39 protein-coding genes, 2 pseudogenes and 1 riboswitch (1 of these 42 running past the window's edge) are annotated in these 44794 nt (G+C 59.5%); of the genes and pseudogenes, 16 read left to right on the top strand and 25 right to left on the bottom strand.

The features are described from left to right. Positions 1-345: 345 nt before the first annotated feature. The 3 genes from mrdA to G463_RS18595 form a co-directional block, all read right to left on the bottom strand. Positions 346-2370 carry a penicillin-binding protein 2 gene (gene mrdA, locus G463_RS0103670; protein ID WP_035485502.1) on the bottom strand — a complete coding sequence of 675 codons (2025 nt, stop codon included), beginning with the start codon at positions 2368-2370 and terminating at the stop codon, positions 346-348. Between the two features lie 194 nt (positions 2371-2564). Further along, positions 2565-3731 carry a C40 family peptidase gene (locus tag G463_RS0103665; protein ID WP_169725416.1) on the bottom strand — a complete coding sequence of 389 codons (1167 nt, stop codon included), beginning with the start codon at positions 3729-3731 and terminating at the stop codon, positions 2565-2567. Positions 3732-3912: 181 nt separating this feature from the next. Then, positions 3913-5280, bottom strand: a complete 1368-nt coding sequence (locus tag G463_RS18595) for a purine/pyrimidine permease (protein ID WP_051321892.1) — start codon at positions 5278-5280, stop codon at positions 3913-3915. Positions 5281-5394: 114 nt separating this feature from the next. Between G463_RS18595 and G463_RS23965 the strand changes: the two are divergent. Both G463_RS23965 and G463_RS23415 read left to right on the top strand, forming a co-directional pair. Further along, positions 5395-5529 (top strand): annotated as a pseudogene (locus tag G463_RS23965) (IS256 family transposase); the annotation flags it as partial. Between the two features lie 51 nt (positions 5530-5580). Beyond that, positions 5581-5667, top strand: a pseudogene (locus tag G463_RS23415) (flagellar biosynthesis protein FliA); the annotation flags it as partial. Between the two features lie 176 nt (positions 5668-5843). On the opposite strand, the gene G463_RS0103650 reads toward G463_RS23415, so the two are convergent. Together G463_RS0103650 and G463_RS18585 are read right to left on the bottom strand one after the other, a co-directional pair. Then, on the bottom strand, positions 5844-6194 hold the full coding sequence (locus tag G463_RS0103650) for a GIY-YIG nuclease family protein (RefSeq protein WP_026974095.1): 351 nt from the start codon (positions 6192-6194) through the stop codon (positions 5844-5846). Between the two features lie 16 nt (positions 6195-6210). Then, positions 6211-6843 (bottom strand): DUF2239 family protein, encoded by a 633-nt coding sequence (locus G463_RS18585; RefSeq protein ID WP_035485495.1) that lies wholly within the window; start codon positions 6841-6843, stop codon positions 6211-6213. 199 nt (positions 6844-7042) lie between these two features. Here G463_RS18585 and sigK point away from each other — a divergent pair, with 199 nt between their 5' ends. After that, positions 7043-7777 carry an RNA polymerase sporulation sigma factor SigK gene (sigK, locus tag G463_RS0103640; protein WP_026974094.1) on the top strand — a complete coding sequence of 245 codons (735 nt, stop codon included), beginning with the start codon at positions 7043-7045 and terminating at the stop codon, positions 7775-7777. A 5-nt stretch (positions 7778-7782) separates the two neighbouring features. Here sigK and G463_RS0103635 read toward each other — a convergent pair whose 3' ends face one another. Both G463_RS0103635 and G463_RS0103630 read right to left on the bottom strand, forming a co-directional pair. Beyond that, positions 7783-9366, bottom strand: a complete 1584-nt coding sequence (locus G463_RS0103635; RefSeq protein WP_026974093.1) for a carboxypeptidase-like regulatory domain-containing protein — start codon at positions 9364-9366, stop codon at positions 7783-7785. Next, entirely contained in the window at positions 9344-9895 is a 552-nt protein-coding gene (locus G463_RS0103630; RefSeq protein ID WP_026974092.1) for an RNA polymerase sigma factor, read from the bottom strand. The genes G463_RS0103635 and G463_RS0103630 overlap by 23 nt, the downstream gene beginning before the upstream one ends. A 199-nt stretch (positions 9896-10094) precedes the next feature. On the opposite strand from G463_RS0103630, the gene G463_RS0103625 reads away from it, so the two are divergent. Then, the gene (locus tag G463_RS0103625; RefSeq protein ID WP_026974091.1) at positions 10095-12650 is read left to right on the top strand and encodes a YfhO family protein; all 2556 of its coding nucleotides are present in this window, start codon (positions 10095-10097) and stop codon (positions 12648-12650) included. A gap of 81 nt (positions 12651-12731) precedes the next feature. On the opposite strand, the gene G463_RS0103620 is transcribed toward G463_RS0103625, so the two are convergent. The 4 genes from G463_RS0103620 to G463_RS18575 all read right to left on the bottom strand — a co-directional run bounded on the left by G463_RS0103620 (position 12732) and on the right by G463_RS18575 (position 19646). Continuing rightward, on the bottom strand, positions 12732-13958 hold the full coding sequence (locus tag G463_RS0103620; protein WP_084171187.1) for a S1C family serine protease: 1227 nt from the start codon (positions 13956-13958) through the stop codon (positions 12732-12734). After that, positions 13939-16071: a S9 family peptidase gene (locus G463_RS0103615; RefSeq protein WP_035485492.1), complete on the bottom strand. Its 2133-nt coding sequence runs from the start codon at positions 16069-16071 to the stop codon at positions 13939-13941. The genes G463_RS0103620 and G463_RS0103615 overlap by 20 nt, the downstream gene beginning before the upstream one ends. A 69-nt stretch (positions 16072-16140) precedes the next feature. After that, positions 16141-18120 carry a dynamin family protein gene (locus tag G463_RS18580; protein ID WP_051321891.1) on the bottom strand — a complete coding sequence of 660 codons (1980 nt, stop codon included), beginning with the start codon at positions 18118-18120 and terminating at the stop codon, positions 16141-16143. Beyond that, positions 18117-19646 (bottom strand): dynamin family protein, encoded by a 1530-nt coding sequence (locus G463_RS18575; RefSeq protein WP_051321890.1) that lies wholly within the window; start codon positions 19644-19646, stop codon positions 18117-18119. Before G463_RS18575 ends, G463_RS18580 begins: the two co-directional genes overlap by 4 nt. A 235-nt stretch (positions 19647-19881) precedes the next feature. Here G463_RS18575 and G463_RS21555 point away from each other — a divergent pair, with 235 nt between their 5' ends. The 3 genes from G463_RS21555 to G463_RS0103590 all read left to right on the top strand — a co-directional run bounded on the left by G463_RS21555 (position 19882) and on the right by G463_RS0103590 (position 21843). Beyond that, complete coding sequence (locus G463_RS21555; RefSeq protein WP_051321889.1) at positions 19882-20211, top strand: hypothetical protein; 330 nt, start codon at positions 19882-19884, stop codon at positions 20209-20211. A gap of 84 nt (positions 20212-20295) precedes the next feature. Further along, positions 20296-21366, top strand: coding sequence for a tetraprenyl-beta-curcumene synthase family protein (locus G463_RS0103595; RefSeq protein ID WP_245575676.1), 1071 nt, complete (start codon positions 20296-20298; stop codon positions 21364-21366). A gap of 15 nt (positions 21367-21381) precedes the next feature. Beyond that, complete coding sequence (locus tag G463_RS0103590; protein WP_051321888.1) at positions 21382-21843, top strand: DUF2269 family protein; 462 nt, start codon at positions 21382-21384, stop codon at positions 21841-21843. A gap of 8 nt (positions 21844-21851) precedes the next feature. On the opposite strand, the gene folB is transcribed toward G463_RS0103590, so the two are convergent. Together folB and G463_RS0103580 are read right to left on the bottom strand one after the other, a co-directional pair. Beyond that, entirely contained in the window at positions 21852-22223 is a 372-nt protein-coding gene (gene folB / locus G463_RS0103585; protein ID WP_026974086.1) for a dihydroneopterin aldolase, read from the bottom strand. A gap of 26 nt (positions 22224-22249) precedes the next feature. Then, positions 22250-23059, bottom strand: coding sequence for a glycosyltransferase family 2 protein (locus tag G463_RS0103580; RefSeq protein ID WP_026974085.1), 810 nt, complete (start codon positions 23057-23059; stop codon positions 22250-22252). Positions 23060-23185: 126 nt separating this feature from the next. Here G463_RS0103580 and G463_RS0103575 point away from each other — a divergent pair, with 126 nt between their 5' ends. Further along, positions 23186-23638 carry an OsmC family protein gene (locus tag G463_RS0103575; protein WP_026974084.1) on the top strand — a complete coding sequence of 151 codons (453 nt, stop codon included), beginning with the start codon at positions 23186-23188 and terminating at the stop codon, positions 23636-23638. 192 nt (positions 23639-23830) lie between these two features. Here G463_RS0103575 and G463_RS18565 read toward each other — a convergent pair whose 3' ends face one another. The 3 genes from G463_RS18565 to G463_RS0103560 form a co-directional block, all read right to left on the bottom strand. Next, positions 23831-24736, bottom strand: coding sequence for a YihY/virulence factor BrkB family protein (locus G463_RS18565; protein WP_051321887.1), 906 nt, complete (start codon positions 24734-24736; stop codon positions 23831-23833). A 79-nt stretch (positions 24737-24815) separates the two neighbouring features. After that, complete coding sequence (locus G463_RS0103565) at positions 24816-25766, bottom strand: RluA family pseudouridine synthase (RefSeq protein ID WP_026974083.1); 951 nt, start codon at positions 25764-25766, stop codon at positions 24816-24818. Between the two features lie 132 nt (positions 25767-25898). Then, positions 25899-26129, bottom strand: coding sequence for a NifU family protein (locus tag G463_RS0103560; protein ID WP_035485489.1), 231 nt, complete (start codon positions 26127-26129; stop codon positions 25899-25901). A gap of 166 nt (positions 26130-26295) precedes the next feature. Between G463_RS0103560 and G463_RS0103555 the strand changes: the two genes are divergently transcribed. After that, complete coding sequence (locus G463_RS0103555; protein WP_156900079.1) at positions 26296-26778, top strand: hypothetical protein; 483 nt, start codon at positions 26296-26298, stop codon at positions 26776-26778. Positions 26779-26851: 73 nt separating this feature from the next. Then, positions 26852-27049: a DUF378 domain-containing protein gene (locus G463_RS0103550; RefSeq protein WP_026974080.1), complete on the top strand. Its 198-nt coding sequence runs from the start codon at positions 26852-26854 to the stop codon at positions 27047-27049. 176 nt (positions 27050-27225) lie between these two features. Here the strand turns inward: G463_RS0103550 and G463_RS0103545 are convergent, their stop codons facing one another. From G463_RS0103545 to G463_RS0103525, 5 genes are all read right to left on the bottom strand, one after another. Beyond that, positions 27226-28935 (bottom strand): FapA family protein, encoded by a 1710-nt coding sequence (locus tag G463_RS0103545; protein ID WP_026974079.1) that lies wholly within the window; start codon positions 28933-28935, stop codon positions 27226-27228. Positions 28936-29061: 126 nt separating this feature from the next. Then, complete coding sequence (locus tag G463_RS18560) at positions 29062-29673, bottom strand: GNAT family N-acetyltransferase (RefSeq protein WP_051321886.1); 612 nt, start codon at positions 29671-29673, stop codon at positions 29062-29064. Between the two features lie 237 nt (positions 29674-29910). Next, positions 29911-30381, bottom strand: coding sequence for a hypothetical protein (locus G463_RS18555; protein ID WP_156900078.1), 471 nt, complete (start codon positions 30379-30381; stop codon positions 29911-29913). A 151-nt stretch (positions 30382-30532) separates the two neighbouring features. Then, complete coding sequence (locus G463_RS0103530; RefSeq protein WP_245575675.1) at positions 30533-32704, bottom strand: ATP-dependent helicase; 2172 nt, start codon at positions 32702-32704, stop codon at positions 30533-30535. A 69-nt stretch (positions 32705-32773) separates the two neighbouring features. Beyond that, positions 32774-33547 (bottom strand): TrmB family transcriptional regulator, encoded by a 774-nt coding sequence (locus G463_RS0103525; RefSeq protein ID WP_026974077.1) that lies wholly within the window; start codon positions 33545-33547, stop codon positions 32774-32776. 107 nt (positions 33548-33654) lie between these two features. Here G463_RS0103525 and folE point away from each other — a divergent pair, with 107 nt between their 5' ends. Further along, complete coding sequence (folE, locus tag G463_RS0103520) at positions 33655-34254, top strand: GTP cyclohydrolase I FolE (RefSeq protein ID WP_035485485.1); 600 nt, start codon at positions 33655-33657, stop codon at positions 34252-34254. Between the two features lie 46 nt (positions 34255-34300). Here folE and G463_RS18550 read toward each other — a convergent pair whose 3' ends face one another. Next, complete coding sequence (locus G463_RS18550; protein ID WP_051321885.1) at positions 34301-36118, bottom strand: AMP-dependent synthetase/ligase; 1818 nt, start codon at positions 36116-36118, stop codon at positions 34301-34303. A 248-nt stretch (positions 36119-36366) separates the two neighbouring features. Here G463_RS18550 and G463_RS21550 point away from each other — a divergent pair, with 248 nt between their 5' ends. After that, entirely contained in the window at positions 36367-36897 is a 531-nt protein-coding gene (locus G463_RS21550; RefSeq protein ID WP_051321884.1) for a DJ-1/PfpI family protein, read from the top strand. 48 nt (positions 36898-36945) lie between these two features. Further along, positions 36946-37689, top strand: a complete 744-nt coding sequence (locus G463_RS18540; RefSeq protein ID WP_035485483.1) for a peptidylprolyl isomerase — start codon at positions 36946-36948, stop codon at positions 37687-37689. 94 nt (positions 37690-37783) lie between these two features. Here the strand turns inward: G463_RS18540 and metX are convergent, their stop codons facing one another. Further along, entirely contained in the window at positions 37784-38986 is a 1203-nt protein-coding gene (gene metX, locus G463_RS18535; RefSeq protein ID WP_169725415.1) for a homoserine O-acetyltransferase MetX, read from the bottom strand. Between the two features lie 55 nt (positions 38987-39041). Next, positions 39042-40331 (bottom strand): O-acetylhomoserine aminocarboxypropyltransferase/cysteine synthase family protein, encoded by a 1290-nt coding sequence (locus G463_RS0103495; protein WP_026974075.1) that lies wholly within the window; start codon positions 40329-40331, stop codon positions 39042-39044. A 106-nt stretch (positions 40332-40437) separates the two neighbouring features. Further along, positions 40438-40558, bottom strand: a riboswitch (SAM riboswitch). A 195-nt stretch (positions 40559-40753) separates the two neighbouring features. Here G463_RS0103495 and G463_RS0103485 point away from each other — a divergent pair. From G463_RS0103485 to G463_RS0103475, 3 genes are all read left to right on the top strand, one after another. Next, entirely contained in the window at positions 40754-41491 is a 738-nt protein-coding gene (locus G463_RS0103485; protein ID WP_026974074.1) for a phosphocholine cytidylyltransferase family protein, read from the top strand. Between the two features lie 27 nt (positions 41492-41518). Next, entirely contained in the window at positions 41519-42247 is a 729-nt protein-coding gene (locus G463_RS0103480) for a CDP-alcohol phosphatidyltransferase family protein (protein ID WP_026974073.1), read from the top strand. 84 nt (positions 42248-42331) lie between these two features. Further along, positions 42332-43537 carry a glycosyltransferase gene (locus G463_RS0103475; protein WP_026974072.1) on the top strand — a complete coding sequence of 402 codons (1206 nt, stop codon included), beginning with the start codon at positions 42332-42334 and terminating at the stop codon, positions 43535-43537. A gap of 132 nt (positions 43538-43669) precedes the next feature. Here the strand turns inward: G463_RS0103475 and G463_RS18530 are convergent, their stop codons facing one another. Next, positions 43670-44794 carry the 3' portion of an acetate--CoA ligase gene (locus G463_RS18530; protein ID WP_035485480.1) on the bottom strand. It continues 459 nt past the right edge of the window, so only the last 1125 of its 1584 coding nucleotides appear in the window; its start codon lies beyond the right edge, outside the window — the gene reads right to left on this strand; the stop codon is at positions 43670-43672.

The following is a 44794-nucleotide window of genomic DNA, read 5'->3' as shown; positions in this document are numbered from 1 at the left end:
CGCCTCTCGACGGCGGTTACCGGCTCTACCAGCGTATCGGACAGGCCTCCCCGGATAAGAACGGCCCCTTTCCTCTCATGCACCCGCCGCATCTACTGCCACAGCCCTTGGCGACTTCGGACTTCGTTGTGTTTGGGCAACTCATCCGACTGTGACAGCCTCGAATGCGATTCGTGTACCTCGGGTCGAGAGTTTGCCTCCAGCTTCCTTCAGATTCCACCTCACAATGGACACCCTTGCTCTTGGCTAACGGTAGGTGTGTCGCCAACCCCCGTTCGGGACTTTCACCCTATAGGGACCGCCCATGCCGGGCGTACCAAAAGAAGAGAGTGGCGAGCGCCACTCTCAGTTTTTCGATTCGGGATCTTTATACGCGGGACTGCTCAGCCAACTGGCCGGAATCTGCACATTCAACCACTGATCTTTCGGGAAGAACTCGTGGTGTTCTTTGAAATAGGTATCGAACATCTTTTCTGCAATGGGTGCCGCCGCCTGCGCTCCATATCCCGCACCGGGAACCATGACTGCAACCGCAACCTGCGGATTATCGTACGGCGCGTAGGCAATGAACACCGAGTTGTCAACCTTTTGCCCGTGCATGTATATTTCAGCGGTCCCGGTTTTTCCTGCGGCTTTATATGGATCATTGTTAAACACACCATATGCCGTACCGCCCGGACCGTACAACGCATCGTACATGCCCTGTTGAACCATCTTAAAGTACTGTGGATTTGCTTTGACCACATTCTGTACGACAGGGTGTACAACGGTTGGTTTTCCACCATCCTGAGGAATGATCTCCTGCACGACGTAGGGTTTCATCCTTTTCCCGTTATTTGCGATGGTTGCAGCGTACTGCGCCAACTGCAGCGGGGTAAATTGCTGCATTTGACCAATTCCCGCATAGGCAAGGTCGGTCGGGCTGCCATGGTTCACATACTGTCCTGTCTTCTTCAGGGAGGTGAGCGCCGCCTGCAGATCCAGGTGACGAGCTGGGGCACCCGTCTGGCTCGTGTCCTTTATCCAAAATATACCACTCGACTCACCAGGCAGATCAATTCCTGTCGTTGGCCCCAGTCCAAAATCCCACTCTCCTTGGTACATCTCCGTCAGGCCCTTGATAAAACTGGTATCCGCCCACTGTTGATAATTGCTGACCCCACCAAACCATTGCCCCATTTTCAAACCCACTTCGTAAAAATACGTGTCACAAGATACACCAATGGCTTTGATTGCGTCGACAAATCCGTGGTTCATTCCATCGTCACTCATTGGAGTTCCAGCCACGTATGTGATCATACGATCCTGAATCGCAAAGCTCGGACTGATGACGCCAAGTTGCAGCGCCGTAATCAGATTTGCAGGTTTCACCGTCGAGCCTGGATACATGGGACTCTGTATCGCGTGGTTCATCTGTGCTGAGGTGGATTTCAAGTAATTTGCGTGTTTCCCGGATGTGCCGTCGGCAAACCAATTCGGATCCAGATAAGGATAACTGACCATCGCCAACACACCGCCGGTCTTCACATCAATGGCGACAGCCGACGCATCATCAATCGCATTTTTGTATTGCGAACTGTTGATCACGCTCAGCACATCGTTTTGTGCCTCCGCTTGAAGTACCCCGTCCAACGTCAGCTTCAGGTTGTCTCCCGGCTTCGGCGCGGGATTGAAGCCAAGCGAAGTCACCGTGCCGTCCGCCGAGTTCACGGTGGACAGCTCGTACCCGTACATGCCCTGCAATTCCCTTTCATACTCCAGTTCCAAACCCGTCCGACCCACGGTTTCCGTCGGAAGATACTTGATGTGCTCTGCGTCAAACTTCTTTTCATCCTCCGGCTGGATGGCACCGGTGTAACCGAGCACCTGCCCGGCCAAATCGCCGAACGGATAGACGCGCTGTGAAGCGGCCTGGATGTCCACGCCCGGCAGATCCGACTTATGTTCTTCGATGTAGGCCATCTGGGATTCAGTCAGTTTTTTGGCGATGAGCGTGGTCTCAAAGTCGGAGTTTTTCATGGTGTTGTACAGAGTTTTGGCTGGCGTTTTCAAAATGACCGAGAGTTGTTGAGCCAGCTCGTTCATGCTTTGATCATTGGTCGACGACGATTTCGTGAAGTAGAGATTGTAAACCGGTGCATCGTACGCCAACAGATTGTTGTTGGTATCATAGATGCGTCCGCGCACCGGCAGCACCGGTGTCGTCACGTATTGATAATCGGTGGCCTGAGTGTGAAATTGTTGACCCTCGGTGATTTGCAGATATCCCAATCGAGCAATCAACGTCGAAAAGGCGACGAATATCATTCCGTAGAGAAGCGAGGCTCGGCCCGCCTTCGGCGGCACTTCACGCTTATCAATTGGCTTCATCTTCACAGGCTCCTACACTTGAGACTGCCCCTATTATATGAAATCATCGGCCGTTGCTGGGGTTGCAATATTTAACGATTTGTAGAAAAGTGTCCAGCCCGGCTCAGCACAACCGCGTGCGGCCGGGCGGACGGAGGTATGACATGCGGAATTGCGGAGAGAACCGGACGGCACCTTCCCGTCTGCACGTCCGGTCAGGTCGCATTCATCACGCGGCGTGCGCCGATGTACCGAGACGACCAGTACGGCAATGACATCGACGTGATCATCAAGCCGCTGTCCTCGGAGTTAATCATCATTCCGTTGCCGACATAAATCCCCACATGCGTGGCACCGGGGGCGTACGTGCTGAAGAAAACCAAATCTCCGGGCTGCAGATTCCCGCGAGAGACGGGGATGCCTTGCGCAAACTGCTCAGCGGCCGTACGGTTGAGCGCCACACCGAAGTGGGCAAACACGTACTGCGTGAACCCGGAGCAGTCAAATCCCGGATTGGGCGTGGTCCCGCCCCAGACGTACGGCAACCCGATGAATTGTTCGGCATAGTGAATCAACGCGTCGGCACTCACATTGGTGAATGTGCTCTGCGTCTGTGCGACATAGCTTGCCGACTGCATTTTTTGTTCCGCGGCCTGTGTCTCCGCTTCAATCTCTGCAATCTGGGCTTGTGTCAGCTTCAGTTGGCTCTCCACCGTATACTTGGCGTTCTTGTCCTTGGTTTCTTGGTTCTTGATGTTCTGGAGTGCGGCTGCCTTAGCTGCCTGGAGCGACTGATCCATCGCCTGCGCCTGAAGCAATTGGGCACGCCGCTGCTCGAGGGTCTTCTGGTCTGATTTCAGAGCGGCCTGCTGCGCGGTCAACTGTTGCTGCAATGACTGCACCGCTTGAATGATCTGATGCTGTTGTTCCCCCACCATCGCCATCTCGCTGAGACGGCTGAGAAAATCGGAAAACGACTGAGCTCCAAACAACACGTCCAGGTATCCCTGGCCGCCACTCTCATACATGTACCGCAATTGGGCAGCCAACTCGTCTTCCGATTTGTTCAAGTTCTGCTGATTCTGCTGAATTTTTGTCTGAAGTTGATTCACCTGACTCAGCACCGCACTGTACTGCTTTTGATTGTCCACCAGCGACGCGTGCACGGTGTTCAAGGACGCGGTGAGGGAGTCCAACTGCTTCTTGTAGCTGGATTCCTGCTGCTGATCCTTCTCAATTTGCTGCTGCAACCGCGTGACCTGAGACTGCAACTGCTGAGCCTGACTCCGCTTCTGAGAGAGCACATCGGCGTATGCCGTTGTCAGCGAGGTCACTGTGAAACCGACTGCGACAGTACCGACCATCCACGTTCGCTTTCTCAACCACATCACCACGTTACAAAAATTTGGACGCTCCCGCTCCAACGAGCAGTCATTGCAAAGGGCAACATGGTGATATTTCGACACTCAGTCCGATTTTCCTTGTCTTTTTGTCGGATTTTTTCACAGAACCACGAATTCCCGCAAATGGATGATCGCGAACTCACTCCGATTGTGTCGAAGCTCAGTCTACATTTGGCGCTTGGTTTATTCCCAGCGATGATTCAGGCGAGACCGTCGCCTGCGGCCGGCGGAGCAGCACATGCTCGAACAACAGGACCAGCAGGATGCCCACAATCAGGCCGTTGTCCAGGACGTATCCGAGAACGGGAGGCAGCCCATTCCAGGCGGTGGCCGGCACCGCGAACACGCCCACTGCGGCCGTCAGAGAAATGCCGATGACCAGCACATCGCGCTGATCCAGTGACATGCTTCGGTAATCCCGCAATCCAAACCCAATCATTTGCGCGAACACGACGAAAAGGATGGCATATCCCACAGGCGAAGGCAGCGTGGCCGCCCACTGGCCGACGGTGGGAAAGAATCCGAGCAGCGCGACCGCAATGGATGCGACCATGAACGGTAAGCGCGACGCCATGCGGGTCAACGACACCAGACCGGCGCAGGAGGACAATGGAACCATGCCGACCACCCCGAAAAGGCCGGTCAGCAGCGTGCCAACTCCCGTCATGAGGGCTCCGCGGCTCAACCGCTGATCAGTCACCTGCTCCCCCGCAGCCGCGGCCAAAGCCTGGAGACTCGCAATCAGGTTCGACAGCAGAATGCCCCCTGTGATGGCCCCGGTCAGACACACGCCCAGGTTCCATTTCGGCGGCCCGAACGGCAACAGGCTCGGCAACGCCACCCAAGGCGTGTCGGCAACCGGCGCGTCCACGAGGCCAAACACTGAAAACAGCACCCAGCCACAACCGAGGCCAATCAGAACGGATATCGACTGCACCATGCCGCGTGCCTTGAACATAAGTCCCATGGCTACGGCCAGCACCAGCACGGACAACCCCGCCACCTCCGGAGCGACGGTCTCGCGCCCCCGGAAGCCGATGCCGAGCACCCCTTCGACCAGAGAATGCGCAACCTGCAGGGCCACCAGGATCAGAAACGTTCCCGTCACAGCTGGTGTGAACAGACGCCGAACCCGCCCGAGTTGTCCGCTGACCCCGAGCACAATGAACACCAGGCCGCCAACCATCAATCCCAGTTCCAATTCCTGAAGCAACACGCCGAGCGATTGGCCTTTGTCCACCGCCATCTGCACCAAAACCAGAAACACGCCCCACCACATCCCGGCGGGACCTTCAATCACAGGAAAGCGGTGACCGAGCCACGCCTGCAAAAAGCCGATGACCCCACACACAAAGAACGTCCGTTCCGTGAACATGGCAATCCCTGCCGCGCTGAGATGGAACGCGTGCCCGACCACGATGGGCACCGTGATGATGTTCGCCAGCGTGAACATGAACCACTGCAGGGTTGACAGCCACAGCGCACCCCCGCGCGGACGTTGATCCAATCGATAAATCAATCCCTCCATAGACCTCCCCTTCCGTTGTCGCGACGTATTGATTGTGACCAACTTCGGCACGAGCGTCAAAGATCTTCATGCCTCGCAGACAAACACTGAGAGTACAAGGTTGGTAGGGAGCGAATTTCGAAAGAGTTCTTAGCACAGTTCATCAAGGAGAATCACTTCAAATCGACGGACAACTTCCAGGCTCCCTGGCGAGATTTGTTCTCCAGTACGGTGCAAGGATTGCTCGAGGCTGAGCTGGAGACACACCTTGAAAAAGTGACTATAAACACATTCTATTAGACTGTTGGAATGAGAAGTGTGATCCTGATGCAATTGCGTACGCAGAAGAAAACGCGCAGAGACGCCTCGCTGAACAGTCCCATCGGGACGGACAAGGAAGGAAACGAATTTCATTACGGATGTTGTCTGTTTTCAATGACGCTGCCAACCAACTGTCCCACCAACTGCAGAGTGTTGCTTAACATGAACGGAATCAAAAGGGTCACAGTTTTTTACATATATCGCTGAATCGATGGATGCACATTTGTCATCAACTTGTTCGGTCCTTCCGATGATCCGACATATTATTTCGGCACGTTATATCCCCTATCCCCAAAGGGCTGAAGTTGCTGTACCCATTTTTCTTTTAGCTTCTTTAGAGCATCCTTCAAGTCGAAATAATCATTGGGTTTCTTGTCCACCGTCTCCAATACTTCGAACGAAAAGGCATCCGCTCCGAATTCATTCCACTCTGCTTGAAGAGATTTATTTGGGTGGGAATCATGCTCTAACATAAACTTTTCTCCGTTAATTGTGTTGATGTTCCGAGTGCTATCCACAAAAATCTTATGATTCCTCATGTTTTTGATTTGAAACACACCTGCAACTGTCTTTTGTTCCTTCCACTTCATCTTCAATTCCTTTCTTCGATCCAACTTCTCTCATCTCCACTCATTTAGTTGAAGACGAATCGTCTGCCCCGTTGTTTGGAAACGCATGGGCTGCCAATTTCTTTATGTGATTGCGAATGTCCGAAGCCCATCCATCAATGAGCTCATAGAAACGCCGTGAGTCGCCAGCAAATAATGCCCGCAGGGCCTCTTCATAATGACTGAGATTCCCCGCCATGACTGTCATAAAGCGATAGGTCGCCTCCTGTGCTGCTCGCACCTTATCCTGGTTCTCACGGGCATGTCGAGCTTCATCAATAAGCCTGCGCAATGTGGCGGATGCTCCTCCAGGCTGGCTCTTAAGCCACTCCCAATGCCGTGGCAGTAACGTGACCTCCCCAGCCACAACACCCAGCCGAGGCCGACCCACACGACGAAGGGAGTCCGTGTCCGACTGAGGAATCGATGCAACGGCATCTGGATGCTGTGATAGTCGTTCTAACACGGCCTCTTTCGTTCCACGAAAATCAATTTCTATTTGCCTACTCGTAGAGTCATCAAAGATGAGTACCTGCGAGAGGTGGTGATGATTGATAGTATCTTTTACTTTCGAAACAACCTGCGCCAAGGGACCAGATGCGACGACGTGTTCGCCAAGAAAGGCTGTGCAGGGAGTGTCCATAAAACGGTTCATGGTCTACCTCCTGTGTAGGGGCTGCGCCATGTATTATACCCGGATAAAATTTCGGATTCAATATAATCCGGATAAAATGTATCGCGTAATACCCATCACGGATAAAACAGGATATAACCAGACAAACACACCCTTTCGCCCGCGCTGGCATAGCATGTTACATCCTGCATTGCAACACAGCCCGGAGGTGCATGCATCCTTGCTATCCCTTTCCTTGGCAATCGCTTCACTGGTGCGCGATGTCGCACTGGTGACCGGGTATGTCAACCAGTCCTTTCCACAGCCGCTCAGCAAACAGCAGGAGGCCGAATACTTCGCCCGCTGGCTGAAGGGAGACAGAGCAGCCTACCGAGCGCTGATTGAGCACAACCTGCGGCTCGTCGCGCACGTGGCGAAAAAGTTTGATTCATCCGGGATTGATCACGATGATCTGATTTCCATCGGGACCGTGGGATTGATCAAGGCCGTGGAGACATTTCAACCAACCAAGGGCACCAAGTTCGCAACTTATGCCGCTCGCTGCATTCAGAACGAAATCCTGATGCAACTGCGTGCGCAGAAGAAAACGCGCAGAGACGTCTCGCTGAACAGTCCCATCGGGACGGACAAGGAGGGCAACGAGATTACCATAGGAGATATCCTCGGTTCCGATGCGGACGGCACCGAGGAAGAAGTGAGCAAACGAATGGAAATCACCAATATGATGCAGTTGATGCGCATCCTGGACGGCCGTGAACGGCGCGTGATTGAACTGCGCTTCGGACTCGCGGACGGAAAGGAGTGGACGCAAAACGAAGTCGCGGACCTGCTCGGAATCTCCCGTTCCTATGTATCCAGATTGGAAAAACGCGCGCTGTTAAAGATGTTCCACCAATCGTATGCCGGACAGCGAAAGCGAAAGCCGTTTGTATATCGGCCGCAGGCGGATGACTGAACAGGTCACCCGCCCTGATTGGTGTCAAGGGCAAGATGATACAATTGTTCTGCCTGAGACTCGGTGACCACTGCGGCAGGCACAGCCTGGGTCGGTACGCCCGTCGCCCCCGCGAGCGGCGACAGGTGCACTGTCCAAGGCTGCAGTCCGGTGGGCGGCACCCGTACTTCCAGCGTCACCGCCGGCGCATATCCGTCCTTCGAAACCATCAAACCGAGCACCTGGCTGCCGTCGACGGTTCGCCAGTCGGGGAAACCGGAGGCGCGACACACAGCCTGCCCATCCGTCCCAGTCACCGTTCGACCTTCGATGACGCCGTTCACCAGCCAAACCACCTGTGCGCCCGCCACCGGACGCCCCTGCAAGTCCACCACAGACAATGAAAGCGGAGTTCCCGCCGCAATCACCCCATCCATTGCAGAAGCGCTGGACAACAGCCAATGCACGCCGTCCGCCCAAGCCGCGCGCGTGGCTGGCGAACTGTCCGGATTGACGCCGCTCCCCGTCATCCCCACCGCATCTTCTGCGGGCGCCTTGGCCTGCGGCAGCGTGACATCCACGACCTGTGAACTCCCGTACGCGAACACAGTCCCTTCAAAATCGACCTGCGGCACATATCCGTTCTTCCACACGACCACCGTCAGCGTGCCCACAGGTGGAAAATCCACTGTCGGCATGTTGTAGAACAGAGGGTTGGCCGGCAACGTCACATGGATGGATTCGGTTTGACCCGTGGCATCTGTTTTTCCCGTCGCCTGCACCTTCCCGGACCAAATCAGGGCCACCTGGGCATTCGCAATGGGACGATCTTGCGAATCTCGGACCTCCACCGTCACCTGCCCGGACACCACCGAATTCGAGACCATCGGCACCTCCGCGACGTTGTTTGGCGTAGGCGCAGGCGAGTGGAAACTCCATCCCGCAGTAGATGCGCTCTTGTTCGCGGGCGTCCACCCTTTCTGTTCGATGCTCCCGTTGGCCTTCCCGCTGCCCGCTGCAGACGCGGCGAGCGCTGTTGCACCTACGGATTGTCCGGACAACATGGCCGCTGTCTGCATGGTCAGGTTTTGTCCCACCGGCGGGCTGTCGCCGGACGCCGCCGATTGGGAGGCACCGGCGTTCGCAGCGGAGAAATTCGTACTCACACCGTTCACCGTGGCCGCGGTCCGGTTGGTGTTGGCCGGCGCCGCCTGTGGGCCCGTCGCGGAGGAAGTGGACGCGGCCGTCATCCTGCCGTCGGCACCGTGCGGCTGCCATTGCCAAAACCCGGCGAGGCCAGCCACCGACGGCACAACCGCCGCCACGCTGCCGGCAACCAGCCGGTTCCGGTAGCCACTGCGGGCGCGCCGTACCGCCCATGCGCCGACATTCGCCGCGGTCAACCGTTGCCTCACCTGAGCGAACGACGCTTCGGTCTGCGGTGGAACGGGTGTCACCAACGCCTCCACAATCTGGCCGTGCGCGGTGCGAGCCTCCTCCACGCGCGTTTGACAGCATGGGCACTTTTGCAGGTGCAGCGCGCGTTCATCAGAGATGGTCCATTCGCCATCCAGGTATGACCAAACGTCATCCCAATTGAGATGATCCATGCCGCTCCCTCCCCTGCAGTTTCTCCATCACCTTCTGCCGGGCACGGGACATTCTGGTACGCACCGCGCCAGGGCTCATTTGCAGCGCTGCGGCAATTTCCGTGTACTCCAAGCCGTGGACGTGTCTGAGCAGCAAAATTTCCCGATCCGGATGGCCCAATTCATCCAGCAACGCCATCAACTCTGTGGTCGATTCTTTCTGCAGCAGGGCCGCCTCGGGACCGAGATCCTCGCCCGCCCGCATTTCCGGGACCAGCTCCACCTGCTGAATGGCCCGTTTGGCCTGCAGGCGCCGCATCCAATCGTAACAATGATTTCGTGCAATCTGCGCCAGATACGCCCGAAAACTGCCGCCTCGAAACGCGGACATGGACTGGTACGCCTTGACCATCACTTCCTGCACCAGGTCGTCGACGTCATTGGGGCTTCTGGTGATATGATAAACGAGGTTGCGCACGAGCACTTCGTGCTCTCTCAAACAACCGTGTCTGCAAATCTCTTCTCCGCAGCCGGACTCGGAACAGCGCATAGCCTTTGCTCCTGTTCTATCTGAGATCACCCACTCCCCGACGTTCCGTCAGCATCAGAGACTCAGGAGCAACGCGCCACATGAATACAGACGCAATCTCCGTCGAGATGTTACAGGGGATGGCGGATTGGCCATCTGAAGAGGCCACTCCGTGTGGTATTCTTATTCTACCAAATTTGGCAGGGAGGAATAGGACAACATGATCCAGTCAACGGCCCGCCCCGACCCACGGCGCGTACGGAACAGATGGCTCCACGTCGGCGCGCTCGCGGTGCTCGGCATCCTTGTGCTCATCGCATACCCCGTGTGGTTGCGCGGCGCCGGTGTCTATTCCCTGGATGATCTCACGCATCTCAACCTGCCCCAGCGCATGCTGCTCGCCTGGTTTTACCGCCGAGGCGAGTTGCCGTTGTGGAATCCGTTCAACTTTGGCGGTCAGCCGTTTCTCGCCGCCGGGCAGTCCGGCCCACTGTACCTGCCGAACGCAGTGTTTCTATGGCTGCCGGCGGAAACAGCCCTGAAAGTGTCGTATCTCGGCCACCTCTGGCTGGCGGCCAGCGGTATGTACGCGGCAGTCTACCAACTGTTCCGCAGCCGTCTGGCCGGGCTGGTGGCCGGAACGTCGTTTATCACCTGCGGCTTTGTGCTGGGACACCAGATTCACACCCAGATGTTTGACGCGGTCTGCTGGCTGCCGGTGGTGTTCTGGCTCGCGCTGTGCGTGCTCCGGCGCGCCACCCCCGTCCGCGTGTGCGCCATGGGCGCCGCGTACGCGATGCAGATATACGCCGGTCATCCTCAGATCACGTTTTACACCGGATTGATTCTCATCCTATACACGGGCGTGCACGCGGCCCTGGGAAACCACGCGAAGGAATCGCTGCGCCCGCGGTTGGTTCGCTCCGCCTGGGTGCTCGGCGGCATGGGGATCGCCCTGTTGCTGGCGGCCGCCCAATGGCTGCCCACGATGCAACTCGTGACCTACTCCAGCAGGCAGCACGAGTCACCCGCGTTCCTGCTGTTTCTATCGATGTTGCCGCAGGCTTTGGCGCAATTTTTGAGTCCCTTTGGCAGTGGTGGTGGACCCGGCAGCCCAAATTGGAGCCAGGATACGTTTGCTGCGACCTTCGGCAGTCCGCTGCTCTGGGAATTCACGTGTTACGCGGGGATTGTGGTGCTCACGCTGGCCGCTGCCGCCTGCCTGTGCCTGTACCGCCGTGCTGCCATCGCGGCCCTCGGTCTGATTGCCGTCGTGGGAATTGGCCTGGCGCTCGGCGGATACGGGCCATTGAGCCTGGTTTTGGCGTATGTCCCTGGCTTCGATATGTTCCGCGTACCCGCCCGCTACGTGCTGTTGACCGACTTCGCGGTTGCGCTGCTGGCCGCTGCGGGCATCGCCTATCTGTCGACGGAAGATTCTCGCGACGGCCGGTTTCGCCAAACCGGCGCGATGGTCACCGGTGCGGCGGTGATTCTGTTGGCTGTCTGCAAATGGGCGCTCGGCTGGTCCAACCTGTCCCTGACCACGCTCGCTCTGAGTGAATGCCTGCTCGGCGTAACCCTCCTCGCCTGGCTATGGCGGGGACTGCGCCGGTGGCGCGCCGTGGTGCTCACCGGTCTGGCTGTGGTGGACTGTGTGGGGCAAAGCGTGTGCCTCTCCCGGTTTCCGCTCACGCCGACATCACCGCTCGAACAGACAGCGGCTGGGCCCGGCCGGTTTCTGTCCGAGCACCTCGGCGTTTCGAAGCCCTATCTCCGCGCCGCCGACCTGGGTACCGACACGTTCATGCAGGATCAGTCGGCAGCGTTCCAGATGCCCTTCTTGAACGGATACGACTCGCTGGTTCCCGCTTGGTACGACGAGTCCATCGGCCTGACGTGGAGCAATGCGCTCCTGCTCGGTCAACCGCGAGATTTGCTGGATGCACTCGACGTGCGCTACGTGCTCACGCCGGTCGGCATGCCCAACGCCCTGGCAACCGCCCTCGACGGGTCCCCCAGTTGGTCCACGGAGATCAAGCTGCCGACGGGGACGCAGTGGATGACCGTTGTACTGGCACCCTCTGCCACGGTGTCCGCGACCGACGGACCGCTGTATGCCATCACGATGGAGAACGGTTCACATCACATGACGGAATGGATCTTCGGTTCGCCGGATTTGAGCAGCACCATCCATATCCCGAGCGGATGGCCCCGCACGCCAACGCACATCACCATCCACTGTGAGAGTTGGAACCAGCCTTTCACCGTCCACCACCTGGTGCTCGGCGGCACAAGCGAGGTCACCATTCCCGTCCATGCCCGGTTGGCGCCGGCCGCGTGGTCGCTGGTGTACGCCGGATCCACTGTGGACATTTGGAAAAATCCAGATCCCATCGTCCCCGCTTGGCTGGCCCCATCGGTGGACACGCCCTTGACCAGGCTTCCCACATCGGTGCAGCAGGTTCACTGGGAGCCCAACGCATCCACCTGGCGCGTCTCGGCGAAGACGGGCGGATGCTTCGTCTTGTCGCAAATGTTCGATCCGAACTGGACCGCTCGCGTCGACGGCCATCGGGTCGCCTTGCAACGGGTGGGTCCGCCGAACGGACAGGTGTTGACCGGCGTCCCTCTGACGGCAGGCACCCATACGGTCTCCTTCTCGTATCATCCCGCCGCGTTCGAGCTGGGGGCCCTCGTCAGCGGAGTCAGCGCCATCGGTGTGGCGAGCGTATGGTTGGTCGCCCTGTATCGACGCAGGAGATGGTTCCGGTAACCGCCGGAACAGCGGCAGGGCCGACACCGCGTTCGCGGCGTCGGCCCTGTTTCTACGTAGTGAACCATTCAGGCTGCGGATTCAAGGCCCGTTCTTCGGCCATGCCTGCAGCGTAACGGAGATGTCCATGGATGTTCCATGGCGCAGGATGGACAGATGCACCACATCGCCCACCTGCAGAGAGGAAATGATGCTCGTCAACGATTCCAGGTCCGCCACCGATTGTCCATTGGCAGCTGTGATGATATCTCCATCTCCCACGGGCTTCTCGGCGCTGCCGGAATCTCCGTGAATCCCCGCACGCTGCGCCGGGCCGCCCTTGGTGGTGGTGATGACCAGCACCCCTTGGTTCACCGGCAGATGATACGTCTCCACCTCTTTCGGCGTGATATCCATACCGGTGATCCCAAGCCACGGATGATCCACAGCTTTGCCGGAAAGCAGATTTGGCAACACCTGCTTCAGCTTGTCAATGGGGATGGCGAAGCCAATGCCCACAGATCCTTCCACGGGGCTCTCGATGGCCGTGTTGATGCCAATCACCTGCCCACTGGCGTTCAACAGCGGACCGCCCGAGTTCCCAGGGTTCAGCGCCGCGTCGGTCTGCACCAATCCGCTGAGCAGCCGCCCGTTGTCAGTGGGCATGGAACGGTTCAACCCGCTCACAATGCCGGCCGACACGCTGGCCGTCAATTCAAACGGATTGCCTATCGCCACCACCAAATCCCCCGGATGCAGGGTGGAGGCTGTGCCCAGCGGAAGAGGCTTCACGTTGGCGGGCATGGGCGTGAGCCGAACCACGGCGAGGTCATCCAGCGCGTCCGTACCCACCACTTTGGCCTTGTACGTCTTCCCGTTGACCGACACGGACACCGAGGACTGGCCGTTCACCACGTGGTTATTGGTCGCAATATCCCCCGAATTGTCGATGAAAAAACCGGTTCCCACATCTTCCTGGAGGCCGTCCTTGGCGGCGCTTGTCCCGCTCACCGCCGTGATGGTGACAATGCTCGGGCGCGAGGCATCGTAAATTTGCGTGATCACGTTGTTGCCGAGTTCCGGCGGCACGGCGGACGGCTCGGATCCAGACGCCAATCCGTTCTGGCTGCCTTGTGTCGACGACGAATTACCACCGCCGCTCGCTGCGCTATCCAACCCGACGTACACAGTCCTCGGAAACCACGAGGCGCCCGCCAGAACGCCAATGGCAAAACAGACGGCGGCAGTCGCCACCAGCCACGGCCCTCGACTGGACCTCCGCGAAGATCCGAACGCCCAGTCCCCTTCGTCATGCCATCGCTTGGCCATCTGCATCCCTCCTGCACAAACCCAGTTCCTTCATCAAGAAGGACTGGATTTTCTCCAGCCTGTAGACGCGGTGCCACGGCTTCCCGTTCCTCGACATACCGTGGCTCTCGTCCGGAAATCGCACAAACTCGACCGGCACATTGCGGATCCGCAATGCCATGTACAACTGCTCTGCCTGTTCGATGGGGCAGCGCAGGTCGTTCTCCGCGTGCAGAATGAGAACCGGCACGTTCATCTCATCCGCGTAGCTCAACGGGGACATTTCCAGGTAGCGCTCGGGCGCCTGCCACGGTGTCACGCCGAAATCGTACAGGTCCTCAAAACCAACATCACAGGTTCCAAACATACTGTATTCGTTCACGCAAGCCCGCATCACCACCGCCGCCTGATATCGTTTGGTATGGCCAATGGCCCATGCCGCCATGTAACCCCCGTAGCTGCCGCCGGCAATGGCGAGTCGCGTGTGGGAGAGCGGAAACTGTTCCAGCGCCGCGTCCACAAAAGCCTCCAGATCCGCGAAATCAACGGTTCCCCAACGTCCCTGAATGGCGCTGCAGAACGCCTGTCCGTAGCCGAGGCTGCCATGGGGATTGCAGTACACCACGGCAATACCGGCGGCGGCCAAGCACTGAAACTCCAAAAAGAACTGCTCGCCGTACATGGCCATGGGTCCACCGTGGACCTGAACGACCGTGGGGTAGCCCTCCGTCGGCGGAGGATTGGGCGGCAGCAGAACCCACCCCTCCACCGAACCGTCCGGCGTCTCGCAGCGGCATTTCACCGGGGACGCCAGCATCACCGTGTCCAACCAGGCGCGGTTCCAATCGTACAGAGGTCGGATGGCAGGTCTATCTCCGGTGCCGAGCGGCACTTCCAGCATGTACAAGGCCCCGGGAGTCGTCGACTCCGCGCGAACGATGATGGCACTCGACGTGCGTTGATTCATGGAATAGGTTTGGACGCAGGCGTCGCCGTCCGTGACCGGCAGGCACGCTCCTGTCTCCACATCCACCCGCACCAACTGAGTGGTGCCGCGGGCACTCAGAAGACTGAACACGTGCTTCTGATCTTCGGACCACGTGAGTCCGCAGTGCTGCGTGCCGCGCATATCGGACAGAGACACGTCCGTGAATGCGGCGTCGAGTTTGGCCGTAAGGCAACGGGCAATCCGCTCCTCCAGGTCGTAGATCCAGACGTTCCACTGCGTGTACCCGCGAAATTCCTGGTTGTGCCCGTAAAAGGCGACGAAACGCCCGTCCGGCGATACCGCCGGCTGCGTCGCGAACGTCGGCGCGCCGTACAGGCGCTCCACAGCCTCTGGCGCCCGCGCGCTCGTCCCTCGCCCCGCCAGGGGAAGACGGTACAGGTGCTGGTTTCGCGTTTCGTCGGCATCCGGTTCCAGATTGCCTGCGAAGATGATGGCCTCCATGTTGGGCAGCCAATCAAAACTGTCCACGTCAAACGGACCTTCGGTGAGGCGTGTGACGGGGAACTCCACGTCCAGCTTGTTCGTCTGGTACGGGCTCGCCAGGGGACGCCGGTCACTGACCAGTCGTGTCAGGTCGACGACGTGCAAATGATTTCGCCGATCCCCGAAGTAACCCACACCATCTAACCGGTACCAGGCACGGCGAATGACCTTGACGTCCGCTGTATACCGTTCGCGCGGCGACTTCTCGCCGGGTGTCTTGTCGCGTGCGTCGACCGCATCCGCCCACTCCGGCACATTCGCCGTGAAGGCAATGGAACGACCATCCGGGCTCCACCGGAACTCGCGTACGCCTGTGGCCACGCCCGTCACCGGGATGGCTTCACCCCCCGACAGGGGCAGCACATACAACTGCGGCTGGTCGCCGTGTCGGTCTGACAGAAACGCCAACCAACGGCCATCCGGAGACCAGGCGGGCTGTGTGTCGGAATTTCCGCCCGCCGTCCACAGCGCCGCTTCGCCGCTGTCTGTGTGCACCTTCCAGATGCATGATCGCTCTCGGTTGTCCTCTGCGTCCAGGCGCGTCACAACCACGGCGGCCAGGTGTTGGGTGGGATGCTGAGCGACATCGCCAAGCACGTGAATTTCAAACAGATCTTCCGCAGTCACCCTTCGCTTGCCCACAGGTTCCCCCTCTTCCATCGGAGACATCGACATCGCGTGAACCCGCCCCCCCGGATCTCCGGTGCGCGTTCAATGCACCGGCTGCCGTTTGGCAAACCAGGCGTCCACCCGTTCCCATTCCGCCAACGAGCCACCGGAGGCAGCGGGTTCGGTTGCAGCGTCCAAGGCCCGCTGCAGCCGCTCCGCCCTGGCGTCCAGCACGGTGCGCAACGCCGTCGACACGCTCTCCCGCACCGATTGCGTCAATTGTCCGCAGGCCTGTTGGCAGGCGGTCATGGCCACCGGCTCCGCCGCTGCCGACATGGCCGCCTGCCCGCCCCCTTCGAAGAACTGTCGGGCAGAACTGAAGTGGCGAAACGCAGGTCGGAAGATCTGCCAGTCCAACCGCCCCCAGTCGGGCAGGTCGGGGACGGGAATCCGTCCGTCCGCCGCGTCCAGCGCCAGATACGGCAGGTCTTCCTCGGCCAATTGACGCTGCCAATCCGCACTCGCCGCCGCCACCGCAGCTTCCGCCTGACGCTGCGCCCGCAACCCAAACGTGCGCACTTCCGCTTCCACCGCCCGGCTCAGCGCTTCCGCCAGCTCAACAGCGGCCTCCTGCAGAGCCTGTTTATCCTGACCGGAAGCGCGAAAGCGACCTGGGTGAAAACACTCTCGAAACATCGCGCCAAAGCGAATGCGCAACCGTTCACCGATGTGAAACACGAGCTCATCCCACTCCGCCGCAAGCCGAGTGAGCTGCGCGTGCTTCCCAGCATGCAGCGCATTGCGCTCCTCCCCCAGAAACTCGATGAAGCGCGCAGCCGCCTGCCGTCGCTGCGCCGCCACCGCAGCATCCTGCTGCGACTGAAACCGACGAAGAGCCAGTCCCTGCGCCACCTGCTGCGCGATGGCGTCGAGTCCGCGCCGTACGGCATCGGCGGCCAATACGCCCTCCTGCTCGTGGAGAAACGTTCGAAGATCCTCCGCCAACTGGGGCAGACCAGAGTCCTGAATGATCTCGTCCACAGGAATGGGTGCGTCTGCCGCGAGCCCCCGCTTGTTCCGCAGGAAGGACGCAAAGGATGCCTGATCCGGCGATTTTCGATATTGTCCAGCTACGAATGCGAGTTGACTCGACACCTCGTACACGCGCGGCCGCGCAATTCCGAGTTGGCGGAGTTCTTTTTCCACGCGTTCACGAACCGCCCGACGCTCCTCGGCATCCGTCGCCAGGTCGACCGCGTTGATGACGACAAACAGCTTGTCCGTCCCGACAATGTCCTGCACCGCCGCCAGCTGTCCCAAAAACTCTTTGTCCGCCCTGGAAAAGGCATGGGTGTAATAGAGTACAAACAGGATGGCGTCCGCACTCTGCATATACCGAAACGCCACGTCCGTGTGGCGACGATGGATAGAATCCACGCCCGGGGTGTCCACCAGGATCATCCCCGTTTCCGTAAGCAAGGGGGCGTGGGTGAACAGGCTGACCTCCTGCACAAAGCAAGCGTATTGTTCCTCCGCGGTGAAGCGGCGCAAGCCTGTCTGATCCACGCGCCATGTCGTCCCGATGAACGGTTTCATTTCCGCGTAGCCGCGGGCAACCGCTTTGAGAAAACTCACATAGCGGCGAGCTGCCGGCGCGAACGCGCTCGGGCTGAGCCGTTCTGCCATGGCAATGGCTTCCTCCAGATTTTCGGCGTCTTGATGCAGCGCCACGAGCGATTGATGCACGTCCGTCCACAGCTGTTCCGCGGTTTTCGCCGTGACGCACGCCACCGTATCGTCCTCCGGCGGAGCCGCAGAGATCTGGGTGATGGCTGCGGTGGTCGGATTGGGCGAGACCACCAGTATTGGTTGTTCCAGGAGCGCATTGATGAGAGACGATTTCCCGGTTGAAAACGCTCCGAACACGGCGACCTGATGACGTCTCTGTCGAAGCTGTTCGCGCAGTTCGGCCAACTGAGCCATCGCGCCGGCCAGTTCCGGCAAGCGCGAGAGCTCCATCTCCGCCTCGTCAATCTGATTCAATAACACTTGCAGGTTGTGCGGTGCCGCCCGATTGGTCATGTGTTCCACCCCGGTTCTGTTTGACTTGTCAGCAGTTGGCGCAGCGGCGCCATGTATTGGCCGCAGGCGGCCGCCATGGCCGCACGCACCGACAACCAACGACTGACTGCCGCGTGGGCGGCTTCTGCCTTCTCCTTCTCCGTACGCTCGGATGCGGTGACGCGTGCCGCGTGCGCCTCCAACGGCGCTCGCCAAGCCTCCAGCAGGCCGTTCACCTGCGCCTGCACCTGGCTCTTGACCTGCCCGACCACATCTTTCACGTATTGATAGGGATACTGCTCTGACATCAGTGCCCCGGAGTTCACCGTCTGCTGACACAGCGATGATACGGCCGGCACGCGAATCTCCTCCACCGATTGCCGCATGGCCTCGTCTGCCCAGGCTGTCGTCTCCAGCCATTGCCGAAGCTGGCCCTGCAGCGGCCAGACCAGAAACTTTTCCGTTCGCTCGGACAGGTCTCGCACAAACGCCTCCAATCGTTGTGCCCGCTCCGCGTCGGTTTTTCGCTGGCCGCCGAAAAGGCCGCCGACTTTGAAGTTCGGCCGCTGCGATTCAACGTACAACCGTCCTTTTTCCGTGGTCTCGTACGGCGCGATTTGGGCCAACTGAATCTGTCTCCGCACCTCGTCCCCCAACGCCTCGAGCGTCTGCCGCAGCTGCGTGCGCTGTGCGTCCATCTGGGCTGTCAAACGCTGCAGTTCGCGTTCGGCGTCCGACTGAAGTGCCTGGGCCTCGTCCTCGTCAAACGGCACGTACCCGATGGTGTCATACAGCCGTTCTTCGGCTTGCGCCATCTCTGGGGCATGCTCGCCCGTCACAAACTGGCGCACGAGGGTATCGGCGGCGAGCAAGAGGCTCTTTCGGACAAGCTCGTCGCCCGTGGAAGCCAATTGTTCCAAATCCGCTTTCAATCGCGCCGTTTCGTCGTGCGCCGCATCCCGCGTCGACGTGTAGTAGATGCGCTCGTACGTCAGGCCGTGATCGCGAAACGTCTGCTCCACGCGGCGCTGAAACTCCGAAAACGGAAGTTCCCATTCGATGTGTTTGTCCACCTGGTTGATCACCAGGTACAGGGGCTTGCCGCTGTCCACGAACGCCCGCGCCAACTCTATATTTTCTTCGGACTCCACGTGTTGGTAGTCCATCACAAAGATGATCGCATCCGCCATGTGCAACGCCGCTTCGGTGGCCTCGGCATGGGAGGCATCGGTGGAATCCACGCCCGGAGTATCCAGCAGGACCAATCCCCGCGCCTCCACCTGCGTGCGAACCGCCGTCACTTCCGCCGTCGTCGGCACAGCTCCGGTCGCCAGATCCGCGTCAGCCACCAACGCGTTGATCAAACTCGACTTGCCGGCCGAAAATAAGCCGCAAAACGCCACGTACAGATCCTGCAGCCCGGTTGCCGCCCTGCGCTCCAGGTCTGCCACTTTATTTGCCAACGCCCACTGCTCCGCCTCAGCCATGGTTCCGCGGAGCGCGGCGAGTGCCTGTTGGAGTGCGCTATTGTCCACCATCGTTGTCATTCACGCATGCCTTCCTTTTTCCTGCTCACTTATCCACTTTCATCATTCCTAAAGTACCATATGCACATCGTACTGGCTACGTTTGTACCGCCCGACAGCGCGGCGGATCGCCTCTCCCCGCCCCTCGTCCCCATCACGCAATCTCCGCATCCGCCCTGTGCCAATGTCGAACAGGAATGGCGTGGTCGGACATAGTGTAGGGGTAGAGATACCGTGCGAAACGGAGGAGAATCCCATGCAGCTCAATACCGTGATTCGCCTTGGATCGCTCGCGTTCAACGTCGCACAGGACGAAAAGGTCCAACAGTTGTTTACGATGATTCACAAGGGCGCCAAGCGACGCGGCATGATTGGACCATGGCAGCCGCCCGCGCCGCCGCGGCCGCAGTCGACGCCCGCAGCTCCATCGGGGCGACATCCGGTGCCGTTTGCGCCGGTGGCTCACCCGGTGGCTCCCCTGCCGCAAGCGCCCGTCCCGCCGGCGGTGAGCAAGTACCTCACCGTGGACAACGCCAAGAAAGCGCTCAGTGTTGCGGGACAAATCACCAGCATGCTGATGAAGTGAAGCTGGCTGGCCACCTCCTCCGCCGTCGGGAGCATCGATGGGATGCGCCGGATATATACTATGGGAACGGAGCCATGGAGGAGGTTGGGCCACCTGCGTGAACAGAACGTTCCAAAAACCGCACCTCAATTCCTGTATCGATTGTTTCGCCACATCCTGCCGTTGGCCCGCGCCGAACTGCGTAAATGGACCGAACAGGCGGAAGCCATCCCCAACCGGTCACTCCGAGAACAGGCTCTGGCCAGCCTGCGACACAAGCGATTTCACGCGGACGGGGGCAGTGTCTACGCCGCCGTTCGACTGCCGCACGCGCCCCGCCTGACCCGGCTCATCGTCGCCATCCAGACCATCAGCGACTATCTGGACAACCTGTGCGATCGGTGCGGATCTTACGACGAGGCGGATTTCACGCAACTGCACCACGCCATGCGGGACGCCGTCCGTCCGGAAAATCCCGTGCGCGACTATTACGCTGCGCGCGGCGCGCTGGACGACGGCGGTTACCTAGCTGCCCTCGTACGGACGTGCCAAACCACCCTCGAAACGTTTCCCGGTTATCCGATGGTGCGTGACCGTGTCGAATGGCTGGTGGAGCGCTACTGCGAACTGCAGACCATCAAGCACATCCATCCGAATGCCCGGCGAGACCGTCTGATGGTTTGGTCGGAGCCGTATCAGAAACAGTTTCCAGAAATCTTTTGGTGGGAGTTCGCGGCGGCGACGGGATCGACCCTGGGCATGTTCGCCCTGTTTTTGGCGGCCACCCGACCACTCACGGTCGGCGATGCGGAACAATTGTTCCACATGTATTTTCCGTGGATCTGCGGCTTGCACATCCTGCTCGACTACCTGATTGACCTGGAGGAGGATTTTCGGGAGGGTGACTTCAACTTTGTGGCGTGCTACCCCACCGCGAGCGCCGCGAAAGAGCGCATCGCCCACTTCGCCCGCATGAGCGCCGAACGCAGCAAATCTGCGGTGGACGGTGTGCGCATCCACCGAGACGTGGTTCACGGCCTGCTTGGCATGTATCTGTCGGATGAGAAGGTGGGCCGGCAACACCTCGTGCGGCCTCATCGCCGGCTGGTCTGGAAATTCGGCCCAAACGCATGGATGTACTACGGCGCTTGCGTGCTGTACCGATTTGTGCGTTAAATGAAGGAGAATTCATTGAACGACTCCATCGTGACGCGAGAAAGGCTGAATGGAATGCCGGTGGTCTTTGTTCCTCTATTAATCGTGCACATTGGCGCCGTCCTCACCAAGCTGAGCGTGTTTTTCGTCGTACCGCGGCTGGACAGCGTGGAGCGGGTGCGTTCTTTTATTCGCCGGTTTCGCCCAGTGGAACGCACGTCCGACGCACTGCTGTGGATCACCGGGGCCGGACTGATTGCATTCACGAGTTGGCGGATGCTGCTGCAACCGTGGATGCTGGCATCCATCGCCCTGTACATCGTGGTGTTTTTGGCGGTCCGTTTCGCTCTCACCAAGGAACTGGAACAAATCGCCGCCTCGAAAAAGCTGTATGCGCGCGACGAACTGAAGAAACTGCGCACCAACAACTGGTGTGTTGGGATTCTCGCCGTCGTTCTGCTCGGCATCATCGCCTACCTGATGATGACAAAACCCTGATCCATGCCCTACGGGGTCTCGCGCCACCGCTCAATGGTCACGGATACGTTGGCGAGCGGGCCTGGGATGGGCGCCGACGGCTTCTCCACCGTCACCCGAACACCGCAGAGGAGCGGAAAATCGCGCAGCAGCGCGTCCGCGATGTCACCCGCGACTTTTTCCAACAAGCTGCGCGGTGGACCGGCGAGCAGCGACTGCACCACGGTGTACACCTCGGCGTAGTTCACGGTGTCTTCCAGTCTATCCGACGCGGCCGCCCGCTGCAGATCCAAAAACAGTGTCACGTTGGCTGAGAAGCGCTGCCCCAATCGCCGTTCCTCCGGCAGCGCCCCGTGGTATCCATAAGCAACAATCCCCGCCAGATGAATCGCATCGGTCATCGTAACTCCCCCCTCTCGCCGCTGGTTCATGTCCACCAACCGGCTGTGTCGCCGTCCCACAGCCGCGCTGTGGATGCCCGGTGCGCAATCAGCGCTGGATCTTCCGTCATCCGCAAAAAATTGCTCACCGGCAGCGCGCCCAGTTCATGCTTTTGGCAAAACTTATCCAGCACCGCAGCCATGACGGCGGGATTGGCGGATTGATTTACGCCTTCTCCGACATATGCGTAGAGCGTATCCGCAACGGGGACGCGGACGAGCGATCCCGTCTGTGCCGAGCGGAGCAGCCAATCCCAATCCCAATAATGGGAAACGGCCGGATCGAACCCGCCCAACGTCCGATGCAGTGACCGAGGGTACAGCACACTGGACGGAACGACGGGGTTGTATTGCCGCAGCAAACGATCGGCACTGCGCCAAGCAAAGAACCGCCTGCCTGTGACCCGCGCTGTCCCGTCCGCCAGGTGCAGCTGCACAATTTCAGCGTCGGTGTACGCCACGGCCGCCGCGGGATGATTCGCGAGGGCGCGTGTCAGCCGTTCCAGATGGCCCGGCAGCCATCGGTCGTCGTCGTCACAGATGGCAATCCACCGGCCTGTGGCCATCTCCAACGCTTGATTGCGCGCCTCCACCTGCCCGTAATTCCGCACAAGATTGGTATACCGCACGGGAACACCGCGAATTCTCCGCACCACCGGATCTATCGGCTCTCCGCCGTCGTTGACCACACAGATTTCCAAATCCACGGAATCTGCCTGATTCGCCACTGCGTTCAAACACAACGCTAGGTCCTGCAAGCGGTTGTACGTGCAAACCAGGACGCTCACCGATGGCACAGCAGTCCCTCCTTCCCCCGTGCATTCCGTTCAGAGTTCACTGGCATTCCCAGTCACGCCACGCTACAATACATGATAACACGTAGCCTGCGGTATGCGGCGTGAATGGAAGGGGGGGCCCGTCACATGACGCAATTGCATACATACACAGTCCGCGGAGAATGGTCCGGAGATCGCCATGGAACAGGCCATGTGTCCGGAGAGCGCCTGTCCAGCGCACTGAGCGTTCCAACCAACCTGGGTGGACCGGGCGTTGGAACGAACCCGGAGGAGTTGCTCCTCAGCGCGGCGAACGGATGCTATCTCATCACGTTGGCCATCCTGCTGACCAACCGCAAGGTTCCGTACACACGCCTGGAACTCGAGTCGGAAGGATTCGTGGTCAACGATCGCGGCCTGCGGTACGACCGGATTGAGCATCGCCCGACCATCCACGTTGCACCCGGCACGGATGTCGAGCAGGTGGAAGTGTACGCGGAACAGGCGGAACATGCCTGCATGATCTCCAGCGCGATTCGCGGAAACGTACGGGTCACCGTCGTTCCCCGCGTTGTCGTGGAAACATCCAGCAATGCCTGATACGGCCGAACCTGAGCGTAAAGCATTGGACACAGGATGCATGACGCCCTCCCGAATTCCCATTGATCTCGGGGGGGCTTTTTGTGTCCGCTTTCGGCGATATCACGCCGCCGACCGGATGGCCCCGTTGGAAGCCGAGAGAAATCGCAGGGTCCCCAGGGACCCTCGTTCATCACCCGGCGAATGGGCAGATCATTCATCATCCGCCGCCAAATGTTCCTCCGTATCGACCATGGTGCGGACGCTCTGTCGCTCGAGAGCCGCCGCCACTTCCGCACCGAACAGCATCAGGATGCTTCCGACGTAAATCCAGAGCAACAGGAGGATCACCGCCGTCAGCGTTCCGTAAATCATCTGATAATGAATCAGGTGGTTCGCATACCACACAAACAACTTGCGGCCCAAATCCATCAGCAGGGTGGCCACCAGTGCGCCTGGAATCACGTATTCCCAAGCCGCCCTGCGCGAAGGCAGATACCTGTAGAAAATCAGGAAACTGACAAACAGGGATACCGGGAACAGCACGCGAGACCAGGCGTGCAGAGACGGAAACCACCAGACATGCTTGAGACTGATGAAGCGAATATGCTCCAAAGCCGGATACAATGTGGTGACCAGCGCTGACCCGATGGCCATCAGCAATAACACCATAATCATGAAGAACGAGATCACGCGGCGAGCCAAAAACGACCGCTGTTCCCGCTCCCAAATCACATCCATAGCTTGCTGAACCGCGAGAAACCCGCTCATGGCAGACCAGGTCAGCGTCAACGCGCTGAACACGCCCACCTGTTGTCCCACGTCGGACAGGGCGATGATTCGCGAATCAATCATTTGAACCATCGGGTTGACCTGTCCAGCCTGCGGCAGTGCCGGGAAGAACGGGCTGGTCAAACGCTGCAGCAGATATGAGATGTCCGATTTCGGAACCAGCGCAGACGCGGCGAAAATGATCAGCACCAACAGCGGAAACAATGAAAAGAACGCATAGAACGTAATAATGGCCGCCAGGGACGTGATATCGTGCCGAACGATACCGGCCCCCAGCCCCAGCACGTACTGCCCCGCTCGATGCATCCATCCGCCTCGTTTGAACATGTGGCCCACCTCCCGACGCCGCAGGATTAAAAATCCTCCCAGTATCCATCCCTTGCGCCTTCCAAATCCTTGCGCGCGGTCAAACCGAAATGCCAATCCGGCGGAGACTGCCCGCGAAGCTATCCGGCAGTGGCGCCTCCACGACCATGGGTTCTCGCAAATAGGGATGATAAAAAGCCAGCGTCTTTGCATGCAACGCGAATCCTTGTCCAGCAGGCCAGCCAGCCGCAACCAATCCCCCGTACAGGGTGTCGCCGACGATGGGGCAGCCGATGGACGACAGATGCACCCGAATCTGATGGGTTCTGCCCGTGGCCAATCGACATTCCAACAGGGACAGATGGCCGCCGCCGACGGTCACCGTACCGAGCGTGCGGTACAGTGTCTTCGCGGGTTTACCCGTGCGCGAGACGCGGTACCGGCCGGACACATGCCGGTCGCGTCCGATAGGCTGGTCAATGACGCCTGTTTTATGGCGCGGCTTGCCCAGAGTCAGCGCCCAGTAAATCCGTTCAATTCTGCCCTCTGTGAGCAGTGCATCCAACGCGCGTGCGCTGTAACTGTGTTTCGCGTACAGCACGGCGCCGGTCGTATCCTTGTCCAGGCGATGGACGTGGCGTACTTTCCGCAGCTGTCCGCTCAGTTCGTAGTACCGTGCGACGCGCAGTCCGAGCGTATCCACATCGGACTCTGATGAAGGATATATAATCAGACCGGCCGGTTTATTCATCACCATCGCGTGTTCGTCTTCCCACAGAGGGGATGCGGCCGGCACCGAGGCGTGCATGGGCGAACCGAGGCCGTACGGTTCGTCGACTCCGCCCAGCAAACGCACGGTCAACGGCCGTGTGATCACCAACTCGGGCGACGCGGGCTGCCGTCCCACCTGCACGCGACCCTCCGCAAACAGCCGTTTCGTGTAGGCCCCGGGCAGCCACATCTCGGTCTGCAGCGCCGCGGCCAGCGTCTGTCCCAGCCACCGGCTGTCCGTAGCGATGGCGAGGCCGTCACCCGCGATCCGGACTTCCATGCCGCTCCCTCCTACTCTCCATCATCGCCGCGCACTGCCGCATTCTATGCAGTGCGTCCACCGCGCAGCCGCTTCATAAAAAGAGCGTGGTGGCAGAGCCACCACGCACCCGGCTTGCGCAGCCCAACTTAGTTAGTACGCTTCCACGTACTCCACTTCAGGAACCTGCGCCTTGATGGCGCGCTCGACGCCCATTTTCAGAGTCATCACGCTTGCTGGACATCCGACGCAACTGCCCGTCAACGCCACGTACACGGTTTTATTGTCATCGTCGTAGGAAACGAACTCCACATCGCCGCCATCCTGTTGAATGGCTTCCCGGATTCCTTCCAACGCCTCTTGAATACGACGCTCAATCGACATGATTGAATCCCTCCATGTCAAGCATACACCGCACATTGGTGAAACCACAAGCGGGTGATGGTCATAAATGCGAAAATGCGCACTCCATTCGGCGCGCACGTTTTCGGAGCATGCGCACATAGGATGGGAATGAACCCGTACTGCGATGCAAGGACGGTGATTGTCCGTGACCAAATTTTCGCGCCTGCAGTGGATTCCCATGATAGTGAAAGCATACAACGAAGCCCGAGAGCGCACACTCCCGAAGCCGACAGAAACCGTGCACAACATCTCCAGTGCCTCGCCGCCCGCTTCGGCGCCATCCAATCTGCGCAAGCAGGGTGCCAAGAACCGCAGATCCAACGCTGCCACACGGTCCACATCGGCGGGGAGCCGGCGAAACCACGGCAGCCATGCCATCACCGACGCACCGTCGGAGGCGGCCTATGACCGCGTGATTCAGGAGCTGCGCGATGCCAAGTCCAAACTAAACCAACTCGAAACCATTCACCAGCGCCTGGAACTCATGCAGGCCCGCATTGAACAACAATTGAATGAACTGCGCGAGCAGTTGCATCCCGGACAGCCACCCGCGAGGAATGACAGCACAAAGCCGAATGGGCGCACGGAACGATCCGCACGTGCGCCGGATCCACCGCTGGACCTGTGACAGCCAAAGGCTGCCACGTTTGTGCGCGCGCCGCTGTGCACATACTGTCCAATATGTGAAAGGAGGGACAGCCGTGAGCAAAACGGCACTGGTCCTTGTCATCGTCGGTGCACTCAACTGGCTGCTCGTCGGTCTCTTTCAATTCGACTTGGTGGCATCGCTGTTTGGTGGACAAGCGTCACTGGTGAGCCGCATCATCTACACCATTGTAGGGCTGGCTGGCCTCTATGCCATTTCGTTCTTATTCAATGATCGCCGAACCACCATCTAGGAGCGTGTCCGAGCATTCGATTTTCTCGTATAAAATACTCATGACGCTGCATATCGTCGTCGCTTTTACTCAGCGTTTCGCATGAACATGCAGTAAATTTGATTACTCGGACACGCTCCTAGTCCGTCGGATTTCCATACCCGGCGCATCTCCGCAGGCTGCCCCTGGTGAACGAATCATGGCCACTTCGCCCGGCGCATGGGGCGGTTCACGCGGTGTTGAACGCCTTCTATGCACAGCACCGTATCCGGGTGAATCACCTCGGCTTGGACCGTCCCGTGTTCTGATAGATGAATTTCCGTGGCCCCACCCAGTTCGGAGCCAATTTCCCGTGCCACGACCGATGCGGCGCTCGCCATGCCCCCGAGAATGATGCCGCCGGAACCGCGTGCCTCAATCGCGCGCCCCGCCTCCATCCGGCATTGATAAAATCCTTTTTGCCTTGCAGTAATGCTTCCGCTGGCGGATAGAACAGAGTTTTGCGCATAGCGTACCTCGATGTCCGCAATATGGTGCTCTCCGTCCAGCAAGCGGTCGCACTGGACGCGAAGCTCGTCCAATTTCTGGCGAAGCTCATGGGCCCCTTGGGCCAAGCGCAGGCGACCAGGGGAAAAATCCTGTTGAATGCGCTGCACCAGCGCAACCCACTGCGCGTGCACGGCGCCGTTGTGTCGCGTCAGCCAATCCGCCAGCTGGTTTGGCCAGCTCTGGAACGAAACATACTTGTCAGTCAGCAGCCGATCGCAGACCGCGCCAAATGAAACGTGGGCTCCGCGTTGACGCAGCGCTTGCTCCACCTGTTCCGCGCCGAGCACGAACTGCTCGGCTTCGGCCGTAAAGCTAGACAATTTTTCGCGGAGGTCCTGCTGCACGGCTTTCCCCATGCCGGCTCTCAGCGTGGAGGCAAACACGCCGCCGGTTACAACAATCCCCGCTTCCCCACTGATTTTCGCACCGCTGACGGAGCCCCCAACGAACACGCAACCGCCCGCGACAACCTGAACTCCCTCGAGGACGTCGCCGCGAATGACCACATCTCCCGGAAAGAACAAGTAACCGTCGGCCGCTGCCAGGCTTCGCTCGTGCACCAAAGATTCCACCACGTCGATCCAGCCCGGATTATACACCACTCGACCCGCGCGCAACGCGCGCACCACGCCGTCCGGCTGCAGCTCGACACCACTCCCGAGCCGCGGCGTCCGTTCAGGCAAGGGGGGTGGCATGAGGATCCGACCGGTGACAGTCTGCCCGGGTACTCCCGGCCGAGCCGGGCGGTACACCGCCACGGCTTGTCCCGATTCCACAGCCAAAACGGGTTGCAACGAATAAATTCCAGCCATCTGGGGCAGTTCGGCCGGTTGCGCGGAGAGGTCGTAGCCGGCGGGATCTCCAGGCTGCGCCGGCACGCCCCTGGCACAGATGCATTCACCGGACGAACGGCGTGCGGCCAGCTGCATCACCGCAGTCTCATCTATGTGATGCGTCACGCCGGCTTGCGCAATGGCGGATCGAAGTTCCGCAAACTCAAACGGAGCCACCGGCACCGGTTGCTCCACGACCTCCAGCACCACTTCGGCCGCAGGCCCCTGGGGTCGCAACGTTCTGAGCACGCCCGGTGTTAGCGTCACCTTCAATGTAGCGGTCAGTTGATCACGCGCCACCTGGACGTCGGCGAGTCGCTGAGGAGGCGTTTGACTCAGCCGGACGGTCACCTGGTCCCCGTCCGCAATCGCATGTCTGCCCACAATCCGTACACCATTTTGCAGCACCTCGATGAAATCGTTTACCGGAACCACCAGATGCGCGGGCGCCGCGCCAACTCCCCCCTGGATCACAGAAATCTCCTGAGATCTGACAAGCAGCTTCGTCTGTGCGAAGTTCGTCATGACATCCCTCTTCCCCGATGCAACTCTGTCCTCATTGTAGACCAAAAGCCTCAGGAAAAAGAGAGGGCGCCTTGCGTCGGCGCCCCAGTCGATGCGTGCACGGGCCACACGGCTGCGCCGCTTCGTTCAGTACCAAGGAGCTTCGGGAGGTATCGGCTGCGACATCGCGCGCGGACTGGGTGTCTGCCCCGCATTTGCGGCGCGTAGAGATTTGCGAAAGCACAGCGTGGTGGGGGTCACCGGGTACGCCTCCGTAAACCCGAGCTTGCGCGTGAATGACAAGCTTTTCTCATTCCCCGTCTGCACATACACCTCCAAGGTGTGAACGCCCATGCGCAACGCCTCTTCCTCCAGGTGGCGCATCACTTTGGAGCCAATGCCGCTCGCCTGGTGCTTGGGATCTATCACCATCGCGCTGATGTGCATGGTGCCGTCGGGATTGACGAGATACGAGTAATAACCGATTCGCCGATCCCCCTGTTCCACAACCACAGTGGGAGCACCCGACTGCAGGTACTGTCGAAACTGCGCGCGGGGAAACGGCTGCCCAAACGCCTGTTGATGCACGGTCGCCAATTGACTCTCGGTCAACTCCACAATGAAGTCATCATCCTCTATGGAACGTGGGCGAAACCGCAGGGGTGCCGTCGGCTTCGCCTCGCCGACCGCCACGCTCTTTGCCGTTTTCTTGCCCTTGGCGCGCGGCGTGGTCCGGGATTTTCTTCCTGGTTTCGACATGGTCGCAACCTCCTTCTCTCATGACCCATCACCCTAACCTATGCATTGGCCCAGGTGAACGCCATCCGTGCAATGTTTGGAGAAGGATGACCAGGAAGGAAAATTCATCTGCCCCAGTTTCGTGGACTGACCGCCGGTTTGATCAGGTACGGTGACACTGCGGATCGACACAACAATAAATACACAGCATCCGCAAACCGGATGCTGTGGCGCTTCGGACGGGCTCGCCGTCCTTCTTCATTTGTTTTTCGATTTGGACGTTTGGTCCTTCCCTTTTTTCGGATTGGACTTGTCCGATTTGGCGTCCGACTTCTTGCTCTTGACCGGCGCCGGAGCGTGCACATAACCAATGTAGTTGCCGGCGATGTCCATCTTGTACTTGTGATTGGGTTGAATCTTGTCGTACTCCGACTTGGTGGTCTGGAACGTCATGGTGTGCATCTTGCTCATTTGAATGCCGCGGACCGCTTGGGATACGCTGATGCGCCCCACCACTTGATACGTCTTGAAGCGGGCGTACTTCATCCACTTGGATTTCGGACGTTCCTTCACAATCTTTTTGTTGAGAACGAACACTTCATGCCGTTCCTTGGCGGCATTGTACTGGGCATCAAATTCCTTTTGCCGCTTGCGCGCGTACAAAAAAACCAGGACGTACGCGACAATCAAAACCACGATAATCGCAATTGTGACAATCCAGGAAAACAAATGCATCTTCCCCCTGACCGGTGCCCATCATCGACAAAGTGGGATGTGTCGCAGCGCAATGCTGCGGAAAACCTTCCCGTACAATCACGCACGGTTCATTGTAGCACACGTTCCAGGCAGCGCCAACGTTTACAGATCGAACAGACTGTGTCTACCGTGAAGGAGCCAGCGGCGGTTTTGCGTACTTTTTCGGAATCACCTTCATGCCCACGGACGGATGAAACATCACTTCCAACTGAGGCTCCGGATTGTCACCCAGACCTTTCTCGTAAACGGTGAGCACGATGCCTTCTCCGTACTTCAGATGCCTGATTTTGTCGCCCGGTTTCCAGTCGTACAGCATATCGTTGGTCATGGTCACGCGTTCCACGTGAGTGTCTGGCAACTCGCTCAGAAACCGGGAGGGCTCCTTGTACGTGGCCTGTCCAAACAGCGTCCGTTCCGTACAGTACGTCAGGTACAGAACATCCTCCGCGCGGGTGATGCCCACGTAACAGAGGTTTCGTTCTTCTTCCACCGCCCGCTCGTCATCCAGCGTTCGACTGTGTGGGAAGATCCCCTCTTCCATGCCCACCATGAACACCACCGGGAATTCCAGCCCTTTGCTGGCGTGGAGCGTCATCAGCTTCACGGCGTCCTCCGGCTTTCCCTTTTCTTTGTCCACCTCGCTGAGCAGCGACACTTCCGCCAGAAACTCCAGCAGTGTCCCCTGCCGCCGCCGATCGAATGATTTGGTCACGCTGAACAGTTCGTCGATGTTCTCCGCGCGCTGTTGATCCTCTTTCTTGGGGCTTTCCGCGTACATCGCCCGGTACCCCGTGGCGTGCAGCACTTCCGCCAAAAACTCCGTGACCGGCATGCCTTCCATCCACAGCATCAGTTCCTGCAGCATATCGTGCAATTGTTGGGCCGCCGCGGCCGGCTTCTCGGCCAATCCGGCTTCGGTCCCAAAGCGCAGCGCTTCCAATAAAGTTATGGATTCGGCGTGCGCGTAGTCGAGCAGTTTCCCCACCGCCTGCTCGCCCAAACCGCGCTTTGGCGTGTTGATGATCCGCAAAAGCGAGATTTCATCCTGCGGATTTGCCAGCACGCGCAGGTAGGCGAAGACGTCCTTGATCTCGCGCCGATCATAAAACGTCAGACCACCCACGATGGTGTAGGGGATGGCCTGTCCCATCAGGGCTTCTTCAATCGCCCGCGATTGGGCGTTCGCCCGGTACAGCACGGCGCAATCGCCGTAGCTGCCGCCAGCTTCCACATGCTGTTGAATCTGTTCCACGACGTATCGCGCCTCGTCTTCGCCGTCCGTCAGGGCGCACACCACAATCGGATTCCCCCGGCCGCGCACCGACCGGAGATTCTTCTCCTTGCGCATGGTGTTGTTCCGAATGACGGCATTGGCCGCTTCCAGGATGATCTCGGTGGAACGGTAGTTGGTCTCGAGCGTGATCACGGACGCGTCCGGATAATCGCGTTCAAAGTGCAGGATGTTGCGAATGTCCGCGCCCCGCCATGCGTAGATGGCCTGATCCGAATCGCCGACCACACACAGGTTGCGGTACTTGCCCGCCAACAGCTGCGCGAAGCGATACTGGGCATGGTTCGTGTCCTGGTATTCGTCCACGTGCAGATAGTGAAATTTTTCCTGATACGCTTCACGCACGTCCGCGTGCTGTTCCAACAGTTTCACCGTGTTGCCAATCAAATCGTCGAAATCCATCGCGTTCGCGCCCATCAGCCGCGATTGATACAGCTCGTAGACATCCCTGGCCACCGCTTCCGTCAGATTCGAGGACGTTTTCGTCATTCCAACCTGCTTGGGGCCTTTCAACTCGTTCTTCCATTTGGAGATGTGCGCTTGAATCGGATAGGCGTCGAATTTCTTCAAATCATAATGCAAATCCAGCAGGCACTGCTGAATCAGGCTCTTCTGATCATCACTGTCGAGAATGGTGAAAGTCGATGTGTATCCAAGCCGTTCTGCCTCGCGCCGGAGGATGCGCACACAGATACTGTGAAACGTGCCCATCCATAGATCTTCCGCCGCATCGCCCACCAATTTCTTCACCCGTTCCCGCATCTCTCTCGCCGCTTTGTTGGTGAACGTGATGGCCAGAATTTGATGCACCGGAACCTGCCGCACCTGCATCAGATAAGCGATGCGCCGCGTCAATACACTCGTCTTGCCGCTGCCCGCACCCGCCAACACCAGGACGGGCCCTTCGGTCGTCTCCACCGCCTGACGCTGTTCGCGGTTTAATCCGTCCAATAATTGTTCCCGCGCCAGCTCTTCGCTGGTCACCGTGGGCGTCCGAGCTTTCACTGCCCCCGTTCCTCCCTATCCCTGCTGTATCTCCCAGATGTCCCATCTTCGGTCGAGGTGCAAGTCGCGTTACACATCATCGCCGCCCCTGTGCGATCCGCGCGCGAATACCGACTGCAGCAACGCACCGGGCACCGCGCCGGAATGCACACACTGGTCGACAAACGCGCCCGCCAGCCGCACGAGCACCGGCAGCGAGGTGCGAATCCCCGTGACCTTCGCGTCGCCGACGTCCCCGGCGACGCACCACGTGTCATCCGCCACCACCAGCAGTCCGCGCGAATCACAGGGCGCCGGGGCCGTGATTTTGCGCACATCCGATCCGCACAGCGCACAATCCCTGGCGCACTGAGACAGGCAGACAGTGGTTCGCGGCGGCAGCCCCGCGAGGGAACCGATGCGTTCGACGAGCGCCGCCGCATCTTGTCGGTGGGCCACCAGACGCAGCCGCTCACGTGCGCGCTCGATGGCATCCGCCGCAAACCACAGCAGGTTCTCGTATCCGTCGAACACTTCAATGGCCTCTTCGGCCGCAGTCTGCGCGAAGTGCCGAGCCTGCCGCTCCACATCGTCCATGGTCGCCAGAAACGACGTCCGCATGCGCCGCACCACCAACTCCGGATTGACCGCCGCGTACTTGACCACATCCCGGCCGGCGATGCGCGTGGCTGCGCCTCTGTCCTCCAGTTTCTGCAGCACACTGTAGATGTTCCCGCGCGGAATTCGGGACGTTTTGGCCAACTCGTAACCGGTCTGCGGACTCTTGTTCAGCAATGCGACGTACGCACGCGCCTCGTAGTCGGTGAAGCCTGCTTTTTGCAATAGCGATTCGAGCGCGGACACGACGTCTCTCTCCTCTTGCGTAGTCGTTGATATAACTACTATAATGAGGCAAGATATTTTTTGCAATGTGGCATCATCAGGGGCCGCGCAACGAAGGAGGCTTCTTCATGCTGATAGATTCCAAGCCGACGAACGCACCATCCGACCTGATGCAACGGCGTCAGGAAATTGCCCATCACGTACAGGAGATTCTGCGATTGGTGGGCGAGGACATCGCGCGGGATGGATTGTTGGACACGCCGCTGCGCGTGGCGAAAATGTACGAAGAAGTGCTCTCCGGCATGTACGTAGATCCGGAATCCGTGCTCAACACCACGTTTGAGGAGACGAGCGAAGGCCCGGTGATTGTGTCGGACATCACGTTCTATTCGCTGTGCGAGCACCACATGGTGCCGTTTTTCGGCAAGGCCCACGTCGCCTACCTGCCGTCCAAGCGCATCGTCGGCATCAGCAAGTTGGCGCGGCTCGTGGATGTGCTGTCGCGGCGGCTGCAGGTGCAGGAACGCATGACCGAACAGATTGTCGCCACCGTGGACCGCGTGCTGCAGCCGCGCGGCGTGATTGCACTCGTCGAAGCGGAGCACACGTGCATGTGCGCGCGGGGAGTGAAGAAACCCGGATCGAAGACGACCACGCTCGCGTCGCGCGGGGAGTATACCAGCAACTACGATTTGCGCAGGGAGTTTCTGCAGATGGTGGAGCGCTGACGAATCAGAGCGAAGGGACGGCCCGCGCTGGCCGCCCCCCGCGCCGCTACGCCAGATTCGCCGACGCGTTCGGTTCCCCGTACAATGCATCAATCTGTTCCGCATAGGCTGCCGCCACCGCTTTTGCGCGCGCCTTCAGCGTGGGGGTCAGCAGCCCGTTGTCGACCGTGAACGGCTCCGCGGCGACGACGATTTTTTTGGGTTGTTCGAACGCCGCATAGTCCTTCACCGCCACCTGCACCTCCGCGAGGAGAAACGCCGCAAGTTCCGCATCCCGAGCCCACGAGGCGCGCGGCGGCACCTGCCGTCCTCGTTTGCGATACCACTCTGCGACCACCGCTTCATTGGGCACCACCACAGCGCTGACAAATTTTCGCCCGTGCCCTACCAAAACCACCTGGTCAATGACGGACCGCTTCAGAATGTCCCCCTCTATGGGAGCGGGCGTGACGTTCTTTCCGGTCGACAGCACAATCACGTTTTTCTTGCGATCCGTGATTCTCAGTTCCCCGGTTTCCGTGAAGCAGCCGATGTCGCCTGTGCAAAGCCAGCCATCAGACGTAAACAATTCCCGGGTGGCCGCTTCATTTTTGTAGTACCCGGGCGTGATGCTCGGCCCCTTCACCTGAATCTCCCCGTCCTCGGCGATACGCGCCTCCACGTTGCCGAGCACAGGGCCCACAGTACCGAGAACGGGGGACTCCGGCCGATTGACTGCGATGACCGGCGACGTCTCCGTCATGCCGTACCCCTCCACCACCGGAATCCCGGCGGCGGAAAAGAATTGCCCCACGTGCTTGGGCAGCGGCGCGCCGCCGACAATGATGCGCTTCAACCGCCCTCCGAACAATTGATGAATCTTCTGAAAAACCAGTTTGTCAGCGATGGACAGCAGAGCGCCGGCGGATTTCGTCTTCTCCACGCGAACCCGCGCCCCCAAATCCACGGCCCAACGAAACATCCGCTCACCCGCGTGCCCCATTTCGCGCGCCTTTGCTTCGGCGCCTTCCAACACCTTTTCCAGCAAGCGCGGAACGGTGACAAAGACGGTCGGCGGCATGCGTTGAAAATCTGCGAGGATTTGCTGAAAATCGCGCGCGTAGGCAATCGATGCGCCCACCGACAGGGGTACGAATTGGCCGGCGGTGCGCTCCAGCACGTGAGACAAAGGAAGATAGGAAAGAGATTGATCCGTCTCATCAATCCGGATGACCTTCCGAATCCCTTCAATGTTAGCGAGGATATTACCATGCGTGAGAATCACGCCCTTCGGATCTCCCGTGGTGCCCGAGGTGAACACGATGGTCGCCATGTCTTCTCGCGTCAGCTTCTGCCAGCCGGTTCGCCATGCCGCCTCCGGCAACGGCGCGTCCTGTTCGATCCATTCACTGTAAAAGTGGATTTCAAACCGCTCTGCTGCTTGATCGAGCAGCGCTGCATCACGCGCGTCGTCCAGGAGGACGAGAAACCTGAGCCGCGGAATGGCGGACGCCGGAATGGCGAGAATTTTCTCCAATTGCTTCATATCCCACACCACGAGGCCGCACATGTCGGAATGCGCGATGATGAACGCCATCTGATTCGACGGCAGGCTCGGATAAATGGGGACAGTCACCGCGCCCAAGCTGAGAATGCCGAAGTCGACAATGGGCCACCAAGACCGGCTGGGGGCCAACAGTCCCACGTGGTCTTTGGCCGTCACCCCCGCTGCCGCCAGTTGCCCAGCCACCCGGCGAATGCGTTCCCACAACTGGCTGTAGGTGATGGGCGTGTACGCACCGTTTGGCAGCGGATCCCATACGGCAGGCCGCGCATGGAAAGACTGCACTGAACATTCCAACATCGCCAATAGATTTTCCGTCACACAACCATCCCCTTCGAGCAATCGTCAATGAATGCGCTATCAGACGTCAAGTCAAAATGACACCGTGTCGTTCTTGTAGCGTAAGTATAACGCTTTCAAAGCATAGCGTAAATATTCTTCTGACACATTCCCGTGAGCAATGAGAGCAAACTCGGAGAAGGAATTCGCGGGGAGTGTGTCAAACCATGCCATGAGTCCCGCGCCGCAACCGGCAGACGAGGGAATGGTGAGGGAAGAGGGAAGCGATTGTGAAAATCGCCTTTTTGGCTTGGGAACACTGCGATTTGGCGGACGTGACAGAAGTTCTGAGGACGCTGTGCAGCGTCGGTGTCGTTCGCACGCTCACCAGCCGCGGCCAGCCTGTGCGGACGGACTGCGGACTGATGCTTCAGGCGGATGCAGCCGTGGAGGCGGCCCTGCCGACATCCTATCAATGGGTGGTGCTTCCGGCGGGCCCAGTGCCCGCCGATGTGCTGGACGATCCGCACTGTCACCGGTTCCTTCGACAGTTCAACACGCAGCCGAAAGCGATGTTCATCGCCTTGGGATATTCGCCGCGGCTGCTCGCCGCCGCCGGACTCCTGGGCGGGCTGAGGTGGACGGGGGTGCCTCCAAAGGACGAGGCGGACAGGGCGCGGTTCGCGCACACCGAATATATGGATACCCCAATCTCGGTGGACGGCAACGTGTTGACGGCCAAGGTGGGCTGTGGGAAAGATCTGGCGCACGTGGTCGCTCGCCGCTTGGCGACTTCGTCAGAGGACACTCGCCGCCCCTGATGCCCCGCGCCCGCGCGGATGAATGGACAACAACAGGAGGTACAACACATGGCACGCATTCGATACGCACAACTCGCACTCGCCGCACTGTGCGGCACCGCACTGCTGGCCGCGACCGCCTGCGGTGCCCCGGGCAACCAGAGCAATGCCAGCAATGGTGCGAACAACAGCGCCAATGCCGTCGGAGGCGACGGCGCTTCCAATCAATATGCGGCAGGCAACAGTTTATCGGCGTCCACACCTGCCGCGCCGCAGCAGTGGTCGTCCCCACCGCCGATGCAGATTGACGTGCACAAACAGTACAGCGCGGTATTTCACACCAATTACGGCGACTTCACCGTTAAGCTGTTTGCTTCCGAAAGCCCGAAGACAGTGAACAACTTCGTGTTCTTGGCAAAACACAATTTCTACAATGGGGACAAGTTTTTCCGCATCATCAAGACGTTCATGATTCAAACCGGCGACCCCTTGAACAATGGAACGGGTGGGCCGGGTTATCAGTTCGACGACGAACTGCCCCCGAAGCATCCCTATGAACCTGGCATCGTGGCGATGGCCAACAGAGGCCCGAACACCAACGGCAGCCAATTTTTCATCTGTACGGGGAAAGACGCGGAGACCCTGAACCAAATGCCGGACTACACCCAATTTGGACAGGTCGTGCAGGGGCTGGACGTGGTGGAGAAAATCGCTGCCATTCCGACGGTGCCAAATCCGTCGATGCCAACCGACCCGCCGAGCAAACCGACGAAAGACGCCATCATCAAAAGCATCGACATTCAGGTGAAGTAACGCGCGGATACATGCATGACCATCCACACAACACCCCGAGGCTCCACCGCCCCGGGGTGTTGTGTTGCGGCTCAGAGGTCATTCAGCGCCGCCCTCAGAGGCTGCCCAGACATGCGGCCAACTGCGCCTGATCCGCGAGAAACGCGTCGTGGCCATACGCGGATTTCAGTTCCAAATAACGCGCCCGCACCCCGCAGGATGCGGCCAGGGCCACATCCTGCTGCAAGTGGGAGACGGAGTACAGGTAATCCTGGTCAATGCCGACGACGGTGAGCGCGGCGTCAAACTGGCTGAGTGCCGCCGCCAGTCCGCCTCGCCCGCGGCCGATGTCGTGGCTGTCCATGGCGCGCGTCAAATACAGATAGCTGTTGGCGTCAAACCGCTCATTCAACACGTCCCCCTGATGCTGGAGGTATGATTCCGACTGGAAGCACGGTTGCGCCAACTGCCGGCGGTGCTGTTCCTCCCGCGACCCATCCACCGTCCAGCCACTTTCCGCGGGCCGGAAGGATGCGGAGGGAACCACCTCTCGACGAAACCGCTCCTCGAATAACGCTTCCGTACGATACGTCAGCATGCCGATGCTGCGGGCCGCCGCCATTCCGCGAACGGGCGCCGTCCCATAGGCGTAGTAGTTTCCCCCATGCCAGTCGGCATCCGCGGTAATGGCCTGGCGCATCGCGTAGTTGTAGCCAATTCCGAGCGGAGTGAACGCGGCCTGCGCGGCAATCACCACAGCCTGCCGCACACGTCCCCGAAAAAGGAGTGGCCACTCCCAGGTCTGCATGCCCCCCATCGAACCACCGATGACCGCATACACCTCTCGCACGCCAAGCGCGCGCACCACCTCCAGCTGCGCACGCACCATGTCACGGATGGTGACCAGGGGAAACCGCAGCCCATAGGGCAATCCATCGGGCGCCTGGGACGCTGGGCCGCTGGACCCTGCACAGCCGCCCAACACGTTGGTCGCAATCACATAGTAACGACGGGTGTCCACCAGCCGCCCGGGGCCAATCAGCCCGGACCACCACCCCGGTCCGGCGCTGCTGTCGGCGGCGTGGGCATCCCCGGTCAGCGCGTGACAGATCACCACCGCATTATCCGCGGCAGCGTTCAACCTACCCCAGGTCTCGAAGCGAATGACCGCATTCGTCAGGCGTTCGCCCGCTTCCGTGCGAAATTCGGGTATCCCCAACAGCCCACGGACGTGCTCATGCTCTGAGTCCTCGCACCACTCGACGAAGCGGTTCGAGAACGCCGTATCAACGCTTGCGAGATCCACGGTCGACTCCAAGCGAATCCATCCCCCTTTCCACACGTGAGACGGCCGAAGTGCATTTTGTCAACGGTCACCGCGTCGCCTTGCCAAGCGCCTCGTCCAGATCCGCCAAAATATCGTCCAACGTCTCCAGACCGATGGACAGGCGGATGAGATTCGGAGTCACCCCCGCGGCCCGTTGCTGCTCCTCCGTCAACTGCTGGTGCGTAGTGCTGGCCGGGTGAATGACCAAGCTGCGCGCATCCCCCACGTTGGCCAGGTGTTTGAACAGCTGCAGTTGATTGATGAATGTCTTGCCGGCCTCCACCCCGCCGGTGATACCGAATGTCAGAATGGCCCCCGCACCCTTGGACAGATAGCGTTGCGCCAGCGCATGGTACGGACTGGATTCCAGCCCAGGATAGTTGACCCACTCCACCGCCGGATGCGATTCGAGGAATCGCGCGACGGCCAACGCGCTGGCGGAATGGCGCTCCATGCGCAGCGCCAGCGTCTCCAGCCCTTGCAAGAACAGGAATGCGTTAAACGGCGACAGCGCCGGTCCGAGGTCCCGAAGCAACTGCACCCGGGCCTTGACGATGTACGCTGCAGCCCCCACGTCTCGCACGTAGGACACGCCGTGGTACGATTCGTCCGGTTCCACCAGTCCGGGAAACTTTCCGTTATCCCACTGGAATGCTCCGCCGTCCACCACAATGCCGCCGATGGATGTTCCATGCCCACCGATGAACTTCGTTGCAGAATGAATCACAATGTCGGCGCCGAACGAGAGTGGGCGGCACAGGTACGGAGACGCAAACGTGTTGTCCACAATCAGTGGAACGCCGTGGCGATGCGCGATGGCGGCCAGCCGAGAGAGGTCCGCGACATCCATCCGCGGGTTGCCAATGGTCTCCACGTAGAGCGCTTTGGTGTTGTCCCGAAAACTCGCCTCCACGGCCGCCAGATCGTCCGGCGCTGCGAACGTGAAGTCGATGCCCGCCTTTCGCAGCGTCGTATTGAACAGGTTGAACGTGCCTCCGTACAGGTTGCTGGAGCTGACAATGTGGTCTCCAACTCCCGCAATATTCAGAATCGAAAGCGCGATGGCGGCCTGTCCGGATGCGGTGGCGAGCGCTCCGACGCCTCCCTCCAGTTGCGCCACCCGTTGTTCGAACACATCCTGGGTGGGGTTCATGATCCGCGTGTAAATGTTCCCGGTCTCCTTGAGCGCAAACAAATTCGCGGCATGCTCCGAGTTGTCGAAGGCGTACGAGGACGTTTGATAAATGGGGACCGCCACCGCCTTTGTGGTCGGATCGGCTGTGTAGCCGGCGTGCAGCGCAATCGTTTCAAATCCGCGAACTTTGCTTTCCGTCATCGCTTCCACTCCTTCTGCTGGTGAGGGTCAGCGCCCGCGCGCCGCCAAATGAAAAACCGCTCCTGAGAGGAGCGGTTCGGTAGATCACAAGGAACTCCGGACACGTCTCTCATCTCTCAGGACATCGCTGCTCGCACCGTCCTGCAGGAATTGGCACCTCTCCAGGTTGTTCTCCTGGTGGTTGCCGGGCTTCATTGGGCCAGTCCCTCCGCCGCTCTGGATAAGAGTGTGGTGAATCATCTGTAATTTTTGATGGCGTTACTATATCATCGGCCATCTGTGCTGTCAACCAACAAATTGCAGACGCAGCCAGACGATGGATGAATGGGAGAATGGGACAGTGCGCTTGACTCGCCGGGATGGCAATTGTTTTAATAAGATGAATGTCCAAATTCCCTCAATGCCCTTGAGGAGGTTTACTGATGCAACCCATTCATGCCGTCATTCTTGCCGCGGGCATGTCCACGAGGCTGCGCCCGCTCACGAACGATAAGCCGAAGTGTCTGTTGCCCATGGGCTCCAAAACGATTCTGGACTGGCAGTTGGAAGCCCTGAAACATATCGATGTGAAAGACATCGTGATGGTGGTGGGCTACCGCAAAGATATGATCCAAGAGCACATCGCGGCTCACCACCCGGACGTGCGCGTCACGTATGTGGAAAACCCCGACTTCGCCACCACCAATACGCTGTTCTCCTTAAACCACGCTTTGACCGAATACACCGGAGACTTCTATTACCTCAACGCCGACGTGGTGTTTGACCATCAAATCCTCGAGCGTCTGGTGCCCTGCAGCGACGGCGGTCACCTGGCCATTGATCGCAAGCAGTGCCGGGAAGAAGAGGTGAAGGTGATAGTCTCGGGATCGCAGATCACCGATATTGGAAAGCACCTCAATCCGGAAGTGTGCTATGGCGAATTCATCGGTGTGGCCAAGTTTACCGGAGCGCTCGCGTGCAGGTTCCGAGAGACGGTGCATCGCGAAGCCCACGCCGGCAACGAAATGAAGTTTTTTGAACACGCCCTCGACGCGATGGAGGACAAGTCCCAGTTGCTCGCGGTCGACATCACTGGATTGCCCTGCGTCGAAGTCGATTTCCCGGAAGACTACGAGTATGCCGTGAACGAAGTGGTGCGGACATTTCAAACTCTGCAGTGAAGCAGTGAAAATGAGTGAGTGAATCATATGTCAGAACTGAAACGCATTGACGCATGCGCCAAACGACCCATTGATATCTGGACCAACTACCTGTACTACCCGTTGTCCATCCGCCTGGTCTATCTGCTGCGCAACACTGGGGTCACCCCAAACGGGTTGACCCTTTCCTCGTTGGGAATGGCGTTGATTGGATGCGCAGCGTTCGCGATGGGCGGATGTACGGCGGTTTGGATTGGCCTCATACTCGTGCAGCTGTCCTACGTGGTGGACTGCGCGGACGGCCAGTTGGCGCGCTATCGCCAGCAGTTCTCGCCCATCGGCGGATGGCTGGACCAAGTGGCGGATCGAATCAAGGAATTCGCAGTGTATTTCAGCCTGGCCTGGGGCTACACGAAGCACCATCCGGATCGACAGGACATCTGGATTTGGGCGATGGTGGCCCTCTTCGCCTTGTACATGCTGGAATACTTGGGCCAGGTGGACTTCCTTCGCAAGTTGAATGGATCCGGTGGCCAGGACGCGCAGCGAACCGCCGCGCATTCGACGCCGAACGACGGATTTTCACGCCTGCAGCGCCTTCGCGCCTTGGTGCCGTTCCGCAGCTTTATCATCGGCGAGCAGTACTTCACCATGCTGGTGTTCATCGCGTTCTTGGCGATTCCGCCATTCTTTGCTTTCGTGAGTGCCCTCGGCCTGTTGATGGTGTTCTACCGCATTGCCGTGAGTCTGTACAAATGGCGGCGGCTCACGGCCTGAGGAACCCATGGACCGAGCGGCGTTCCCATGTCCGCCCACAACGCGAGCGGTCAAAAGACAGACAAAGGAGTAGGCACCTCGTCCATGACACGACCCACCATTGTTTTGACATCGGCCGTCCCCTGGAGCGGGACGACAGCCCGGCCGCAGCACTTCGCGCGCGGTCTGGCCGAACGCGGTTGGAATGTCTTATTCGTCAATCCGCCGGTGACCTGGCTGAGTCCACTGAAAAACCCATCGCTGCGCCAGCGGCTGTTGCCACGGCAATCCCTGCATGCGATGGCTGGGACAATGCCGGCCGCCGAAACCATGAATTCAGACGGCGGGCGCGGTCAGGTGCGCGTTCTTTCCCCCGTCGCCGTGCTTCCGTTCGGAAACATGTACCGGACCGTGAATCGATGGAATCAGGCGCTGCTTGCGCAACAGATTCGGACCGCTTGTCCAGGGCCATACATTCTGCTGCCGATGCTGCCGACCTCCGTGGATCTCATCCCTCACCTGTCCCCGGTGGCCGTGGTTTACGACTGCGTGGATTTCCACGCGCATTTCGAAGGGTGGATTGCGGCGGACGTCGTCGATGGCATGGAGCGAGCGCTGGTGTACCAGAGCCGATTTGTGTACGCCACCGCAGACCGGTTGAAACAGCGGATGGAGCAGTGGCATTGCGATGTCCGGCTGCTCCCCAACGCCGCCGAGGTCGACCATTTTGCAACCGCCGCAACCGCGGCGGAGCATCCATTGCTGAAAAACATCCCCGGACCGCGCGTCGGATTTGTCGGCGGCATTGGCTCCTGGGTCGACCAGGCGTTCATCGCCGGCCTGGCGCAGCAGTTGTCCGATATTCACTTCGTCCTGATTGGGCCGGTGGAAACGTCGGTTGAAGCGCTGCAACAACAGCCGAACGTGCACTTTTTGGGACTCCAGCCCTACGCAGAACTTCCGCAATTCCTGGCGGGCTTTGCGGCCACCTTGGTGGCGTTTCGGAACAACGAACTGTCGCAGGCGGTGAATCCCATCAAGGTCTACGAGTACCTGGCCGCGGGCCGGGAAGTTGTGTCCACGCCCATCCACGAAATCACGTCTCGCATGTCCGACTACGTTTGGTTGGCGCGTAACGCGGATGAGGGCGTGGCAGCGCTGCTTGAGATTCTGAATGGACGCCGACGCGCCAAAGCGGAAGACGTGGCCAACTTCCTTCGCGCGAACACTTGGTCGGCGCGCGTGGACACGCTTCACGAGGCGCTCTTCGGCTTGCTGCCGGCCGCCAACAGCCAGCGAGCGGCTGACTGACGGCACATGGGGTGGCCCAAAGGGCTCATTCTAGCTCTTGCGGCGGCGCGATTGCACGGAAAGAACCTCCGCTCCCGCAATCGTGCGGAGCGGAGGTTTTCCATCCCCTCAAACAAACCCTAGGAGATATTTCTAACGTTCCTCGCTGGTGGCCGCTTCGACCGCCGCCTCCTGCTCGGCCCGTTCCCGCAGTTCAACCCGGCGGATTTTGCCGCTGGTCGTCTTTGGCAAACTGTCCACGAACGCGATGGCTCGAGGGTATTTGTACGGGGCCGTGACCCGCTTGACGTGCTCCTGCAGCTCCCCAACCAGCTCCGGATCCGCCGCGTCCTCGGGATTCCGCAGCACCACGTACGCCTTGACGATGTGGCCGCGCTCCGCATCGGGGCTGGCAACCACAGCGCATTCCGCAACCTTGGGATGTTTCACCAAGGCATCTTCAACCTCAAACGGTCCGATGGTGTAGCCGGCGGAGATGATGATGTCGTCCGACCGCCCCTCAAACCAGAAGTACCCCTCCTCGTCCTTCCGCCCTTTGTCCCCGGTGATGTACCATTCGCCGCGGAACGCCCGCTCGGTGCGCTCCGAGTCATTGAGATATCCCCGGAACAGCGCCGGGTGGGACCTGTGGACGGCGATGTGCCCCACTTCACCGACGCCCAATTCCACGCCGTTGTCGTCGACAATGCTCACCGGCATCCCTGGAAACGCTTTCCCCATGGACCCAGCACGGATTTCCATCCCCTGCAACGTCCCTGCCAGAAGGGTATTCTCTGTCTGTCCGTAACCATCTCGCACCGCGATGCCAAATTGCCGCTGAAAGGTGTCAATCACCTCGCGATTCAGCGGTTCCCCCGCTGACACCGCGGACCTGAGGTAAAGCCGAAAGCGCCCGAGGTCTTTCACCTTGGACATCAACCGGTACTCCGTCGGCGTGGCGCACAGCAGCGAGATCTGATAGCGCTGCAATAATTCGAGGTACGTCTCCGGCTGGAACCGACCCTGGTAGACGAAAGCGGTTGCCCCATTGCCGAGCGTGGAGACAAACGGGCTCCAGATCCACTTTGCCCATCCCGGTCCCGCCGTGGCCCAAACCAGCTCCCCCGCCTGCGCGTCGAACCAATAGGTACCCGCCATCTTCAGGTGTTCCCGCGGCCAGGCAGCCCGGTGCATCACGCCCTTCGGACCTCCCGTGGTTCCGCTGGTGTACGAGAGGAACGCGAGATCGTCATCGTCCGTGTCCACCACAAATGCGCT

It is taken from the genome of Alicyclobacillus contaminans DSM 17975, from assembly GCF_000429525.1.
Lineage (GTDB): Bacteria > Bacillota > Bacilli > Alicyclobacillales > Alicyclobacillaceae > Alicyclobacillus_A > Alicyclobacillus_A contaminans.
This window is presented reverse-complemented; position numbering and strand designations above follow the sequence as displayed.

Bases quoted from the DNA above. Each gene is read 5' to 3' on its own strand.
- G463_RS18580 (WP_051321891.1), bottom strand. From the start codon at position 18,120: ATGACCAATCGGGCGGCACCGCACAACCTGCAAGTGTTATTGAATCAG.
- G463_RS18565 (WP_051321887.1), bottom strand. From the start codon at position 24,736: ATGTTCAAACGAGGCGGATGGATGCATCGAGCGGGGCAGTACGTGCTG.
- folB (WP_026974086.1), bottom strand. From the start codon at position 22,223: ATGACCGATGCGATTCATCTGGCGGGGATTGTTGCTTATGGATACCAC.
- G463_RS0103575 (WP_026974084.1), top strand. From the start codon at position 23,186: ATGACGCAATTGCATACATACACAGTCCGCGGAGAATGGTCCGGAGAT.
- G463_RS0103485 (WP_026974074.1), top strand. From the start codon at position 40,754: ATGCAACCCATTCATGCCGTCATTCTTGCCGCGGGCATGTCCACGAGG.
- G463_RS18585 (WP_035485495.1), bottom strand. From the start codon at position 6,843: ATGAACCGTTTTATGGACACTCCCTGCACAGCCTTTCTTGGCGAACAC.
- G463_RS18595 (WP_051321892.1), bottom strand. From the start codon at position 5,280: ATGGAGGGATTGATTTATCGATTGGATCAACGTCCGCGCGGGGGTGCG.
- G463_RS0103630 (WP_026974092.1), bottom strand. From the start codon at position 9,895: ATGCGCTGTTCCGAGTCCGGCTGCGGAGAAGAGATTTGCAGACACGGT.
- G463_RS0103495 (WP_026974075.1), bottom strand. From the start codon at position 40,331: ATGACGGAAAGCAAAGTTCGCGGATTTGAAACGATTGCGCTGCACGCC.
- G463_RS0103620 (WP_084171187.1), bottom strand. From the start codon at position 13,958: ATGGCCAAGCGATGGCATGACGAAGGGGACTGGGCGTTCGGATCTTCG.
- folE (WP_035485485.1), top strand. From the start codon at position 33,655: ATGCTGATAGATTCCAAGCCGACGAACGCACCATCCGACCTGATGCAA.
- G463_RS18575 (WP_051321890.1), bottom strand. From the start codon at position 19,646: ATGACAACGATGGTGGACAATAGCGCACTCCAACAGGCACTCGCCGCG.
- mrdA (WP_035485502.1), bottom strand. From the start codon at position 2,370: ATGAAGCCAATTGATAAGCGTGAAGTGCCGCCGAAGGCGGGCCGAGCC.
- G463_RS0103625 (WP_026974091.1), top strand. From the start codon at position 10,095: ATGATCCAGTCAACGGCCCGCCCCGACCCACGGCGCGTACGGAACAGA.
- G463_RS0103560 (WP_035485489.1), bottom strand. From the start codon at position 26,129: ATGTCGATTGAGCGTCGTATTCAAGAGGCGTTGGAAGGAATCCGGGAA.
- G463_RS0103565 (WP_026974083.1), bottom strand. From the start codon at position 25,766: ATGGAAGTCCGGATCGCGGGTGACGGCCTCGCCATCGCTACGGACAGC.
- G463_RS0103635 (WP_026974093.1), bottom strand. From the start codon at position 9,366: ATGGATCATCTCAATTGGGATGACGTTTGGTCATACCTGGATGGCGAA.
- G463_RS18560 (WP_051321886.1), bottom strand. From the start codon at position 29,673: ATGTCGAAACCAGGAAGAAAATCCCGGACCACGCCGCGCGCCAAGGGC.
- G463_RS0103480 (WP_026974073.1), top strand. From the start codon at position 41,519: ATGTCAGAACTGAAACGCATTGACGCATGCGCCAAACGACCCATTGAT.
- G463_RS0103545 (WP_026974079.1), bottom strand. From the start codon at position 28,935: ATGACGAACTTCGCACAGACGAAGCTGCTTGTCAGATCTCAGGAGATT.
- G463_RS21555 (WP_051321889.1), top strand. From the start codon at position 19,882: ATGCAGCTCAATACCGTGATTCGCCTTGGATCGCTCGCGTTCAACGTC.
- G463_RS0103475 (WP_026974072.1), top strand. From the start codon at position 42,332: ATGACACGACCCACCATTGTTTTGACATCGGCCGTCCCCTGGAGCGGG.
- G463_RS18540 (WP_035485483.1), top strand. From the start codon at position 36,946: ATGGCACGCATTCGATACGCACAACTCGCACTCGCCGCACTGTGCGGC.